The organism is Pseudomonas sp. Z1-14 (assembly GCF_051132005.1).
In the GTDB taxonomy this organism is placed as follows: domain Bacteria; phylum Pseudomonadota; class Gammaproteobacteria; order Pseudomonadales; family Pseudomonadaceae; genus Aquipseudomonas.
In genome coordinates this window covers 6,035,001-6,091,841 of sequence record NZ_CP071646.1, presented here as the reverse complement: position 1 = coordinate 6,091,841, position 56,841 = coordinate 6,035,001, and the positions used below count along the sequence as shown (strand labels likewise).

Here is a 56,841-nt window from a genome sequence, read left to right as displayed (position 1 = left end):
CCATTCCAGATTGCCGTCGCTGTCGAGCATGATCACCGCGTCTTTCAGCGCGGCGGTGGATTCCTGGACGCGGTCGATCACCGCCTGCAGGCGGCCGCGAACGCGCTGGTCGCGCCGTTGCAGGTGGTAGATGCTGTCGAACACCTCGCCCCACAAGCCGTAGCCGTCGGGCGGGGCCTCGTCGGGTTGGTGCAGGCGCAGCCACTCGTGCAGGCGCAGCAATTGCTTGAGGGTCCAGGCCAGGTAAAGCGCCAGGCCCGCGGCCAGGCTCCAGCCGTAGTAGCCGGTGATCAGGCCGATCAACAGGCAACCGGTCACCAGCAACAACATGTGGCGGATCAGGGTGCCATGCCAGTTTTGATTCACTTGAGCGCGCGTCCTTGTCAGCTTGTCGGGCGGTAAGGGCTCGGGTCAGGCCTTTGTCGAAAAACGATAACCGGTGCCGCGCACGGTTTGTACCAGATTCTCATAGGCGTCGCCGAGGGCTTTGCGCAAGCGCCGGATGTGCACATCCACGGTGCGCTCCTCGACGTACACGTTGCCGCCCCAGACCTGATCCAGCAGTTGCCCACGGGTGTAGGCGCGCTCCTGGTGAGTCATGAAGAACTGCAACAGGCGATATTCGGTCGGGCCCATCTCGGCGGGCTTGCCATCGATGGTCACGCGGTGGCTGATCGGGTCCAGCAGCAGGCCGCCAACTTCAATCGGCGCTTCGCCATCGGTCGGCCCGGCACGACGCAGCACGGCCTTGAGGCGCGCCACCAGCTCCCGAGGGGAAAACGGCTTGGTGATGTAATCGTCGGCACCGACTTCCAGGCCCTGGATCTTGTTGTCTTCTTCGCCCTTGGCGGTGAGCATGATGATCGGGATGTCACCCGTCAGCTCATCGCGCTTGAGACGCCGGGCCAGCTCGATGCCGGAGGTGCCTGGCAGCATCCAGTCCAGCAGGATCAGGTCGGGCTTGCGATCGACGATGATGGCGTGGGCCTGTTGAGAGTTTTCTGCTTCCATGCAGTCATAGCCGGCCATCTCCAACGCAACGGCGATCATCTCGCGGATGGGCGCCTCGTCGTCGACGATCAGAATGCTCCTGCCAACCATGGGGTAATCCTCTTGTCATTTAACTGTCTTGCGCCGCATTAGATAACGGAATTATTGCAGTCGTGTGACAGTTATTTCCCCGGACGGCAGCAGAGGCGATCTTGGGCTAGGCTTTTGGGTCCGAATCCTGACAACTGCAAAGGAAGGTTTCCATGGCTTATTACATTCAATCCATCAAGGCGTTGGGGCTGGTGGCTGCGCTGGCGTTGCCAGGAATGGCGCTTGCGGCTGGCGAACCGGCTATGGTCAAGGATGGCGTGCTGGTCGATCACAAGGGCATGACGTTGTACACCTACGACAAGGACGACGGAGGCAAGTCGGTATGCAACGATAAATGCGCCGAAAACTGGCCACCGCTCAAGGCTGAAAGCACCGCGACTCCTGCGGGCGAATGGACCGTGATCACCCGTGACGACGGCGCGTCACAGTGGGCCTATGACGGCGATCCGCTGTACACCTTCGTCGGCGACAAGAAGGCAGGGGATAAGACCGGTGACGGCAAGGGCGGCGTCTGGAAAATCGCCAAGCCCGACTGACCAGCACCAAACCGCTCTTCGTGGCGAGGGAGCTTGCTCCCGCTGGGCTGCGAAGCGGCCCCAAAAATCTTGCGGTCGCTACGCAACCGAGCGGGAGCAAGCTCCCTCGCCACAGGGTTCTTCTTCATCCCAAACCCAGCGCTCGGCCACAGAACTCATCGCAACCCGTAATCCAGCACAATCCCGACAAAAATCGCCAACCCGGCCCAGTGGTTGTGCAGGAACGCCTTGAAACAACGCATCCGGTCCCTTCCGCGGGTGTACCAGAACTCCCAGGCAAAGCACGCGGCGGCGGCCACGAGGCCCAGGTGGAACCATCCCCCCAGCTTGAACTGAGCCCCGGCCAGCAGCAGGCAGCCCAAGGCCAGGCCTTGCAGCGTCAAGATGATGACCCGATCGGCATCGCTAAACAGGATCGCCGTGGATTTCACTCCAATCTTCAGGTCGTCGTCCCGGTCGGTCATCGCGTAGTAAGTGTCGTAGCCCACCGTCCACAGCAGGTTGGCAATGTACAGCAGCCATGCGGCGGCCGGCAGATGGCCGGTTTCGGCGGTGAAAGCCATCGGCATGCCCCAGGAAAACGCCGCGCCCAGCACCACTTGCGGGTAATAGGTGTAGCGCTTCATGAACGGGTAACTGAACGCCAGCGCCAGTCCGCCCAAGGACAACAGAATCGTCGGCGCATTGGTGCACAGCACCAGCAGGAAACTCACGCTCATCAAGACCGCGAAGAACACCAGGGCTTCCTTCGAGCTGATCTTGCCGCTCACCAGCGGGCGCTGCTCGGTGCGTTTGACGTGGCCGTCGACCTTGCGGTCGGCCCAGTCGTTGATCACGCAACCGCCGGCACGGGTCAGCACTACGCCCAGCACAAAAATCACGATGTTGGCCAAGGACGGCGAGCCTTCGCCGGCAATCCACAGCGCCCACAATGTCGGCCACAGCAACAGGTAGATGCCGATGGGCTTGTCCATGCGGGTCAGTTGCACGAAGTCCCAGGCCCGCGGATTGAGGCGGTTCAAGGATTTGAGCAGTTGCACGTACATCAGCAATTCTCCGAATAGGCGCGAGCGACGGTCCACAGTGGCGGCAGGAAAATCTCCGCCACCAGCACGCTCAACGCACCGCGATCGAAACGCGAGCGACGGCCCCACAACGCGTGGGCGCGAACCTCGGGTGGCAACCATTCGCTCGGGTAGTGGCACACCTCGATCGCCCGGCGCTGGAATGCCTGGTCGCAAAACAGCAGCTCACCCAGGGAGCGGCTGCCCAGTGCGTCCATCTGCAAACCGTCGCCCTGCAACGCGCTGCGTGCCGCCACGCTGCGGGCGAACACCCATGGTTGATCATGGCCGCGCAGGTAGACTTCGCGCACCCAGCCTTCGCTGCCCTCGGCCAGGTCCAGCGCGGCACACTCGTCGGCGCGCAACGGCTGCCAGCCCTCCAGCAGGGGTGTCACGCTGAAGTGGTCATCCGACAGGCCTGTAAGGCGCCGGGTCAGGGAGCCCTGGTCGAACAACCAGTCGAGCACGCAGGCATCGGGACGGGGCGACAGCAGGTGCTGGGGCAGCCATCGAAGTGTAGGAAATATCGAATTTGTAGGCGGCACAAGGGTCTTGAAATGGCAGCGAATGAGGTCGCGAGCTTACCATGCCGGTCGGCGATTTTGGCCGAGCCAGGGCGCCGCTGCGCCGATCCCGCTTGCATCTGTCGCGACCGATCAGTACAAAACGGCCCTGAGCCGGAAAATACCGGCCAAGGCCTGACATCTTGAGGAAGTATCGGAATGAAAAAGTGGCAATGTATCGTCTGTGGCCTGATCTACAACGAAGCTGACGGTTGGCCCGACGATGGCATCGCGCCCGGCACCCGTTGGGAAGATGTGCCGGCGGACTGGCTGTGCCCGGACTGCGGCGTCGGCAAAGTGGATTTCGAAATGATCGAAATCAACTGATCGTTTCATCAAACGGAGAGCAACATGAGCGCACCTGTCGTCATCGTCGGTACCGGCCTGGCTGGCTATAACCTGGCCCGGGAATTTCGCAAGCTCGACAGCGAAACCCCGTTGCTGCTGATTACCGCGGACGACGGCCGCTCCTACTCCAAGCCGATGCTCTCCACGGGGTTCGGCAAGAACAAGGACGCCGATGGCTTGAGCATGTCCGAGCCGGGCGCCATGGCCGAGCAGTTGAAGGCCGAAGTGCGCACCCACACGCGCATCAGCGGCATCGACCCGGGCCACAAACGCCTGTGGATCGGCGAAGAAGCGGTAAATTATCGCGACCTGGTCCTGGCCTGGGGCGCTGAAACCGTGCGCGTGCCGGTGCAGGGCGATGCGGCGGACCTGATCTTCCCGATCAATGATCTCGAGGACTACGCACGTTTTCGGGCCGCCGCCGCTGGCAAGCGCCGGGTGCTGCTGCTCGGTGCCGGCCTGATCGGCTGCGAATTCGCCAACGACCTGGTCCTCGGCGGCTACGAAGTGGAACTGGTGGCCCCCTGCGAGCAAGTCATGCCGACGCTGCTGCATCCAGCCGCTGCCGCAGCGGTGCAGGCCGGGCTGGAAAGCCTTGGCGCACATTTCCACTTGGGGCCGGTGCTCAACCGTCTGCAACGTGTGGCCGACGGATTGGAGGCGCATCTGTCGGATGGCCAGGTGATTCCCTGCGATCTGGTGGTCTCGGCCATCGGCCTGCGCCCGCGCATCGACCTGGCGGCTGCCGCCGGGTTGGTGGTCAATCGCGGCGTGGTGGTTGATCGTCAGCTGAAAACTTCCCACGCCAATATCTACGCTTTAGGCGATTGTGCCGAAGTCGATGGCTTGAACCTGCTCTACGTCATGCCGCTGATGAGCTGCGCCCGCGCCCTGGCCCAGACCCTGGCTGGCAACCCGACCGCTGTCAGCTACGGCGCCATGCCGATCACTGTGAAAACCCCGGTCTGCCCGCTGGTGGTATCGCCACCACCACGGGGCAGCGAAGGCGCGTGGAGCGTCGAAGGGGAGGGCGCCGACATCAAGGCCCTGTGCCGCGACGCCCATGGCAATCTGTTGGGCTACGCCCTGACCGGTACGGCGGTGATGGAGAAACTGGCGCTGAACAAGCAGCTTCCGGCACTGCTGGCGTAAATACCGGTCGCTCTGTCGCATATGCCCTGCTTTTCCGGCCACAAACGCCCGCCGGACACTGGCGCCGGTTGCGGCCCCGTGCCATCCTCACTCCGGTCTGCCGCAGAGTAGAGCCTGCGGCGCCTTAGGGGTTGTTCCGAAGAGAACAGCACGGACATAACAACAAAAAAATCGTCAAAGGGGCTTCATTCATGCGTAAACCAGAACTCGCCGCCGCCATTGCGGAAAAAGCGGACCTCACCAAAGAACAAGCCAACCGCGTCCTCAACGCTGTTCTCGAAGAAATCACCAGCGCCCTGCATCGCAAGGACAGCGTTACTCTGGTCGGCTTCGGCACCTTCCTGCAACGCCACCGCGGCGCCCGCACCGGCAAGAACCCACAAACCGGCGAGCCGGTAAAAATCAAGGCCAGCAACACGGTTGCGTTCAAGCCAGGCAAATTCCTGAAGGACAGCGTTAACCCATAATTGCGCCGACTACCTCGGTCGAGGAAAGCAAGCGGCAACAAAAAGGCATACCGATGAAGTCGATATGCCTTTTTTACGTCCGTGACAAACCCCATGGTCAGGAAGCTTTAGCCCTAGCCCAGCAGTTTGTTCGCAAGCGCCAGGTCGAACTGCTTGTTTCCGAATATTGATTTGGTCGCCAGAGCTTTCTTGAGCACATCTGAATCCAGACCCAGACCGTTTTTTTGCGCTGCAAAGAGAATCGTCAGGAACGGGAATGCGTAGTTGTCAGGCTCGGCCAATACATCATCAATCAATGCAGGCATGCCGAGAATGCAGTGCTCTGCCTTGGACAGGTAAAACTTTTCGAGCCGTTCGCTTATTTTGTTGACGGTTGCGCTGAGGGTCTGGGGAGACGGGGTTCTGATGATGCCTCCCAGTTCGTCACCGAATTGTTTCGTCTCTTCCGACAAGGAACTCTTCGACAAAAATGACGCGTTCAACAACCGACTCTGGTAGGGCGGCGATTGCTCTTTGCAGAAGCTGAAAGCCTCGCATGCATGGATCTCCAACCCAGCGTAATAACCATCGGCTTTGGTCAGGTGCTGAATGTAGATTTCCCCAAGCTTTTCCTTGGCTTTGAACAGACCAATTTTATTTTTGCTGGCCTTCAGATCCAGGTGTGGTGACGTTTTGTTTTTCAGCGTCGCCAGTAACTCCACTTCCACATTTTTGCGAATTTCTTGGCTCATCGTAATCACTTGTAAATTAAAAGATTGAAGGTGGCATTGTGCTGTGCGCCTTTGCCGCCTAGCGGTACGCCAGGCTTGCCTTTGGTATCAACCTTGAACGATCCCTTCGTGCCGGCGGACGGTTTGATCGTGCCCCCACCCAGATGTTGCGTAGTGTTGGCCGGCTTGGTCATGTCAAAGACTTTTGAATCGGTCTGGTTGGGGGTCAGTTTCCCGGTGCCGTGCTTGACTTCAAATACGTGCAGTTTTCCACGTTGGTCTCTGGCGACAAAGTCGGCGCGAATACGTTTACCGTTGACCTTCATGGTGACTTCCTCCGCGACGATCTTGAACTTGTTGCGCTTGAGATCGTTGATCGCCTTGGTTCGGCCTTTATTGCCACTGACTGCGCTTCGGCAAGCCCATCCCCATGGATCGATCCAGGTCAGGGGGTTTGGTGCATATTGGTAAAGGTTCAATCCTCCCAGCCACCCGATCGGATCCGGCGTGGTAAACCGCCCTATATCCGGATCATAAAACCTGAACGTATTGAAATGCAGCCCGGTTTCCCGGTCCAGGTACTGCCCCTGGAACCGCAGGTTCTGCTCTTCGATGTAATACGGTTCGCGAACCTCCTCAAGCGTGTTGCCCCACACCCGATACGTGGCCTGCCAGACGGAGTGCCCATCGGCTTCGGTAAGTTGTTCCGGCAAGCCGTTGAGGTCGTTGTGGTAGTAGCGGATCTTTTGCAGCGGGCCGCTGCCGTCGACGCGGGCCAGCGGCTCGTAGCCGTCGTCTTCGTAAAGATAGAGGCTGGTTTGCTGGTGGCGATGTTCCTGCAGCAGGCGCAGCCCGTCCCAGGTGAAGCGGGTTTCGCCCAGCGGGTAGCCGTGGCTGTCGTGCTCGGCTTTTTCGATGCGCCGGCCCAGCGGGTCGTAAGTCATCCTGACTACGCTGCCGTTGTCGTTGCGCACTTCGATCAAACGGCTTTCGGCATCGTAGGCGAAGCGTTGCAGGCCGCGGGTGGCGCTGCGTTTCTCGATCAGCCGGCCGAAAGCGTCGTAGCGGTAGCGCTTGTCCTGATAGGTCAGCAGCTTGTTGTGCACCACCAGTCCGGCGCCGGGCGCCGGGCCGTCCAGCAGGTTGGCGGCGGCGTCGTAGGCAAAGGTCTCGCGCTGGCCGTGCAGGCTGTCCTGGCTGGCGATGATGCGACCGGTGGCGTCGTAGTGCAGCAACTGGCGCTGCTGAGTGGCGGGTTGCTGGTCGAGCTTGCCGATCAGGTTGTCGGCGGGGTCGTATTCAAAGTGTTTCTGCACCGCCGCCGGCAACAGCGCGGGCTGACTGCTGTGGCGACGTTGACGGGCGCGCAGGCGGCCGCTGCGGTCGTATTCGCTGCGGGTGCTGATTTGCCCTTGGGTGCGCAGCACCTCGCGATGCAGGCGATCGCGTTCGAAATCGCTGATGACCTGGCCGTCGAGGTTGATCTGGTGCAGGTGACCGCTGCCGTAGTATAGCCGATTGACCCAGCGGCCATCGGGCAGTTGGCTCTGGATCAGGTTGCCCAGTTCATCGTAGTGGTGCCGGAGGCTGCCGGCGGCGCTGTTTTCGGCGAGCAGCTGGCCGAGGGCATCGTAGGCGAAACTCAGGGACTGCGCGGCGCCTTGCAGGTCAGTGAAGGTAACGGCGGTGAGCTGGTCCAGCGGATCATAGGTATATTCGGTGCGGCCATCATCGGTGACTTTGGCGATCAACCGGCCCGCGGCGTCGCGTTCCAGACGGTGGACGACAGGCGCCGGTGATGTTTCGGGAACCTGCGCCAGGCCGCTGCCGTGAGCCGCCGGAACAGCCGTCACCCGCGCAACGTTGTCCAGCCGGTCATAAGCGTAGCGCTTGGCGCTGCCATCCAGGTCCTGCTGTTCGACCAGCCGATCCGCGGCATCCCAGGCGAACCGATAGCTTTCGCCGTTCTCGTTGATCAGCGCTTGCAGCCGGCCGAAGCTGTCGTAGGCAAACTGCACCTGCCGGCCCTGGGCGTCGATGCGTTGGCGCACCTGGCCGCGGCGGTTGTGCTGGTAATGCGTGGTGTGCCCGGCCGGGTCGGTGTGGCCGGTGAGCTGGCCGGCGCTGTCGCGCTGGTAGTGCTCGGTGCGACCATCCGGCAGTTGGCTGCCGAGCAGGCGCCCTTGGGCGTCATAACTGAATCGGGTGCGCTCGCCGAGGGCGTCGGTGAGGGTTTGCAGATAGCCGCGCGGGTCATAACTGAAACGCGTCGGGTAGCCCGAGCAGTCGATGTGTTCCACCAGTTGCCCGAACGGGTTCCAGCGCAGCTTCTTGCTCTTGCCGGTGGCGTCGATGATTTCCACCACCTGGCCGTGGGTGTCGTAACGGTAGCGGGTGACATGGCCCAGCGGGTCGGTTTCGGCGACACAGTTGCCGCGCTGATCGTAGCGGTATTTCCAGCTGTTGCCGGCGGCATCGGTTTCCACCAGTGGCAGCGCCCAATGCTCGAGCCAGAGGGTAGACTCGCTGCGTCCCAGTGGGTCGGTTTCGCCGATCAGGTTGCCGGCCTCGTCGTAACTGAAATGGTACTGGCCGCCTTGCGGGTCGGTGGCGCTGAGCAACTGGCGTTCGTCGTTCCACTCGAACAACCAGGTCTGGCCGAGATTGTCGGCGAACCGGGTGATCTGGTGCTGGCTGTTCCAATGCCGGATGCTGATGCGTTGCAGGCTGTCGGTGATACGCGTTATGCCGGCCGTGAGGTCGTAGTCGAACTGGTAGGCGTCGCCTTCGTCAGTCCAGTGGCGGACCACGCGCCACTCCTGGTTTTCGATCAAGGCCCATTCGTAGAAGCAGCGCAGGCCGGCAGGCAGTTGATGTTCGACCATCCGCTGCCCGGCGTCGTAGCTGAACCGCCGCTGCACCTGGCCGCCAGCGTCGCGCACTGCGGTGAGGTTGCCCGCCGCATCGTAGGCGTAGCTGACCAGCACTTCGCGCTGCTGGTCGGGGTAGAGGCGTTCGATCCGACTGACGCGTTCGTTTTCGCGAGTCAGCTCGACCTGGAGCAAATCAAACGTATCGCGCAGCCGCACCAGGCGGCCAGCTTCGTCATAGTCGAGATGGATGCGATTGTCGTTGCGGTCACCCAACTGGCTCAAGCGCAGCCGCGATGAGTTTCCAGGCGTCGGTTCGAACAAACGGTACAAGCCGTCGTCGCTTTCGATCAGCAGTTGTCCGCTTACATTGCGCCGCACCGCGAGGCCTTCGCCGGGGCTGAACACCGCGCCGCCCAACGGGATCGAGCCCATGTCGATGGGGCGGGCCTGTTCGTCGGTATACAGCAGGGTCTCGCCGCCGTCGGGGTGGGGCAGGATGTCGACCTGAACCTCGTAGGAAACGCTCCAGCCGGCGCCGAACAATCCGTCGCGGCGTTCGTCACGGCTGTTGTAGAAACGCTGCCAGTCAATCGGCAGGATGCCAGGCAACACGAAGTCCAGTTCTGCATCGCCGCCCAGCACCTTGGCCCCCGTGGCAGCATGCACCGGGTTCGACGAGCCCATGGCGGCGTTAGCCGCGGCATTGGCCGCGCTGCTAGCGGCCATGGACACCGCGCCGCCCACCAGCATGCAGGGCAACTTGCTGAAAAACTTGCCCTTGCCGCCCTTGAGCATCAGCAATGCCGTGACCGCCAGCCCCACGCCCGGCGTCTTGCCGCTGCGGATCTCGCGCACCGCCACCGAGCCACCACCAATGGTGACGTTGGGCGAAATCAGCCCGGACGACACGACCTTGGCATCGCAAGTACTACGGTCGCCGCTGCGCACGGCGGGCTGGCCGTTGATGGTGACCTTGTCCGAGCCCTCGGCCATGAACTGCGGTGGCATTGGCGGGTGCTTGGTACACAGCACCAGGTCTTCCGGCTTGGGCACCGCGCCCGGCGCGGGCGTGGCGACGGTGGGGCGCCACATCTGCGAAAAGAACGCCCCGGCCATGTCCAGGTAGCTGGGCTCTTCTTCAGGCTCAGGGGCTTCGAGCTCCGTACCGGCGGCGGCAACGTGAGACTCGATTGCCCCGGCCGCACGGGCCGCGCGAATGTTGTTAGTGAAGGTATCGTCGGAGCCGGTGAGGATATTGGCCTGCACCGTGGGCGGGAAAAGGGCGTTGCCGATGCCCTCGCATATATTGCTCAGGCCCTTGTCGGCTCCGGTCTTGCTCATCGCCAGGCCAACCACGGTGCCCACCACCAGACCGAGCACGAAGCAACCCAGCCCGCCGGTAACCACGGTAATGCCCGTGGCCGCGACCACCGCGGCGGTCGCCAGGGCGGTGATCGCAATGTTCGCCGCCACCTCCAGTACGCCGCCAAGTATGTCGGCCATCATTGAGGTGTGGTCCAGCGCGTCGCCCAGGCGGGCGGCCCAGAGCGCATCAGACATGCCGCGGGCTCATGCGCGCGGAGCGTTCGACAGCTATGGTTTCAAGCGATATGAAGCCTTCCATTGCGCCCCTTCCCTGTGGGTGATGGCTCGCTGACCAAGGCTACGCCAAGGCGTCTGATCAGCTTCGATTTCATGAGGCAATCGGCGGGTCGTATGTTAACCACGGCAGGCGCTTCCTGTCGCTTTCGCCAAGGACTTTTTTTGTCAAATGATCGCATCGATATCCAGCGTATAAGGCTGACCGATGACGTACCCATGAGCACCATGGACCAGCTCGATATCGGTCCCGGCCGCAGGCGCCATGGCCAGTTGTTCAGCCACGCGATTTTCCGGATGGGCCTGCCAGCGGGTCAGGTGTTGCGCCAGTTGCTCAGGGTGTTCGGACAGGCTGCCGTAAACGTCTTGGTCGCTGACCAACGTGGTGTGCAGCCCTCTGAGGCGAGCCCGTGTGGCGTGCACCTTGTCGACCTCACGGGCGAGGGCATCGATGATCGGTTGGTGGGTGCGCTCGTAGCCATCTGGACGCACGATCAACTGTCTGTTTTCGTTACGCAACTGCCGAGTGATCTGTTCCAGCGCATTTTCGATGCATTCGTATTCACGCTGTGTCACCAGAGGGCTCTTCGACTCCAGAGCTTCCTGCCAGCGGCGCAGGGTTGCCCAGCACGCAGGAAGATAGCTGGAGGTCATGAGGTGGTTACCGGCCTGAAAGAGCTGGGCGGTGAACTTCGCCCGGTCCGGCAAGCCACGTCTCTGCTCCAAGGCCAGCTCGCAAGCGGCATGTTGCGTGAGGGTGTCGCAGCCTGGCGTCCAGAGGATCGACAACCGCTCCTGACGACCGAACTCCACGGGCAGGAAATGGCGCAAGGTGCCGTGGTGTTCATAGGACTCGCCCGTCCAGTTGTAGATGCCGGCCACGAACACTGAAAAGCCGGCCGGTACGTTGGCGAACATCAGCGCGAAACCCGTGCCATAGACACTCGCGTTGGTGTCCATCCAACTGCCCGGTACGCTGGGTATCGGGTCGTTGTGGTTGACCATGCGGTAATGCACCAGGGGGGCGGCATTTTCGACGAAGGCCGCGTCGGCGGCGCGAGGGGCACCGTAGGTGTAGAGTTGGATGTCGTAGCTGAATCCTTCCCTCAGACGTAGCATTTCTGCAAGCAGCAATGCCACGGCGCCGCCCAGGCTGTGGCCACAGATCAGCAGTTTCTGACCGGCATAAAACCTTTCCAGGTAATCAATTACGAAGGCAGCAGCTTTTTTGGCTGCTCCGTAAAACCCCTGGTGCACCTTACCGTCACCTTCCTCAAAGGGAACCTGGAGCGCGTCGGCGTCACGCAGGCCATCGGCAAGCATCTGCGCTGTGCCGCGCACTGCAATCAGGATTACTTCGTCGTTGTGAGTGATGAAAGCTTGGGTATCGGTGCTTTCTTCTTTTGCAGTGTCATCGAGAAAATGGACCTTGGCGGGATGCTCCTGCTTCACACCCAGTTCCGGATTGTTCATAGGGTACAGAGCAGGGTCGAACGGGACGATTTCCAGTCGCTTGGAGTAGGGCACATCCTCATACAAGGGGTAATGGTGTTTTACCTGTCCCGGGTCAACCTTCCAAAGCTCCTCGGACTTGGCCAAGGCATCGCCGAACCAGTTGCCCACGCTCGGTTGCTCGGGAAAACTCACCGATAAGTGTATTGGAGCCTCGCCGGGCTTCTGGCCGAAGGGGCAGTAACTCAAGGTCGCCATGAGCGCCAACTGGTACAGGTTGAGCGCGCAGAATTGCGGAGTGATGGACAGCATGGGCCGCAAGGCCCGCAGCGGGCGCACTTCCAACACGGTATGCAGTTGAGGCATCAACGCTACGCCAGTCTCGCCAGACTTTCCCATGAGCCGTGCCGGCCCCTGATTGGTTGGGTAATGTCGGTACACCCGCGGCGGCAGATGGGCGACATGCTCGACCAGGTCGCGCACCTCCACCTGGAAGAACTGACCGGCGCAGGCTTGGGCGGGGTTCTCTCGGGGGCTGGTGGCGTTGTCGTTCAGGTAGCGGGTTTGTTCGGCGCGGACTTGGAGTTCGGTGATTTTGAGCGGGTAATGCGGCCTTGTTTGTAAGAACGAATACGCCTTTTCGAGCCCTTCATAGTGCTGGTCAAAAGACAGAGTAATCGGGCCGGCAAAATGGTTGCTGATCTTGCCCATCCCCGTCGCATCGAGATTGCCGCGGTACGTTTGCCCTTCCGAATCGATGACGCGGTAAGCTAGCCATGCATAAGGCTCGCCGGAGCCAAACTCGTCAACCAGCTGGAAGCTGGTCCACCGGCCTCCGGCAGGACACGCGAGAATACGACTGCCCAGACGGGACTGAAAGTCCGTTTTCGATAACGTCATGCATTGAATTCCTTATTCGGTACAGCCTGGGTAGAGGGTGCATTGCTGCCCATCCGGCATTTGAAAACCGCTGAAGTCCTTGTAATTGCCGTAACAGAAGGCGTAGTGGTCTTCGAAGTTATCGCCCATGCAGCGTTTCCAACCGTTTGGCACTTTTACCCACGTATCACCGATGGCGGGTCTTTCCTCGTCTGCCAACTTGATCTTCATCCTCACCGTTTTCCCCGGCAGTTGATCAAGCGTGAACGCCGAAAAAGGCCGACCGTTTCCAACGTCGCCCTTTGGGTTGGTTTTTTTTGCAATCGAGGATTTTTACGATGCGTCGTTTGGCCCCCGAGGTGCGGAACAGCCACTGGCATTGGCCGTGGAAGATGCTCTCCCCCGTCTTGCTGAAGGTGCCCTTGTATTGCTCCTCCAGCTCATCACGTATAACCACGTTGGCAGTATCTCGACTGGAATCGAGCCAATGCGGGCCGTAGATAGAGCTAATTTCAAGCTCGATACGACTGACCACCAGCGGACAGCCGCTGCGAGTTCTACGGATAAGAATTTCGGCAATGGGTTTGTCCTTGCTCTTGAACACCGGTGCCTTGTTGTATTTTTTCTCGACGGTGCAGGTTTCCCCAGGAGCGGGGACGTAATACACCGCCGCCTCATAGGCAAAGCCAGGCGGCAAATCACCCGTAAAAGTAAATGTGTCTGGTTGTCTGTCGGCACATCCCGCAGTGATTGCCATGCAGCAGCCCAGGCATGTGCCCCGTAAGACCCGTGTCATGGCGATGCTTCTCCTTGCCAGAAGTCCACCATCAACCGCACCCGTTCAAAATGCTCCTCAGGGCTCTCGCCTTGGCGTGCTTGCCACTGCGTCGGCGTCCGTGTTGGCGTTTGCAGGCGCTGGGCCAGGAAAAAAGCCAGTTGTTCGGGCGCCAACCAGTTCCATGCTTCGGCCTGGTCGAGGGTGGCATGCAACCAGGCGTCCGGGTCCTCGTGTTCGGCGAGCTTCGCGTAGGCGTCCAGGTGCTCGGCCAATAAAAAGCGTCGGGCATTGATCCGGCGCGTTGCTCGTGCTTGCTGTTCGGGTATGGGGACTTGCAACCAAAGCAGCACCTCTGGCACCGGATGTGTCCCGGGGGAGGGATTGTCGATGTGTTCCCAGCGGTCACCTTGCCAATAGCACACGCTATTGGCCGGACCGAGATAGGCGGCATGCGCTTCGACTGGCAGATACGCAAGCGCCCGGGCCAATACCCGGTTGTCGTGGAAGCGATACACCGCTTGATGAGGACGCTCCCCAACAATCAATCGTTCGCGCCAGTGCCCGACTAACTGGGGGAGGTGGCCCTTGGGGAGGCTGGCGAGCCAACCCCAATGACTGTCCGGTCGATTGAGCAACTCCTGGAGATTTTTATCGTTGGGGTTATCGAAGGTGAAGACAAACGGCCCGACCTCGCTGAGATCGGCAATCAGGGTTTTGCTGTAGACGCTCAGATATTGATCGGGTCGACTGTTCTTGATCAGGGCCTGGAGCATCGGTTGTTCGCCGTCCGCATCCAGGATCACACACAGGGCATGGCCGAGGCGGAGGTGTTCAAGCAGCCACTGCCGAGGTTGGGTATCGTTCATGCGGCTATGGGCTCCATCGGGCATGCGCCCTCGCGGCAGGCTTCGCAAAGGGGGCAGAAATCCGCTCCGGCGACCTTGCTGGTTGTCATCAGGGCGCGTTGGGTGGGCGCAAGCGTGGGCGGCAGGTTGAGCAGCGTAGCCAACGGGTCGATCGACCCTGGATCGAATGCTGCGGCACGTGCAGCGGGAAGCGGGGCGCCACCCAATTGGATTGCGCTACTGCTGAAAATGCCGCCATGGCCGATCACGATATGCTCGCCTCCGGCACTCAGGCTGAGCGTCGCTCCCGCTTCCAGGACCAGATGAGCACCGGCTTTTATATGCACCTGCTGGCCGGCCTCGACGACCAGCGCCTGGTCCGCGTGGGTATGGCGATTGGCAACGTGCAGGTAGTCGTTGGCTTTTACCTGGACCGTGCGATCGGCAGCGATGGTCCGGTGTTCACTGGCTTGCAGCACCGTGGTGCTGTTGCCCTTGATGTTTTCTCGACGTTCATTGCCGATCTCCAGTCGGCTGTCATGCTCGATCTTCTGCTCCATGTCGCGCTGGGCTCGGAGGTAAATCAGCTCCTGCCCCGCGCGGTCTTCCAGCTGTAGCTCATTGAAACCTCGGCCACCCGGTGAGCTGCGGGAACGAAACACCGTTCGGGTCTTTTGTGCGGGCAACTGATAGGGCGCGGCGTTGCTGCTGTTGACCAGGCAACCGCTGATCAGAGGTTTGTCTGGATCGCCTTCCAGGAAGGTCACCAGTACTTCCATGCCTACCCTGGGGATGGTGACTGCGCCGAAGCCGTTCCCGGCCCAATTGGACGCCACCCGCAGCCAGCAGCTGCTGTTTTCACTGGTATCGCCGGCGCGATCCCAGAAGAACCTGACCTTGACCCGGCCGTACGCGTCGCAATGGATTTCTTCGCCTTGCGGACCGGTAACGATAGCCGTCTGGCTTCCGGACATTCGCGGTTTTTCATGAGCCCGTGGTGAGCGAAAAATCGAATCCCACGGCGTGGCGACAAAGCTGTTCCGGTAGCCTTCGCTCTCAGGGCGTCCGATGTCGTCGTCCAGGCCTTCCTCCAGCACTTGCGACTGGCTGCCTTCATGATGCAACTCGGTCAACAGCCACAAGTCGTTCAACTCCGGGCGCGGGTGCTCACTTAACATCAGGAAATGGCCGGACACCAATTCTGGCTGATCACTTGTACCCTCGGCCCTGCGATAGTCGGCGCGATGGCTTTCAAAGGCCCGCCGGGTCAATCGCTTCCCATGCTCCTGTTGGATGAAACCCCCGGGGTAGTCATAAGCCTCCAGGTCCGGTCGGATTTTGTTGATCGCTGGCTGGTAGTCCTGTTCGAGGGTGAACGTTGATTTCTCAAAATCATAATCACGACGAGTAACCCTGCTGGCCCGGGTTTCCAGCCGCACATCGAAACGTTGTACAACCGGCTCCTCGCCCAGCAGGCCGTTGCCTTGTTTATAAGCCGTGGGACGATCAAGCCTCTGGAATACGGTCTGGTCATCGCCAAACACCAGGTGATGGCCCGACTTACTATGCTGGAAATGGTAGTGCAGGCCTTCTTCCTGACACAGGCGCGCGATGAAAGCCAAGTCCGATTCGTGGTACTGGACACAGTAGTCACGCGGTGAATAGCTCGTACCCAGTCGGAAGCTATAGGCGTCAGCCAGTATTCCATATTCCTTGAGAATTGAAGAAATGATCTCGGGAACAGTGATTTGCTGAAAGATGCGTTGATTGGTGCGGTACTGCAAATAAGCCAGCCTGGGCGTCAGTTGCACGTTGTAATGAGCCAGGCGTTTTGCGGAGTCGCGTTGAGTTACGCGGTGGATCTGTCCATGGACGCCACAGTCCTTTGCGTTAAACCCAAGAAACGCCTGCTTGTGCAAGAGTTTCTCGAGGTCCAGATTCTTTCGTTCGCTGACCAGTTCTATATCGAACAGATAAGGGGTACTGATTGCTTCGCGACCTTCGAATTTCAGTACCTTAAGATCACGCCCGAAGTCCTCGATATCAAGGTGAAACGTTGGAAACGCGTGATGAGTGGGCATGCTCCGTTCCTTCGCAATGGGCTGGCTTCCCTTCATTGAAGCAAGCCAGAGGACTACCGCACTCCATTACGATGAAAAAAGACGGGTATGTAAGAATTTTCTAAATTAAGCGTAGGTAGAAATCATTCGTCTCAATTCTGCTTCGAATGGGTATGTTAAAAGTTAGAAAAAAATAGTAGGGCTCTAGGGGTTGTAGTTTGAGTGCTAAAGATTTCTTTGATTAATACCGTATTTAGAGAAGTTTCCTACATTTTTATTTTTAGAACCTTGGCATGCTTCGCGTCGAACGGATAGCGGTGCATGAGCCAAATCCGCTTGCATAAGTTATCGCTGATGAAAAAATTCTGACGGTTACGTCAAAACTAGTGTTGATGGCTTGCCGCGGATTAATAAAGCTGAGCAAATTTTGAAGGCATACATGTCTTACTCTGAAAAACTCTCTGCCCATTATCTGGTCCTTGCCAGTTGTCCCGTTTCCAGCGAAAACTTCGCGGGGGTAGATGTGCGTTTTTCAGATGAATATGAAGTTTTGGAACGCGAGCTCGGCAAAGCCCAGTCGATGCATGAGAACGGCCAGATCGACTGGCTGAAGGTCCTTGAAAAAAGTGAAGCCCTGCTGCGTACCCAGTCAAAAGATTTGCGAGTGGCCGCCTGGCTGACCTGGGCGTTGTACCAGCGTGAGTCGTTCCAAGGGTTGCTAGCCGGCCTCGGGCTTTTGCGACACCTGTGCAAGAACCATTGGCTTGAGCTCCACCCGGTCAAGACCCGAACCCGTGCCGCCAGTTTTCATTGGTTGGTGCCTCGCCTGGAGCAGGCGTTAAGTGAAGATGTCGCGATAGGCAAGCAACTGCCGTTGTTCCGTCATCTGGCAGAACAACTTGAAGACCTTGATGCCGTCTTCACCACTCATCTCGGCAATGACGCGCCTTTGGTATTGCCGCTGTGCCGACGTCTCAAGGGCATGATCCAGCGTGTGACCAGTGGCCAGCCGCAGCCTGGATCTGTCGGGACGATGGTGGCTCAAGTAAAGCAAGCCGCTACCCAACTGCTCGCTTCCGGTGCTCCGATCGAAAACGAAAGGGATGCCCACAAGGTGTTGCGGGCTCAGCAGGAGAGCGCTCGTACGTTATGCGCCTGGTGGCTCAAGCAAAAAGTGACGGATGCGCGCGCGCTGCGCCTCAACCGCACCTTGCTCTGGTTGGGCATCGACGCGGTGCCGGAGCGCAATGCCGAACAGGTTACCCAGCTACGCAGGCTTCCGGTGGATAAGCTCAAGGCTTATCAGGACAGACGCGAGCGGGGCGAGTACGCGGACCTGCTGGTAGAGATCGAGACCAGCCTGACAAAGGCGCCGTTCTGGTTCGACGGTCAGCGGCTCGCATGGGAGTGTCTTCAAGGGTTGAATGCCGAATCGGCCATGCGCGAGGTAGAGGTCCATTTCGCACTATTCATCCATCGCCTTCCGGGCGTCGTCGAGCTGCGCTGGCACGACGGCGAGCCGTTCGCCGACCCGGCCACCCGGGCCTGGATCGCTGCGCAGGTCATGCCTCGCCTGGAACGCCCCAACACTGCGCCACGAGTCGAGACCATCGATAACCAGGCGCCTTGGGAGCTGGCCCTGGAAGAAGCCGGATCAATCCTGATCGTGGACGGCCTCAAGCCTGCCGTTCAGTTTCTCAGGCAAGGGATGCAAACCGCTGAGGGTGCGCGGGCGCTTTTCCTTTGGCGGTTCTCATTGGCTCGCTTGTGCTTCTCGGCCAAGAAATACGAGCTTGCCAAGGTCCAGCTAGAAGCGCTGAACCAGGCGTTGCAAGACGCGGGCTTGAATGCCTGGGAGCCCGATCTCGAGCTACAGGTCCTGCATCTGCTGCATCACTGCTGTGAGTTATTGCCCCAGAACCACCTCGTTCGCGAGCGCAAGGATGAAACCTACCGCAGGTTGTGTCATCTCGACCTGGAACGGGTCATCGAATAGGCCTGCAGGCCTCTAATCGCAAGGAGAAAAGTCATGGCCAAAGAAGGCTCTGTAGCCCCCAAGGAACGCATCAACGTCACCTTCAAGCCTGCTATCGGAGGGGGCCAGGAAGAGATCGAACTGCCCCTCAAACTGTTGGCAATCGGTGACTACATCCATCGCAAGGACGAACGCAAGATCGAGGACCGCAAACCGATCAGCATCGACAGGATGACCTTCGACGAAGTATTGGCCAAGCAAGAGCTGAGCCTGCTCCTGAGCGTACCGAACCGCCTCCAGCAAGAGACCGATACCGACGAGCTCGCCGTACAACTGCGCTTGCGTTCGATGAAGGATTTCAACCCGGCGAACCTGGTCGACCAAGTGCCTGAACTCAAGAAGTTGATGGAGCTGCGAGATGCGCTGGTGGCACTCAAAGGGCCGTTGGGCAACGCACCGGCGTTTCGCAAGGCCATAGAAGGCGTGCTTGCCGACGATACATCCCGCAGTCGCGTGCTGGATGAACTGGGCCTGGCTGCCTCAGCCCCGGACGTATGATTCTCTCTCAGCCAAGGAAGTCGCCATATGAATAATCACGCAGCGCAGCACCGAGATAGCGGCGAGTACAGCATTCTCGAAAGCATCATCGCTCAAACGCGCCTGACGCCTGAAGACGACGCCTATGACATTGCCAAGCGAGGCGTGTCGGCATTCATCGAAGAGCTTCTCAAGCCGCAGAACAGCGGCGAGCCAGTCAAGAAAGCCATGGTTGACCGCATGATCGCCGAGATCGACTCCAAGCTCAGCCGCCAGGTGGACGAGATCCTCCATCACGCCGACTTCCAGGCATTGGAGTCGGCGTGGCGTGGCCTGCAGCTATTGGTTGATCGCACGGATTTTCGCGAGAACATCAAGATTGAGATGCTCAATATTTCCAAAGACGATTTGCTGGATGATTTCGAAGACTCGCCGGAAGTCATGCAGTCGGGTTTGTACAAACACATCTACACCGCCGAATACGGTCAGTTCGGCGGCCAGCCGGTCGGGGCGATTATCGCGAACTATTTCCTGTCTCCCGGATCCCCCGATGTGAAGCTGATGCAGTACGTAGCCAGCGTGGCGTGCATGTCCCATGCGCCCTTCATCGCTGCGGCCGGTCCAGGATTTTTTGGTCTGGAAAGCTTCACTGGCCTGCCAGACCTCAAGGACCTCAAAGGGCATTTTGAAGGTCCGCAATTCGCCAAATGGCAAAGTTTTCGTCAATCGGAAGACGCACGTTATATAGGCCTTACCGTGCCGCGGTTCCTTTTGCGTACACCCTATGATCCGCAGGAAAACCCGGTCAAATCGTTCGTCTACAAGGAAACCGTTGCCAATGACCATGAGCATTATTTGTGGGGCAACACGGCGTACGCATTCGGCACTCGGCTCACCGATAGCTTTGCCAGGTTTCGCTGGTGCCCGAACATCGTCGGCCCCCAGAGCGGCGGCGCGGTTGAAGATCTGCCATTGCACCACTTTGAAAGCATGGGCGAGATCGAAACCAAGATCCCGACCGAAGTGCTGGTCTCCGACCGTCGCGAATACGAGCTGGCCGAAGAAGGCTTCATCTCACTGACCATGCGTAAAGGTAGTGATAACGCTGCGTTCTTCTCCGCCAGTTCCGTGCAGAAACCGAAATTCTTTGGCATCAGTGCCGAAGGCAAGGCGAGCGAGTTGAACTACAAACTCGGTACGCAACTGCCTTACATGATGATCGTTAACCGTCTGGCTCATTACTTGAAGGTACTGCAGCGTGAGCAGCTCGGCTCGTGGAAAGAACGCACCGACCTTGAGCTGGAGCTGAACAAGTGGATCCGCCAATACGTCGCCGACCAGGAGAACCCGAGCTCCGAAGTCCGTGGCCGGCGGCCGTTGCGTGCGGCCCAGGTCATCGTTACAGACGTGGAGGGTGAGCCGGGCTGGTATCGCGTCAGCCTGAATGTCCGCCCACACTTCAAGTACATGGGCGCCGATTTCACCCTGTCGCTGGTCGGCAAGCTGGACAAAGAGTAAACGGAGCTCGCGCCATGACTGGATACGGCAGCCTTTTCGAACGCTTGAATGGCGATACCGAAGCACGCTCGGGATTGAGTCGCGATGCCTGCGCCGGAGCGTCCGTGGCTGCCCATTTGGCAAAAATGCTTTGCACCCGAGCGGGCAGCGCACAAACCGCAGCCGATTACGGATTGCCCGACCTCAACGATATGCGGCTGAGTTTGCACGACGCCCGTGGTCAGGCCTGTCGTGCGATCCAGGCCTCTATCGAGGCTTACGAGCCGCGCCTGAGGAATGTCTGTGTCGTTTCAGCGCCCAATGACGCCGACCAGCTCCGCCTGTCTTTTCGCATTGACGCCTTTCTGGAAGTGGAAGGCTTCAGGGGAGCGGTGAATTTCTCCGCATGCCTGGACGGCAATGGCCAGATCAAGGTCATTCAAGGATAGATATGTCATTCAATCAGTACTACCAGAGCGAGTTGAGCGCGCTTCGCCAGTTGGGCCAGCGTTTTGCCGAGCGCAATCCTGCGCTGGCACCGTTTCTCGGCCAGGCTGGGCGCGACCCTGACGTTGAACGGTTGCTGGAGGGCGTCGCGTTCCTGACAGGGCGTTTGCGGCAGAAGCTCGATGACGAACTGCCGGAGTTGAGCCATTCGTTGATGCAACTGCTTTGGCCCAACTACATGAGGCCGCTACCGTCCTTCGGTATCTTGCAGTTTGATCCGCTACAGCGGGCTGGCCCCGCATTGCAGGTCGAGCGTGATACGCCGGTGGAGAGCAAGCCGATCAAGGAGGTGATCTGTCGTTTTCGAACCTGTTACCCGACCGAGGTATTGGCGCTGGACCTGACTGGGCTCGGTTACTCGGTAAAGGGAAACGGCTCGTTATTGAGCCTGCGCCTGCAGATGACTTGCGATGGCCACCTGGGAGAATTGCAGCTAAGCCGTTTGCGCCTGCATCTGACCGGCGAGCGTTATATCAGCCAGATGCTCTACCTCAATCTGATGCGCAACCTGGAACATGTCGAGCTGATCCCGTTGGGCGGTGATGGCGGTCCCGTAACCGCTGCGAATGGTGATCCCCTGACGTTCAGGATCTCCGCCAGCCAAGTCCGGCCGGTAGGGTTCGCCGACGAGCACGCGCTGGTCCCTTATCCGTTGAATACCTTTCGCGGCTATCGCTACCTGCAAGAATATTTCGCGTTCCAGGAAAAATTCTTGTTCATCGACGTCAATGGCCTCGATGTACTCAACACGTTGCCGCAAGACATCCTGAAACAGATGCGAGGGCTGGACCTGCGTTTCGACATCGGCAAGAGCGGTAATCAGCGGTTACGTCCGACGCTGGATAACGTGAAGCTTTATTGCACGCCCATCGTCAATCTGTTCAAACATGACGCGCAGCCGATTCGCCTGGATGGGAAGCAGGATGAATACCTGCTCTTGCCGGCCCGATACGACCCTGAACACTGCGGCGTGTTTTCCGTCGAAAGCGTTACTGGCTGGAACCCCGGTGGGCTGGGTTACCAAGCCTACGTTCCTTTCGAATCCTTCGAACACGATTCCAGTTTCGACGTACCTGGCAATCGCGGTTATTACAGCGTTCGCCAACGGCCTTCGTTGCTTCACGGTGGCTTTGACACTTGCCTGGGATTCGGCATCCGGCCCAACCCGACCCACGAGACGCTGTCGATCGAGTTGATGTGCACCAATCGGAACCTGCCGCGCCAGCTCAATCCGGGTGATATCAATCAACCGGGCGACAAGAGCCCGGCGTCGCTTGGTTTCCGCAACATCGGTCCGGTTACGCCGAGTTACGCGCCTCCGTTGGATCGTGACTTCCTCTGGAAGCTCATCAGCAACATGTCGCTCAACTACCTGTCGCTGGTGGACGTCAATGCGCTGAAAGTAATACTCGAGACCTACGACTTTCCGCGTTACCACGACGAACAGACCGAAAAGGTCAGCAAGCTTCTGCTGAGCGGCCTGAAGGCGATTGAACACCACCATGTTGATCGACTGCATCACGGCTTGCCCGTTCGCGGCTTATGTACAGAGCTGACGATCGATCCTCAGGGCTATATCGGCGAAGGTGATTTGTACGTCTTCGCGTCCGTCCTCAACGAGTTTTTCGCGCTCTACGCCAGCCTCAACTCGTATCACCAGTTGCGGGTAAACAGTACGCAGGGAGAGGTGTACCAATGGACACCCCGTATGGGCCAGCAGCCGCTTCTATGAGCGCGCTGACGAGAGGTATACGCGAGTATTCGTTGTTCCAGGCGATCTTATTGGTGATCGAGCGGCTGCGCGGCGCCCATCCCGGGCTGGATGACGAAGCACTGTATGACCAGTTGGAGTTCCAGGCCAACCCGAGCCTGGGGTTTCCGGCCAGTGATATCGAGCGCGTGGAATTTTTCCTGGAGCATGGGCAGGTGCGGGCTCGCCTGAGTATCAACCTGATCGGCCTGGTGGGAACAGGATCACCGGTACCGGCGTTTTATGGCGAGCAGGCGTTGGGAGACGGCGATGGCAATCCGACTCGCCAGTTCCTCGACATGTTCCACCATCGCCTCCAGCGGTTGATGCTGCCGATATGGCGAAAATATCGTTACTACCAGAGTTTCCAGACTGGCGCTAGGGACCCGTTTTCGGAGCAACTGTTCGCGCTGATCGGTCTGGGAGGCGAAGAAATTCGCAAGGCTACTCAACTGAACTGGAAACGCCTGTTGCCCTACCTGGGCCTGTTGAGTCTCCGAGCCCATTCGGCAGCCTTGATCGAAGCGGTGCTGCGTTATTACTTCAAGCACGCCGAGCTAAGCCTGGAACAGTGCGTAGAGCGCCGGGTCGAGATTCTCGCCGAGCAGCGCAATCGACTGGGAGGCGCCAATAGCCTGTTGAGCGAAAACCTTGTGCTGGGCGAAAGGGTTCGTGATCGCAGCGGCAAGTTCCGGATTCATATTCGCGAACTGGACTGGCAACGTCTGCACGAATTTCTGCCAATCGGTGTTGGCTACCAACCTCTTTGCACACTGGTGCGCTTCACCCTGCGTGATCCCCTCGAATATGACATTCGCCTGGTCTTGCGCCAGCAGGAAATACATGAGCTGCGTATTGGAGAACAGAACACTTGCCGCCTGGGATGGACCAGTTGGCTGGGGCTTGAACACGCCGACGGCGTGGTGTCCCTCGGCAGCAGCATTCATCAGGAACGAGTGAAATGATCAATGTGGATCTTCAGCAACTTATCCAAGCGCTGGACGCAGATACCCGGGGCGATCTGGAGCGCTCGGCGCAGCGATGTGCGGATCGTGGCGCAGACAAGATCCTGGTGGATGATCTGTTGCTGAGCCTGCTGGAACGTAGCCAGAGCTTGCTTGTGCGTGCCTTGCTGGATGCCGGGATAAGTCCAGGCCAGTTGAGCTCGGTTCTTCAACCTCGGGCTGAACACGGCGCTTCACGTAATCCGGTATTTGCCCTTGAGCTGGTGCAATGGCTGCAGGATGCGTTGTTGGTGGCGAATCTCGAGCTAGGTCAAGGCAGTGTCACGGAGGCCGCGTTGATCCTGGCGTTGTTACGCAACCCCATTCGTCATGCAGGCACTCGGTACCAGCCGTTGCTCGCCCGGTTGAGCATCGAGCGGCTGATGGATTTCGCCCTGTCCCGACAGTCCCAGACGAACGACAGTCAACCCGCCATGCCGGGCGATTCGTTACTGGAGCGCTTCACTCATAACCTGACCCGGCAGGCTCGTGACGGCAAGCTTGATCCGGTGCTATGCCGGGACGGCGAAATCCGGCAAATGATCGATATCCTTTCGCGTCGCCGCAAGAACAATCCGATCGTTGTCGGTGAAGCCGGGGTCGGCAAGACTGCCATCGTCGAGGGGCTGGCGTTGCGCATCGCCGCAGGGGAAGTGCCGTCAGGGCTTGAAGGGGTACAAATCCTTTCGCTGGACATGGGGCTGCTGCAGGCCGGAGCCAGCATCAAAGGGGAATTCGAACGTCGCCTCAAAGGGGTGATCGACGGCGTAAAGTCTTCATCCACTACCATTATTCTGTTCATTGACGAGGCCCATGCATTGGTCGGCGCAGGTGGAAGCGCCGGCGGTTCAGACGCGGCCAACCTGCTCAAGCCGGCGCTGGCCCGAGGCGAATTGCGCACAATTGCGGCCACGACATGGGCCGAGTACAAGAAATACTTCGAAAACGACGCGGCCCTCGCACGTCGTTTCCAGCCGGTGCAACTACACGAGCCGACCGTCAGTGATGCGGTGACAATCCTGCGTGGGTTGGCCCGGGTTTATGAGCAGAGTCATGGCATCTATCTGCGTGATGATGCGGTGGTCGCCGCGGCGCGGTTGTCAGCTCGCTATCTGGCCGGTCGTCAATTGCCGGACAAGGCCGTCGATGTGCTGGATACCGCCTGTGCTCGGGTGCGTATCAGCCTGGCTGCAGCGCCGCGAAGCCTTGAGCGCCTGCGTGGAGAACTGGCCGAAGGCGAGCGACAACGTCAGGCGTTGTGTCGTGATGCACAGGCCGGGTTGCCGATCGATCACCAGGCATTGGCGACACTTGAGGTGAACCTGGAAGCTATTGAAGAAAAGCGCCAGGTTCTGGAGTCTCGTTGGGTCGAGCAACGAGTGCTTGCCGAACGCCTGTTAACACTACGCCAGCAATTGGTCGGAGCGCGGGAGGATGGGTCGCAGGTCATGGAAGTCGAGACGCTGGAAGCGGCGTTGGACGAAACCCACCATGCGCTGCTAATCGCCCAGGCCGATGAGCGCCTGGTCAGCTTTGAAGTGTGTCCACGCCTGGTAGCTGAGGTGATCAACGCATGGACTGGCGTGCCGTTGTCGCAGCTGGCATGCGAGCACAACAGCCGGATCACCCGTTTCGCGGATGACTTGGGCGCGCGCATCAGGGGGCAGGAACCAGCCGTGCAGGCCCTTGATCGCGCGATGCGGGCGGCCGCTGCTGGCTTGAACAAGGTCGATGCTCCTGCGGGTGTGTTTTTGCTGGTGGGCCCGAGCGGTGTCGGCAAGACCGAAACGGCGTTGGCCCTGGCGGATTTGCTATACGGCGGAGACCGTTTTATTACGACGCTCAACATGGGCGAGTTCCAGGAGAAACATACCGTTTCCCGACTGATCGGCGCGCCACCGGGTTATGTCGGGTTCGGCGAGGGGGGCATGCTCACCGAAGCCGTCAGGCATAAGCCCTATTCTGTTGTGTTGCTCGACGAGGTTGAGAAAGCTGATCCGGATGTGCTGAATCTGTTCTATCAGATTTTCGACAAGGGCCTGGCCAATGACGGCGAAGGACGGGAGATCGATTTTCGCAACACGCTGATTCTGATGACGTCGAATCTGGGCAGTGAATGCATCAGTCAATTGTGCCAAAACAACACGCGGCCAAGCGCTGAACATCTCGAAGAAGCTATCCGTCCGTTGCTCAGTCAGCATTTCAAACCTGCATTGCTGGCGCGGATGTGTGTGGTGCCGTACTTCCCGGTAAGTGGTGCGGTGTTGCGTGAGCTCGTGGAGATAAAAATGGCTCGCTTGGGCGAGCGGCTGAAACGTCGTCAGTTGGGATTCACTTATTGCGCGCAGCTTGTGGACCAGCTGGTCGAGCGTTGTGACCGCAGCGACAGCGGCGCGCGGCTTATCGATCACTTGCTCGATCTTCATCTGATGCCGCGATTGGCCGACCGCTTGCTCATGGCGATGGCGAACAATGAACAGCTGCGGCATGTCCACGCCACGCTTGATGATCAAGCCAGCGTAGTGTGCGAGTTCACTTGATGAGCGCAATGTTCACGCAGGTACCGCAGCCGCTGGCTTATGCAGAAGCCCTTTTGGCCGAGTTTTCAACCCTGTCGCGATCTGGCGACGACGTATCACTGCTTGGGGATTTCATCAGGGGCATCGCACGGCTCAGTACGTGTGAGGTGGCGCAACTATACCTTCTGGATACCACGCACGCCCGGTTGGAAATGTACGCTGAATGTCTCGAAGAGCAGCTGCAATTTCCTGATCGGGCAAGCGTGTCCTGCGACTATAACGATGAACAACTGTTGCATTACGTCCTGCGCCAGAATCGTGTGGTATGCCTGGGCGCGTTGAGTGACAGCTTGCACGATACGGCGTTCCTGCCGGTTCGTGCCGCGCCTTGGCAATCACTGCTCTGCGTGCCGCTTGTCGACATGCGAGGCGCCACCGCCGGACTGTTGCTCTGTGCCAGTGTCAAGCATCTCGACTTGAAGGGGTTCGCTGAGTCCTTCGGGCATCTGGGGATGTTTGCGCTCAGGCAGATGCACCTGCTGCAGTGCAGGCAACTTCCTGCCGACGGCCTCCGGCAAGTTGCCATTACCCTGCCAAGTGCCAACCGCTATGGTTTGATCGGCAAGAGCGACGCGATGCGTCAGACCTGCCTGTTGGTCAGCAAGGTAATCAACAGCCCATACACCGTGCTGTTGTGTGGCGAGACCGGGACTGGCAAGGAAGTGGTTGCCCAGGCCCTTCATGATCATGGTCCGCGTCGCATGGAGGCATTCATTGTTCAGAACTGTGCCGCGGTTCCCGAGCATTTGCTGGAAAGTGAGTTGTTCGGTTATCGCAAGGGGGCTTTCACGGGTGCCGATCGGGATCGCCCCGGGCTGTTCGATGCGGCTGACAGAGGCACATTGTTGCTCGATGAAATCGGTGACATGCCGTTGTCTCTCCAGTCCAAGCTGCTACGGGTATTGCAGGAAGGCGAGATTCGTCCGCTGGGGTCCAACCATACCCACAAGATCGATGTGCGCATCATTGCCGCTACCCATCGGGACCTGAAGCAATTGATGAACGAGGGCAAGTTTCGCGAAGACTTGTATTACCGCCTCGCACAGTTTCCGATCCAGTTGCCCGCGCTACGTCAGCGCGGCCCCGACATCATTGAACTGGCGCGACACTTCACTGACAAGGCCTGCGCACTCCTGCAACGAGACGTTCCGCGCTGGTCCGACGCAGCGCTGGTTCACCTGGCGGCCTATGATTTTCCAGGGAACGTACGCGAGCTCAAAGGCATCGTGGAAAGAGCCGTGCTGCTGTGCGATGGCGCCGAACTGCTGGAAGAGCATTTTTCCCTGCACATCAAAGATCTGTCCGAAGAGGGCCACGTTAGCCTGCGTGAACGGATGGAGCAAATCGAGCGCAGTTTGGTAATTGATTGCCTGCGCAAGAACCTCGGTAACCAGACGCTCACTGCCTGTGAGCTCGGCTTGCCCCGTCGGACACTGATCTATCGTATGCACCGGCTGAAAATCAGCCGTCGGGATGTTGAAGTATGAATCCCACTCCCTTATTGGCTCCCATCTATTCAAGTCTCCGGAGGCTCTGGATGCCTGATCGTGCCTGTCAGACCGTTCTGCTTGTTTTCATCGTGTTGTTCGGCCTTGGCGCCTGCAGCGGCAATTATAAATTCGACGATAAAGATTATCGCCCATTAGGTGATCCACAAGCGGTCAGTCGTGGCCAGTGAACGAAGGAGCGTTGTCGATGGAACTCGTTTTAGAAATGCTCACTGCCAGGCAGTTCATCACCCCGGATCTCTGCCGGAAGATTTTCGGGCCGTCCGGCGGTGTGATTGGGCGGGGGGATGATTGCGACTGGATCATTCCGGACTGCGAGCGCCTCCTGTCCAAGCGTCACGCACGAGTGAGTTTCGAGGAGGGCATGTTTTTTCTGACCGATACCAGTGGCAACGGCATATCCCATCGTAAAAGCGGCATGCGATTACCCAAGGGGCAGCCAGTGCACATCGAGGATGGGGATGTGTATGTGATGGGCGACTGCACTGTCCAGGCGCGGCTGGTAGAGGGGGCGGCGAGCCGCGTTGCAGACCGCTGCCGTTCAGTACCGGTCGACGGCTTCATACCGGACGACGCGTTCTTCAATCTTGATCCGCTGAAAACCCTCGATCAACAGGAACGGGCATATTGTGGGATTGATGAGCTGATCAACCCCGGTGCGGCGGCCACGTTCGGGTCCAGTTGCCCGGACCATGGGCGTGTGGATACGGAGAGCCTTCTGCTTCCTGAACTGGTCGAAGCACCGCGCGAACCCGAGCTACACCTGTCGTCAGAACCCGCTGCGCTGGTAAGCCAGGATTTCTGGAGACGCTTCGGCGTTGCGCTGGGCATGGATCTCGACAATTTGGACAACGAAGGCCGGGAGGCCCTGACGATTGATGTTGCTCGGTTGTTCCAGCAAAGCATTCGAGGGCTGCAACAGAGCGTGCGAACCCGTAGGGAGTTGAAAAGCGAATTGCGCCTGGCGCCAACGCAGATTCAACGCGACCAGAAAAATCCATTGAAGTACACCGATGACGCCCTGCAGATGTTGTTGCAACCGAGATCGCCAGGAATGTTGTCGGCGACCGATGCCATCGCTAGCGCATTCAGCGATCTTCAGGCTCATCAAGTGGCGGTGCTCGCCGCCAGTCGCGCCACCTTGCGCGCAACGCTGGAGCATTTTTCACCTCGGCAATTGATCCTTCGACTGGAACGAGAGCAACGACTGCTGATCAGCACACATGGTCGCTACTGGCGAGCATATGGTCGTTATCACCAGGCGCTTTGCCTGGACGACGACTGGACCGAGCGACTGCTGGCCCGGGATTTCGCCAAGGCTTATGAGGAGCAGGTTCGCCTGATCTCCACCCTGCAAAACGACTCTCATGGATGACGTACATGTCTCGCAGCACCGTGCCTTTATTCAAGCCTTTGATGTTGGCGTTCGTAACCTCGACGCTCATGACCGGCTGCGCCTCGCTGTCACCGTTTTCGACGATGACCAAGCTCAACCTCACCCTGATCGCCGGCAATCAGCTCAACCCGGATCTCAACGGACGGCCATCTCCCGTGGTGGTGCGCTTGCTTGAGCTCAAGCATCCAGTGGCTTTTGAGAACGCGGACTTCTTCAGCCTTTACGAGCGTGCCAGGGAAACTCTTTCACCTGACCTGATCGCCAGCGAAGAGCTGGAGTTGCGTCCCGGCGAAACCGTCAGGCTCCGGCTCGACATTGCAGGGGGCGGTCGTTATGTCGGGATACTCGCGGCATACCGTGATCTGCCGCAAGCAAAGTGGCGCTACACGCTGCCGATCATTGCGGGGCGAGTGACTGACGCGAGCCTGACGCTTGATCAGGATGGGATCGCCACTCGTCTTGGAAAGCCGGCAGGGTGGGTGATCGATGAATCACGATAAAGTCATCTGGCAGGAAGGCATGCTGCTGCGGCCGCAACATCTGCAGCACAACGACCGCTATTTCGATCACCAGTTGAAGGTCCGCACGCGGCTATTGAGCGGCTACACCTGGGGCTTCCTGGCGCTGGAAATCGATGCGCAGTTCCTCAACATGGGACGACTGGTCGTCAACAGAGCCTCCGGTGTCCTGCCGGACGGTAGCTTGTTCGAGTTGGACGGCAGCGCTGAACCGCTCGTCCTGGAAGTCCCGTCCAATATCTGCAATACGCCGATCTACCTCGCGCTGCCACTAGTAACGGGCAATCACATCGAGTCTCGTCGTCCAGAGCAGTCGGACGTGCTGGCGCGCTACATCACCTATGACGCACAAGTGTCTGATTCAAACGCTGCGGATTCCTCCAGCAGCCAGATCAGCTGTGGCCGCCTGGATTTTCGTCTTCTGCTGGGTGAGCAGCAGGGTGATCAGGTTTTTGTGAAACTGAAACTCTGTGAAGTGCTTGATACCACGCCCGACGGTGCGATCACGCTCGATTCGGATTTCGTGCCTACGTTTATCCAGGTCAAGTCGTCCGCTTACCTGTTGTCGTGTCTCAAGGAAGTGATCGGCATGCTGGGCCACCGGGGCGAAAGCCTCGCCGAGCGAATTCGCTCCTACGGAAAGTCGGGCGGGGCACAAGTCGGCGATTTCATGATGTTGCAATTGATCAACCGCACCGAGTTGTTGCTGCGGCATCAACTGGAACTGGAGCTGGCTCAACCCGAAACGCTATACCGGATGCTGTTGGCCCTGCTGGGAGAGTTGGCGACATTTTCCACTGACAGCAAGCGACCGCCCCTCGACAATCGGTATCAGCACAGCAACCAGGGCGAGTGCTTCCGAAGCCTGATGCAGTCAATCCGTCAGGTACTGTCGATGGTACTTGAGCAGCACGCCATCGAACTGCAATTGCAGGCTCGACAGTACGGCATCCTTGTTTCTCAAGTGAACGATCTTTCGCTATTGGGCTCGGCTTCATTTGTATTGGCCGCGAGCGCCGACTGTGACGGTGAAGAGCTGCGTCGTCGCTTGCCGTCGCATCTGAAGATCGGTTCGGTCGAGCAGATTCGCCAATTGGTCAATCTGCATCTGCCGGGCATCAGGATCAGGCCGCTACCCGTGGTGCCGCGGCAGATTGCGTTCCATGCCAACAAAGCCTATTTCATCCTCGAACCCAGTGCTGAAGATTTAGCTCAAGTGAAGCGCTCAACTGGCTTTGCCTTCCATGTGTCTGGAGAGTTTTCCGAGCTTGAACTGAATTTTTGGGCGATCAGGAACTGACCGAAATGGATATGGAAAGTCCTCAGGACGAAACAACCGTTCTGCTCGATGCTGAGGGAAAGCGTCCGGCCTCGGGTCCTTTGACCGATGCCGTGACGCCGCCGCCGCGCGTAGAACATCTGCACGAGCGGATGATCTATGCCGCTCGTGAACCGCATTCGCAAATGTTCGTTGCCAGCCTCAATCCGTTGGTGACGGCAGCGTCCGGGCTTTTATCCCGGGTGGTGCTGCTCAGGCAGGGCCGCGACCGCGGAGATCTGAACATGCTCAAACAGGAGCTGGCCCTCGACTTGAAAGACTTCGAAGCCCATGCATTGAGATTGAACGTAGTGGAAAGCCAGCTGATCGCCGCCCGCTATGTGTTATGCACGGTGCTCGATGAAGCGGTGGTGGCTGCGCCTGGGGGGCAGGGAAGCAACTGGTCACAAATCAGCCTGCTGAGCAGTTTTCACAACGAGACTTTCGGCGGCGAAAAAGTTTTCCAGTTGCTTGATCGCTTATCGAAAGACCCCGTCAAGCATTTGCATATGCTTGAGCTCTCATACCTGTGCCTGTCCCTGGGCTTTGAAGGCAAATATGGAATGCATGCCCGTGGCGGATTTGAGCTCGAAGGCGTGCGCGATGCTCTCTACCGGTCGATCCGGCACGTTCGCGGCGACCCCCCTCGGCAGTTTTCCCATGTTGGGGACGGTTTTGTTACTCCTCGCCGCGCCCCGGTGCGCATTGTCCCCGCCTGGATGGTGATGGTCTTCGCCCTGGTCAGTCTGGGAGCGATGTATTCGGGCTTCGCCTGGGTCCTGCAGGAGCAACGCCAAAGCGCATTGCAACCCTATCAATTGCCAGAGCCGGTTATCGCTCAGCCGCTGCCGTAGAACAGGGACGTATCATGAAATCGCTTTTCAGGAAAATGGGCGCCTGGTTGCGTCGGACTTGGGTCTGGACGCTGTCTTTGGTGCTTTTTATCGGATTGCTGGTGTGGTTTGTCGGACCGTTGCTGGCTGTTGCCGATTACAAGTTCTGGGCGAGCCCGACGGCACGTCTGCTGACGATCAGCGCGATGTTTCTGGCATGGGGACTGGGCATGGTTTTCTACTCTGAGCGCGTCTCGGAAAGCGAGAAGAAAGCCGAAGCCAATTCGCCACGTACGTTCAGTCGGACCAGGATAGACGATCAGCGCCGCGAGCTGCGCTCGCGCTTCAAGAAGGCTTTGGAAACGTTAAAGACCTCAAGCCTGTATTCCGGCCACGGCGAGTACTGGCGTGATGATTTACCCTGGTATTTGATAATGGGCCCTGCTGCCAGCGGAAAGACCAGCCTGCTGGCCTGTTCGGGTCTCGAATTTGCGTTCGACAGGTTTGAGCGTGATCCCTCGGAAGACGCTTGCGGTACACAACATTGCGATTGGTATTTTGCCCAACAGGCTGTGCTGGTCGATACGCCGGGACGCTACCTGACCCAGGCGGATCCAGATGTCGATGCTGATGCCTGGAGCGGGTTGCTCGAATGGCTGCGCAAGCGTCGCCGTCATTGTCCATTGAATGGCGTGCTGTTGACGGTGCCTGTCGAGGTGCTGCTGGGAAGCGAGGATGAGGTTGCCCGGCTTGCCAGTCATATCCGGGCTCGTCTGCAGGATATCCAGCGCCAACTGCGCGCCGACATGCCGGTCTACCTCGTGCTGAGCAAGGCGGACTGCGTGCCTGGCTTTAACGAATTCTTCGACTCGATGACCCGGGAGGAGAGCGACCAGGTACTGGGCGCGAGTTTTGGTCGGGGCCCGCACGGTAACGATGTGACCGTATCGCGAACCGAATTTGAGTCTCTACTGCACAGGCTCAACAGTCAGTTGCTCACGCGTCTGCATCAGGAGCGAGATGCCGGACGTCGTGGTCTCATCCTGGATTTTCCCCAGCAACTGGCGCAGATGGGCACGCATCTCTGTCTGCTGCTCGAGCAAGTCTCCAATGGCAAGGCGTCCCCAATTCGGGGCTTTTACTTGACCTGCGCCTCGCGGCCTGGCGCTGCGGCTGCCAGCCCCGGCGATGCGAGCCCTGGCACTCGCCGCGAGCTTTCGCGGTCCTCTCGCGAAGGTATCAACTCCCGATTTATCCACCACTTGCTGACGCGGGTCATTTTTCCCGAAGCCGATCTGGCCCGCTTGGGGCGGAGCGAACATAGGCGTATCCGTTGGAACCAGCGTATGGTTTATTTCGCAGCGCTGGCGACCGTTGGATTGTTCGGGCTGCTGTGGGCACAGGGTTTTTCGGCCAACCACGAACGTCTGGAACATTTGTGGATGTTGGGCCAACGTTGGGAACAACTGCGCTTGGCGCCGATGGCCAGCGACGACTCGATTGCGCTGCTCGATTCGCTTGATGTCCGCTTCGAGGCCACTCAGGTCTTTGCTCCGGAAAAAGCGGTGCCACTGCATGAACGCATTCGTTTATATCAGGGGGATGCAACCAGCCCCATGGTGGTTGGCGCCTATGAACACGAATTGCAATCGCGACTCCTGCCTCGGGTCGCGAAAATGCTTGAGGAGCATATTCAGGGCAATCTGGGTGACCGTGAACGTTTGCTCAACAGTCTGCGCGCGTATTTAATGCTGGCCAGGCCCGAGCGACGCGACGCGGCATGGCTCAAGGATCGGCTTGCCCGCGATTGGTCGCTGCGTTATCCCGGCAATCCAGCGATCCAGAACGGCTTGAACACTCACTTCGAGCGTCTATTGGACGTGCCTCTCGCCTATGAGGTGGACGAGTCATTGGTGGCCCAGGCGCGGAAAATCCTGCGCGGTGAGTCCCTGGCGGACGTTGTTTACCGAATGCTTCGCGAGCAGGCCAACCCGCTGCCGCCATACAGTCTCAGCCAACATCTGGGCCCGCAGGGTGCGTTGCTGGTCGGCACTGACCAGATCGTTCCGGGCTTCTATACCCGTCAAGGTTATGAGCAGTACTTTTCAGTCCAAGGCACGACGCTGATTACCGGACTACTACAGGACAACTGGGTGCTGGGCGAAGGTGCGAATCCCAGCGGCATGGACATGCGTCGTCTCATGAGCGAACTGGAGCAATTGTACTTTCGTGACTATGCCGAACGCTGGAGCGAGGCGATCGGGCGGGTCGGCTTGCGAAGGGCTGATAGCACCAGTGAAGCCGTCGGGCAATTGGCAGAGCTGACGTCGGCGTATTCGCCTCTGGTGCAATTGCTGGTGCAGGTGCGTGAGCACACGCGCATCCAAGGCATTGCCGAACGTATGGATGAAGCGACGCAAACGATCGGAAACAGCAGCAGTACCGTTTTGCATACGGTCGCCCTCGCTGGCAAAGCCGCCAGCTCCGTGGCAGCGAGGCTGCCGGAAGTCGGGCAGAAATCCTTACAACGGCGTTTTGAGCCATTGCACCGTCTGCTGGACGCTGAAGGTGGCCCCGCAGGCGACCTGATCCTGGCGTTGCGCGCTCTTGATGACGTCGACTCGCAGTTGGCCACTCTGACCCGCGCGAGTGCACCGGAGCAAGCCGCTTTCGAATTGGCGAGACATCGCATGGGTGTTCAGCAAGATGCGCTGAGCAATTTGCGTAGCGCGTCGGCACGCTTGCCGCGCCCGCTCAGTGGATGGCTCAACGGGCTTGCAGAGGATAGCTGGCGCCTGGTGCTCGATGATTCATATCGATACCTGAACCAGCGCTACCAGAGCGAGCTCTACACGTTCTACGCAAAGGCAATCAACAAGCGGTATCCGTTCAATGCCCACAGCGCCAGCGATGTCGCGATCAATGACTTCCGGGAGTTTTTCAAGGACCAAGGCATAGTCGATCGGTTCTTCGAGCGTTACATGCGGCCGTTCGTCAGTGGTCATTCGGGGCACTACCGTCTGCGCAGTGTCGATGGCCAGAGCCTGCCCATGTCCAGGGTCTATCTGGAGCAAATGGCAACGACACATACCATTCGCCAGAGCTTCTTTGCGGAAGATCCTGTCGAGCCAAAAGTCCAATTCAAGCTCGAACCCTACACGCTCGACCCGGCGGTCAGCCGATCCGAATTACGCCTGGGCGACCAGACGCTGGAGTACCGGCATGGGCCGATACAGCCTGTCGCTTTCACCTGGCCAATCGAGGCGCAGGACGGTCGAGCGGCCTTGGTACTGGACAGGATTGTCGGCGGGCAGGGGGTTGGCATCGAGAAGAGCACCGGGCCCTGGTCGCTGTTTCGTTTATTCGACTTGATGCAGATGGAATACCTGGTCGGTCGCGATGTGCGTGTGCTCAAGGCTGATCTCGGTGGCCTGCGGGCCAACTATCTATTGATGAGCCAGCGCACGCCGAACCCTTTCGACATGAGCACCTTGCGTACCTTCCGGATGCCGGTACAGCTCTGATGCTTCACTCCGGCAGGTGGCGCAGCGCTGCGCGTACCGATCCCGGCAAGGTTCGCTCGCGTAACGAGGATGCCTACCTGGAATGTCCGGAGCAGGGAATCTGGGCCGTTGCCGACGGAATGGGCGGCCACTCGGGCGGCGATATGGCCAGCCAACTGGTAGTTGCCAACCTCGCGGAGCTGCCCATTCATCGAGATATCGATGAGCGTTCGAGAGCGGTGCGCCAGTGCCTGCGCTGGACCAATCGAAGACTGAGTCAGGAATTGACAGTTACTGCTGAAAATCCGCTCGGCATCATGGGAAGCACCGTCGTGGTGCTGTTACTAGAAGGCAAACGTGCCGCTTGTATCTGGGCTGGCGACAGCCGCTGCTACCTATGGCGTGATCGGCAGCTGTATCAATTGTCCAAGGATCATTCCCTGCGCCAGCAACTGATCGACGAGCATCAGGCCAGTCTCGAGGAGGCAGATGCTCACCCCGCGGCGAAGGCGCTGACCCGCGCAGTAGGCGCCTCGCACGAATTGACATTGGAAATCCTGGAGTTGGACGTTCATTACGGTGATACGTTTTTGTTGTGCAGCGACGGTTTGTATCAGGACCTTGGTGGAAAAGCGCTCGGTGATGCGATGAGCCTGGCTTGCCCGAGCAAAGCATTGGAACATCTTTTCGCAGGAGCTTTGAGCGGTCGGGCGAGGGACAACCTGACGGCGGTGGTGATACGTAAGTGAACGGTCCCGCCACAACTTCAGGTGCCCCAGACGGCGATGAGAAAAGTCTCATCTGTTCCGCCTTCGGTGTGTCGTCTGCTTTGCCATCGAGTCAGCGCTGTATTGGCGAAATGCCAAAGATACTTGCCGGTCGCTATTGTCTCGAACGATTGCTCGGTGCCGGTGGCATGGGGGTGGTCTATCGGGCCCGCGACCTCCTCCATGAACAGTACGGCGATCCGGATCCTTACGTTGCGGTAAAAATGCTCAGCGAGGAACTCGGTGATGCCCCGGACGCGGGTGCGCTGCTTTATAGCGAGTTTGCCCTGAGCCGGCGCTTGAGCCATCCGAACGTGCTGCGCCCATACACGTTTGAAGTCGACGCTGCCCAGCGACGGGTTTTCATCACAATGGAGCTGATGCGCGGCTTGACCCTGGACAAGTTACTCTGCGAATCCCCCCTCGGTTTGCCCTGGCCCGAGTTGAAACCGATCGCAATTCCACTGCTTGACGCCATCGCACATACCCATGGCCGAGGCGTAGTGCATGGTGACATCAAACCGAGCAATGTCATGCTGAGTGCAGAGGGTGTGCGTTTGTTTGACTTCGGCCTGGGCCTGACAGAGGAGGGCCCCTTGAAAGGCTTGCCTTCGCTGAACCGCCAACGTCTCGACGCCTGGACGCCGGCCTACGCCGCCCCAGAATTGCTGGAGGGAAGCCCCCTGTCTGCATGCACCGATCTCTATAGCCTGGCTTGCGTGCTGTACGAACTGGCGAGCGGCAGACACCCATATCGGCGCCTGCCTTCAACCCAAGCTCGCGATACCGGGCTGGAGCGTGAGCTCAAGGCCCCGCGCAACTTGCCCAGGCGTTACTGGACAGCATTGCGCACGGCGCTGGCCCTTGATCCTGAGCGGCGCAGTATCAGTGTGACGCAGTTGCGGGCGCTGATGGCAGGTGGCTCGTTCTGGTGGTGAGAAGGCTCGCCGTTGGCGATGCTGCCAATGCTTTCAACGCTGCCTTTCGCTCATCCACCGCCAACCGACCCAGCTTCTCCACGGCGGCATAAAACCTGACCCAATCTTCGCCCTCACGCCTGAACAACGTCGCGAACGCCGGCACCCACTGGTCATACAGGCCGAAGGGCAACAATCGGGCGTTGTTCAGTGGTGCGTAGACCCAGGCGTCGTAGCGCTTGTCGCCGGCCCATTGGATGTCGCGCAAGTGCTCGTAGTCGGCACGCAGGCGTTCGAATTCTGCGGCCTTGCGCTGGCGCATCTGTTCGGCCGGCAGGGGGAGGGCGTAAAGGGTTTCGAGCCGCTGGCGGGTGTCGAGGATCAATTGGATGAATTGCTCGCGTTGGTGCACCTTGTTGCCATTGTCCGGTGTCAGTCCGCGTTGGGCGCGCCATTGGCGGGTGCCTTCCTGCTCGACGAAGGTGGCAAAGGATTCATTGAATTCGGTGTCGTCCTTCACGTAGAAGCGCTGGTGCGCCAGTTCATGAAAGATCAGCGTCGCCAAGCGCTCGTCGCCCCAGTGCAGCATCGAACTGAGGATCGGGTCATTGAACCAGCCCAGTGTCGAATAAGCCTCTACGCCACCAATCGAGACATCCATGCCGCGCAAGCGCTGCATCGCAGCCTCGCCTCGGGCGGCACTCTGGCTGTAGTAGCCGCGATACGCCACACAACCGGCAATGGGGAAGCAGTGGGTTTGCGGGGCCAGGGAAAATTCCGCGGTGGCGAAGACATTCCAGACGACGAAGGGACGGCCAATGTCCGCATACAGGCGATAGCTTTGGTTGTCGGGCAGGTGCAGGTGGGCGCTGGCGAACGTCCGGGCTTCGCGCGCCTGGGCCAGATGCGCGCGCAATTTTGGATCACGGGCGGGGTCGGCGATGACCCGCTCGATCGGCTCTCGAGCTTGCAGCAGTCGTATCTGGCCACTGGCGAGCTGGCTGTAGTAACCGAGGCTGGAACAACCGTTGAGTAACAAAAGCACGAGGGCCGGAAACAAAATCCTGAAAACACGGTCGAGTAACCGATGGCGTGAACGCTGCCTGATCAATTTGGAATCACCCTGGGAAGTCTGCCTCAAGACTATCTCGCCTGCCCGGAGCTTCGCTATGCGCGTGTTGATGCTGACTTGTGGCCTGTTGCTGCTGACCGGTTGCGCCGGTTTGCCTGATCCCGATCCCTCTCAAGCGTGGATCGACCTGGGAAACCATCGGGACACGGCTTTGCAAGCGCTGGAAGTCGATGACAAAGCCTCCATCGACCGTCGTTATTTCGAAGTGCAGCCCGGCAGCCATGAGCTGACGGTGCGTTATCAATTTGCCGTGGAACCGGGCAACATCGGCCCGGATGCCGAACCGTTGTGGCGTGATTGCCGGTTGAACGTGAAATTCAAGGATTTCAATGCGGGCCGGCGCTACCAGCTGCAGGCCGGCAGTATCGGCTTCCGTCCGTGGGCCAAGCTTTATGACGAGCAACGAAAGGTGGTGGGCCAAGGCACGCCGGCGGGCTGCCAGCAAAGCTGATCGGCGCTATGCTCGGCGCCTGACTTGAGGAAACCGATCATGCGCCTACCTACGCTGTTGTTGGCTCTCGCCACGTTGAGCGGATGTGCAACGAGCCCATTGCCTGAAATGGACCCGAACATGGCCTGGGTCGATTTCGCCACGCCAATGCCGGGCGGCAAATTGCTGATGGCTGAAAGCCTGGACGGCCAGCGACTGCGGGACGGGCGATTTTTCCAGGTCTCGCCGGGTAGCCATGAATTGAAGGTGCGCTTCGACTTCGAGGTGTTCGGCGCTGGCGGTGGGCTGGGCATGATGAGCGAGCCGAAAGAGCGGCTGTGCTACCTCATCGTACGCTACGACCATTTCGAGGCCGGCCAGCGTTATCGCCTGGAGGCTCGCAACCTGGCTTACTCCCCAAGCGCCCGGCTCTATAACGCCAAGCGTGAAATCGTCGCCGAGGATCGGCAGGCCAATTGCCTGATGTAGCGCTGCCTAGCGGTCGTTCTTCTGGTAGATGATTTTTTTGGTGCCGTTCTCGCAGGAGCCCACCACCATGTTCTGGTCATGGGCTTCTTCATTGGTGACGATTTCAAGCGTGTAGGAGGCCACGCCTTGGGCCTGGATCTTGGCTTCGATCTCGTTCTTGAGTTCTTCGCAGGGCTTGGGCGCCGCGAGGGCCGATGTGGCCAATGCGCAACCGATGACTGCCAGGGCGAATCGTTTCATGCTGGAATCCCTCAATACAGCGCGCACTGCCTGTGCGCTGAAGCTGCAGGCCTGCATTCGATCACAATTGCCTTCGGGCAAATAGATCACCCATCAAAAAGACCGCAGCCTGTGGAGAGGCTGCGATCTTTTCAGTTCATCAATTTACCAGCGAGGCCTCCAGGGTGATCTTGGCATTGAGCACCTTGGAAACCGGGCAACCCTCCTTGGCTTTGTTGCTCAATTCCTCGAATTGCGCTTGGGTGGCGCCCGGAATCTTGGCCTTGAGGATCAGTTTCACCGCGGTAATCGCAAAGCCGCCATCAACCTGGTCCAGCGTCACTTCGGCGTTGGTGTCGATGCTGTCGGCCTTGAGCCCGGCATCGCCGAGAATCATCGAAAACGCCATGGAAAAACAGCCCGCATGGGCCGCGCCGATCAATTCTTCGGGGTTGGTGCCTTTGCCGCCTTCAAAACGGGCCTTGAAACCATAGGGCGCTTCGCGCAACACGCCGGTTTCCGTGGAGATGGAGCCGATTCCGGTCTTCAGGTCACCTTCCCAGTGAGCCGATGCTTTCTTGACGATAGCCATGTGTGCCTCCTCATGATCCGGCGCGAGGGTTCGCGCCTGGTTATTTTTCAGTGCCAGGGTTGTGAGGATAGACCGGCTGATAAAGTTCACCTGGTCGATTAGTCGACTAATTTAGTAGGAAATTTCTCCGCTACTATTGAATCTCGGGTATATGCCCACATTCATAGGACACACCTACAGAAACGGCAGGCTTTCGCCCACAGGAAAGCTGGTACGCCGTTGGAGATGCCAGCCCATGAAACAGCTGTCCGAAGTCAAATTTTCAACCCTCGACCTTGTCCCCGTTCGTGCCGACGGCAATGCTGCCCAGTCCTTGCGCAACTCCCTCGACCTGGCGCAACACGTGGAAAAATGCGGCTATACCCGCTTCTGGGTGGCTGAGCACCACAATATGGACGGCATCGCCAGCTCCGCGACGGCAGTGTTGCTGGGCTATCTGGCGGGCGGCACATCGACCATTCGTGTCGGCTCCGGCGGGGTGATGCTGCCGAATCATGCGCCTCTGGTCATCGCCGAGCAGTTTGGCACGTTGGAGAGCCTGTTTCCGGGCCGGATCGATCTCGGGCTGGGCCGCGCACCCGGCTCCGACCAGATGACCGCTCGGGCGCTGCGCCGTGAACGCTCCGGCAGTGCCGATGATTTCCCTGACGATGTGGCTGAACTGATGCGTTACCTCGGCCCGCGAACCCCGGACCAGCGCATCATTGCCATGCCGGGTACGGGGACCAACGTGCCGGTGTGGCTGCTGGGTTCGAGCCTGTTCAGTGCGCAACTGGCCGGAGAGCGCGGGTTGCCCTACGCCTTCGCCTCGCATTTCGCACCGCGTTTCATGCATGAAGCGATTCGCGTCTATCGCAATCATTTCAAACCGTCTGCGGTGCTGGACAAACCTTACGTCATGCTCGGCGTACCGCTGGTGGCAGCGGATACCGATGAGCAGGCGGATTACCTGGCGACTTCGGTATACCAGCGCATCCTGGCGTTGATGCGCGGCCAAAGTCTGGTACAGCGCCCGCCAGTGGAAACCATGAATGGCCTGTGGCTGCCCCATGAGAAAGAAGCGGTCGGTGACTTCCTTGGCTTGGCGATGATCGGCGGGCCGCAGAAAATCCGCGCCAGGCTGGAGGTGCTGATCGAGCAAACCCAGGCCGACGAGCTGATTTTTACCAGCGATCTGTACGAGCACACCGACCGGCTGCACTCCTATGAGCTGCTGGCGCAAGTCATGAAAGGCTGAATCACAGCCACAAAAAAGCCGACGCACCGCGTCGGCTTTGATTTGAACGCGCAATCAGCCGCGTTTGTAGACGATTTCCTTTGAACCGCCTTCGCAGGCGCCGACGACTTCTCCGTCAGCCGCTGCGCCTTTATCGACAACTTCCAGCGAATAACCCGATACACCTTTGGCATCAAGCTTCGCCGCGATTTCGCTTTTCAGCTCTTCGCAGGGCTTGCCGGCCGCAAACGCGCCACCCGCAAGGCTCAGCAGACCCAGGGCCACCATCAACTTCTTCATCGCTCGCACTCCTTGGACGGATCAAATAGGGAGGTATCAGAAAGGCCTGATGCGCCAACCATAGCGCATGGCCATTCCCTATGGCACTCCGCCAGCGTGCAAGTTCAAATCAGCTCAGCTATTGGCGATCCGGAACCCGACCTTGATGGTCACCTGGAAGTGCGCGGCACGGCCGTTTTCGATGTGACCGCGGGTTTCGGTGACCTCGAACCATTCCAGGTGCTTGAGGCTTTTGCTGGCCTCCGCCAGGGCATTGTTGATGGCGTCTTCAATGCTGGTGGGAGACGAGCCGACCAGTTCGACCTTTTTGTACGTGTGATGATCACTCATGACGTTCTCCTTGGTTGTCTTTAACAGCCTAGCAGCGATTTTTCGCCTTACGTGTGTCGCCGTTTTCGCTGCGAAAGTTCAGATTTACTGCACTTTCGCAAGCGGTCGCAGTCCCAATCCACACACGCTACTAACCACTGCAGGAGAGAGCCACCATGGCCAGCACTTCGTTACGTAAAGCCTCGTTGCAAAGCATGGAAGCGGAGATCGAGAGTCTGCTCAAGTCCTTGGAAAGCCTGAAAGACGACGCTTCGGACGAGTCGCGCAAAACCCTCAAGTCGCTCAAGGCCAATGCCGAAAGCGCGCTGAAACACTCTCGGCATCTGCTCAGCGATGCGTATGAAGAGGTTAAGGTGAAAACCCGTGAAACCGGGATCGCCACCCGTGATTACGCTCAAGAACATCCCTGGACCACGGCCGGTGTCGCGGTTGGGGCGCTTGGTTTGCTGGCCGCTTACTTGTTGTGCAAGCGCGGTGACTGAACGGGTGGGCTCAGCTCATGCCTGAGCCACTGTGCCAATTGCCGGGCGCGTCCATCCGCGGCGCGCTTGGGCAGCCACAACGCCAGCCGCGCCGGGGTTTCACTGAAGCCCCACGGCGCGACCAGGCGTCCGGCACGAACGTCCTCGGCTACTAGCGGTTCCGGTGCGATTGCCACGCCAAGCCCGGCTACCGCGGCCTCGAGTAAATAATACAGATGCTCAAAACCTTGCCCGAATCTCAGTGACTGGGGTTCCAAGGCATTTTGCCGTGCCCAGGTTGGCCAGGCCTGTGGGCGGGAGGTGGTATGCAATAGCGGCTCGCCCAACAGTGTGCTGGCCGGTGCGTCCCGCAGTTGGGCGAATCCGGCGTAGCGCGGGCTGATCACCGGGCCGATTCGCTCGCTGGCCAGTTCATACACTTGCATGTCGGCTGGCCAGGGCGGCTCGGCGAATACCAGCAGGGCGTCCAGTCCAGGTCGCCTCGGGTCCAGGTCGCCTTCGCCGGCGGACAGATGCAGGCGCAAGTCGGGCAGATCAGCGTTGAGCCTGCCCAGGCGGGGTATGAACCAGCGCGCCAGCAGGCTGCCCGAGCAGCCCAGCACGAACGGCGCGTCCGCAGTGCTTTGCGTCAGCTCCGCGCAAACCGTGCGCAGGCGTTCGAATGCGTCGGCACTGGCGTCACGCAGACGCAAACCTGCATCTGTGAGTTTCAGGCCACGGCCATCCTTGATGAACAGGCTGACACCCAAGTGCTCTTCGAGCAATTTCAATTGCCGGCTGACGGCACCGTGGGTGACGTGCAGCTGCTCCGCCGCCTGGCTTACGCTGTTCAGGCGGGCGGTGGCCTCGAAGGCACGCAAGGCGTTTAGCGGCGGGAGGTCGTGGCTCATGGTATCTGTGAGTTTTCCTGACAGGTTGCGGCGATCTTATCGGTTTTCAGAGTGCGATGGCAGAGGTAGAGTGACCCTCATTGTTTTTCTACGCATTCGCCTGGAGCGCCCGATGACCCAGCCTACGACCCCTTTCAACCTGCGCAGCGGCCCCGATGCCAATGGCCTGTTTGGCGCGTTCGGCGGCCGCTACGTGGCCGAAACGCTGATGCCGTTGATCCTTGATCTGGCCCGTGAATACGAAGTGGCGAAGGAAGATCCTGCCTTCATTGAGGAATTGGCCTACTTCCAGCGCGACTACGTCGGTCGTCCGAGCCCGCTGTATTTCGCCGAGCGCCTGACCGAGTACTGCGGCGGTGCGAAGATCTACCTCAAGCGTGAAGAGCTGAACCACACGGGCGCTCACAAGATCAACAACTGCATCGGCCAGATCCTGCTGGCGCGGCGCATGGGCAAGAAACGCATCATCGCCGAGACCGGCGCTGGCATGCACGGCGTGGCCACTGCCACCGTGGCTGCGCGTTTTGGCCTTGAGTGTGTGATCTATATGGGCACCACCGACATCGAGCGCCAGCAGGCCAACGTGTTCCGGATGAAACTGCTCGGCGCCGAAGTGATCCCGGTGGTTGCTGGCACCGGCACCCTCAAGGATGCGATGAATGAGGCGCTGCGCGATTGGGTGACCAACGTCGACAGCACCTTCTATCTGATCGGCACCGTGGCCGGGCCGCACCCTTACCCAGCGATGGTCCGCGATTTCCAGGCGGTGATCGGCAAGGAAACCCGCGATCAGTTGCAAGCCCAGGAAGGCCGGCTGCCGGATAGCCTGGTGGCATGCATCGGTGGCGGCTCCAACGCCATGGGCCTGTTCCATCCGTTCCTGGATGACAGGAGCGTCGATATCATCGGCGTTGAAGCGGCTGGTTATGGCATCGAGACCGGCAAGCACGCCGCGAGCCTGAACGGTGGCGTCCCGGGTGTGCTGCACGGCAATCGTACGTTCCTGCTGCAGGACGACGACGGTCAGATCATCGACGCCCATTCCATATCTGCAGGTCTCGATTATCCGGGGATCGGTCCGGAACACGCCTGGTTGCATGACATCGGTCGGGTCCAGTACACCTCGGTCACCGACGCCGAAGCTTTGGAAGCTTTCCATAAATGCTGCCGTCTTGAAGGGATCATTCCTGCGCTGGAAAGCGCCCACGCCTTGGCTGAAGTGTTCAAGCGTGCACCGAACCTGCCCAAGGATCACCTGATGGTGGTCAACCTGTCCGGCCGCGGCGACAAAGACATGCAAACCGTAATGCACCATATGGAACAGTCCCAGCAGGAGAAACATTGATGAGCCGCCTGCAAACCCGTTTTGCCGAACTCAAGGAACAGAACCGCGCCGCGCTGGTGACCTTTGTCACCGCCGGTGATCCGGACTACGACACTTCGCTGGCGATCCTCAAGGGCCTGCCTGGCGCCGGCGCGGACGTGATCGAGCTGGGCATGCCGTTCACCGATCCGATGGCTGACGGCCCGGCAATCCAGCTGGCGAATATCCGCGCCCTGGGGGCCCAGCAGAACCTGGCGAAAACCCTGCAGATGGTGCGTGAGTTCCGCAAGGACAACACCGAGACACCGCTGGTATTGATGGGGTATTTCAACCCGATCCATCGTTATGGTGTGCAGCGTTTCATCGGCGAGGCGCTGGACTCCGGCGTCGATGGCCTGATCGTGGTGGACATGCCGCCCGAGCACAACAGCGAACTGTGCGAACCGGCCCAGGCTGTCGGCCTGGACTTTATCCGCCTGACTACGCCAACCACTGACGACGTGCGCTTGCCTACCGTGCTCAACGGCAGTTCCGGCTTTGTCTACTACGTGTCAGTTGCCGGTGTGACCGGTGCCGGCGCCGCGACGCTGGAACATGTGGAAGAGGCCGTGGCGCGTTTGCGTCGCCATACCGATCTGCCGATCAGCATCGGTTTCGGTATCCGCACGCCTGAACAGGCGGCAGCTATCGCGCGGCTGGCCGATGGGGTAGTGGTTGGCTCGGCGTTGATCGACCATATCGCCCGTGCCGACACGTCGGAGCAGGCGATCGATGGCGTGTTGAGCTTGTGTGCTGCCTTGGCTGACGGCGTGCGCAAGGCGCGTCTGGGCTGATTCCAGGTTCGGTTTGCAGCAACAAAAAAAGGGGTTCAGAACTGGGTTCTGAGCCCCTTTTTAAAGTTTCATCCAAGCGGGTCAGGGCAACTCCAACCCGCCCCCGGCCTTGTGCAGCTTGCGCAGATGTTCGCCGATTACCTTCACGTTGGCCTCGCTTGCAGCAATTTCAGCTGCGCGGCTCGGCTCCAGCAACGCTCGAACCTCCTTATCCAGGTCGCCTGTGAGCGTTTGCAGTTGCTTCTGGCGCAGGCTGCTTTCCGATTCCAGTCGTTGCCACTCGCTGGGTTGCGGCAGACCATAGCCGCCGCTGCCCAGCAATTCGGCCGGGCGGCTCAGGAAACCGCTGTTGGCGAGAATCTGCTGCAGCGTCGCGTTTGCCCGTTCCATACCGCCGTTCTGCAATTCGCGGGCATTGAGGTAGCGCTGCTTGACCTCATCCTGAGCGAGCAGCAATTGCCGGCGGAAACTCGCCTGCTCCAATAGAAGCAGCGCCGCGCTGGTGCGCAGGTCTGCCTGCTCGAACCAGGCGCGGCGTTCAGTGGCGTCCAGGGCCAGCCAGTCTTCAACGGTTTGCTGTTTGATGGGCAGATGCTTTTTCAGGACTTCGAACATCGCCTGGTAGCGGTCGCGGAACGAGTCAAAACGGTAACCGAGGCGCAGTGCCTCCTTGGGATCATCCAGTACGCTGGTATCCGCCAGGCCTCGACCCTTGAGGATTTCCAGCAAGCCGTTGGGCATGATGCTGTCCAGGTCTTTGAGCTGCTCGTTGTTACTGCCGCTGCGCAGCAGCTTCAGGCTTTCAACTGCGCAGTTATTGGAGAGGAAGTAGTAGTTTCCGTCGTAGCTCCAATGCATTTCGGCGGCACGTTCGACGGTCTCCTCGATCTCGGCACGAGACAAGTTCAGCGGAACTGATGCCAGGCTGCGCAGTTCAGTCTTGGTGTATTCATCGATTACCTGGGCCAGCGGCAGCACAAACAGGCGCGATGGGTATTTGCCCACCAGTCCGTCCCAGCTCGACAGCTGTACATCACCTACAAACGCACGGTAAGACAACACCAGGTGCTGATCCAGGTCCAACCGGCAATCCGGCCCACGTGGTCGGCCCGGCGCGCAGATCACCAGCCGGAGCATGCTGTGGCCCCAGCGACTGACCCAGTTCTGGTTGGCTTCGGCCAGCAGATAATCGATGGCGTAGACGCGCTCCGGATCGACCTTGCCCAGCGGCGTCTTGGCAAAATCGTTGCCGGCGTTGAGAAAAGCGAAGGACTGGGCGCAGGTGTCCTTGGCGGCAGGCGCCCAGCCGAAGTGTTCCTGATAATAGCGATACAGGGCGGGGCGCCGGCATGCATAGCTCGGGTCCAGGAGGAAATACTCCATGTTCACCGCGACGAACTCCTTGGGACTGCTTGTCTCGTAGAGGTCCGGGCTGCGGGCGACCTGGCGGTTATGCTGTTCCCGTTCGCCGCGGCGGCCGACGTATTGCGGCCAACCGGCCAAGTCGAGCAAGCGTGGATCATCGCTGAGGGTGAAGCGGCGGTCGTTCTCGCCCCGGCATTCATCCGGGAGCCCGATCAATCCTGCACTGCTGTTGCGCCGCGTACAGCGCTGGATCAGCGCACGTTCGGCATCCGGCCATAGACGCGAGCGATCATAGATATGAGTCAGTTCGTGGAGGACCGTGGCGAGCATTTCTCGCCGCACCGTGCCGTGCGGCCGCTGGGTCTTTTGCCTGGCGGCGCTGCCGTCGGTGAGGCTGTCGAGCAGGTTGCGGTTGAGATCCAGCTGTGACACCAACGAAGCCTGGCCGTAGGCGTTTTCCGGCATCTGGTCGGTCCAGCCGACATCGATGCGCCGGTCCAATCGCTCGATGAAGCGCGGAGGTAATGCTTGCATGGCTTCATCGAGCAATGCCTGACTGGCCTGCTGTTGCGCCGGGCTCAAGCCGTCGCTATTGAGGTGTAGCTGCAGGCCGGCCTGGGCAGTGCTGCCGATAAGCAGCACGACCCCGGCCGTCAGCCAGGCGGCGAGTCGCCTCACAATGCGAGGATGGCTTCGGCGAGAACCTGATCACTGGCGTCGCGAGCTTCCGGTACGCGGGTACGCAAGGTTTCGAAAGCGGCCTCGAGATGAGCGCCACGAATTTCGCCGTTGCTGGCGACGAAGCTGGCCGCGTCATCGTGGGCTTCACGGACGATTTTCGAATCACGGATGGAGGTAGTGGTGTCAGAGGTGAAATCGATCGAGCGCTGGGAAGCGCGAACGATGATGTTACTGGTGGCTACCAAGGTATGTGCCTGGGCCACATCGGCCAACACCAGCAGGCCAAGGGCGGCAGCAATCAGCGGGCTACGCATGGAACGACTCCGAAAAGAAAAAACAGATAGCTATTGGACGAGAATTGCCTGTGCCAGTTCAAGGTCGCTGGCGTGAAGTTTTGGCTGGCTCCGGCGCAGGTAAGCCAAGGCCGATTCCAACTGTGCGCCTCGCAACTGTCCATCGCTGGCAATGAATGTTGCGGCGTCATCGCGAGCGGCGACGACCAGTTTATTGTCGAAGGGTGCCGAGGTCACGAGGCTTGTGGCATAAGCGCTGGCCACCAGCTGTTGGGTGGACACGTCAAAGGCTTGGGCCGGAACAGACCAGCAGAAAGCTGCGAAGAAAAAGGCTCGGTACAGATTTGAAAAACGCATGGGACTCGACAGTTGTTGGCGAGCCTGAAGGCTAGCGCAAACCGGCGGGCCAGAGCCAGCGCTGAAACATCGGAACACCTCTGGGTGCCCGATGTTTCATGTTGCATCAAATAACCAGGATGGCCTGTGCCAACTGCGCATCGGTGGCGTTGAGCTGTGGAGCCTGCTGGCGAATGAAATCCAGCGCGCTTTCCAGCTTCACGCCACGGATGGCCCCTTCGCTAGCCACGAAGCTGGCGGCATCATCACGGGCAGCTTGAACAATCTTGTTGTCCCGCAGTGAAGAGGTGGCGTCGGAGGTTACGTCGGAAGTGGCTTTTAGTGCGCCGACGATGGAGTCAGTCGTGACGATGAAGCTGCTGGCGTTGGAATGGGCGGCTACGGCCAGCAGGACAGCTGTGCTGAGCAGGCGAAGACGGATCATGAGGTAACTCCTTGATGATGAAGGATGCCGGTGCGTGTAGCTGGAAGGAAGAGACGCAGATTCGACTCGCTTCGCCACGTCAGGATCGATATTAGGACAGAACGCGGCGGCTGACAGCTACAGAACAATAATAAGGCGAGCAGTTTGAACTGTACTTGTCATAGTTGAAAATTTTAAAACTGTTCAGTTTCAGTGAAAATTCAACCTCGGGCCCATAAACGACGAGACCCGTCGTGGTTTCCCACGACGGGTCTCGTTTATTCAATTCGATGCTGGCGATGGACCCGGTGGGTCAGGGCCAGCGACGCTGAGTTAGCGCCAGAACGGCTTGCTCAGCTCTTCGTAGCGTTGTGCTTCGCTGATACCGGCGTCAGCCAGCAGACGCGAATCCAGACGAGCCAGTTGATGGCGGCTGGCAATGCGGCGCTGCCACAACATCAGGTTGGCGATAACGCGAAGAGGCAGGGAAGCCTGGTTTTTTTCAACTTTGTCTTCGAAAAACAGCTCGGAACTGAGTGTACGTTCCATGGTTGACATCCTTCCGCTTGTGGCGGGATCAGGTAGTGGTTTGACTGGTGCCCATGATCCTCTCGTTTGGCCAGTCTCTCTAGATACAGTTCACCTGTATTGTGAGAGACCAGTTAACTGTTAAAGAGCGGTGTACCGGTCGATATTGAGGCAACTGTACCTATATGCACAATTTAGGTGCATTTTAGGCTGTTCTTCCCGGTTTTGTAGGAATGGGGCGTAAGAAATCACCGGTACAGTAGTACAGTTTTATGCGATGACTGCCCCTGCCGTAGGCATTCACCGAAACTGTTATTGCTGTATCGCTAGGCCAGCTGTATCAAATCGCCAACATGCGTCCGGTTTCCTCGAGGTTGAGGTGCCAACTGAGCGCATCCTTCAGGATATGCGGCGTATGTCCGCCCAGCTTACAAGCGGCTTCAAAATAGTCGCTGAGCGCCTGGCGATAGATAGGGTGTACGCAGTTGTCGATGATGACCCTCGCCCGCTCCCGTGGTGCGAGCCCCCGCAGGTCGGCCAGACCGATCTCTGTTACCAGGATGTCGACATCGTGCTCGGTATGGTCCACATGGCTGACCATCGGCACGACGCTGGAAATGGCACCGCCCTTGGCGATGGATTTGGTAACGAACACCGCCAGGTGCGCATTCCGGGCGAAGTCGCCCGATCCGCCAATGCCGTTCATCATCCGCGTGCCGCACACATGGGTTGAGTTGACGTTGCCGTACAGATCGAACTCCAACGCTGTGTTGATGCCGATGATGCCCAGGCGGCGCACAACTTCTGGATGGTTGGAGATTTCCTGCGGGCGCAGGACCAATTTGTCCTTATACCTTTCCAGGTTGCCGAAGACATCGGCATTGCGTCGAGCCGACAAGGTAATGGAACTGCCGGAAGCGAAACTCAGCTTGCCCGCATCGATCAGGTCGAAGGTCGAGTCTTGCAGCACCTCGGAATACATGGTCAGTTCTTCGAACGGGGAATCGATCAAACCGCACATCACGGCGTTGGCGATATTACCGATTCCGGCCTGCAACGGGCCGAGCTTGTTGGTCATCCGTCCGGCTGCCACCTCTTGCTTGAAAAAATCGACCAAGTGATCGGCAATAGCCTGTGTATCGCTGTCAGGTGGCAGGACGGTGGAGGGTGAGTCCGCTTGATGGGTGATGACAATGGCGGCAATTTTTTCCGCGGGGATTGGAATGGCAGGGCTACCGATGCGGTCCTCGACCTTCACCAGGGGAATGGGTGTGCGGGTTGGGCGGTAGCTCGGGATATAGATGTCGTGGAGCCCTTCCAGATTCGGGTTGTGGGCCATATTGATCTCGACGATCACTTGTCTGGCGAAAATCGCAAAACTGGCCGAATTGCCCACTGATGTGGTGGGCACGATATGACCTTGTTCGGTAATGGCCACGGCTTCGATCACGGCGATATCGGGCAGCTTGAGCTGCGCGTTGCGCATCTGTTCAACGGTCTCCGATAGATGCTGGTCGATGAACATGACCTCGCCAGCGTTGATGGCCTTGCGCAGGGTGCTGTCCACCTGGAAGGGCATGCGTCGCGCGAGCACGCCTGCCTCCGTGAGCTCCTTATCGAGATCGTTGCCCAGGCTCGCTCCGGTCATCAGGCTGATTTTCAACGGCATGAGCTTGGCCCGTTCGGCCAGTGCATGAGGTACCGCCTTGGCTTCTCCGGCGCGGGTGAAGCCACTCATGCCAACGGTCATCCCGTCCTCAATCAGCAAGGCTGCCTCGGCAGCGCTCATCACTTTGTCCAACAACGAAGGCAGGCGGATGCGGTCACGGTACATGGATGGTTGTCTCGGGCAGGAAGCAGGATGCGCAGTGTAGAGAATTCGCGCCGTGCCCGACCCGCTACAAAAGTCGCATTTGAGGCGTCTATTACGGGCGTTTCAGGCAAAACATCATTACCGTATCGGTAACTTTCAGCCTTGATACAAATCAAAACGCCCCGACAAGTCGGGGCGTTTTGATAACACTGCGGAGCTTATTCCACGGCCTTGACCATGTCCTCAATGACCTTCTTGGCGTCGCCGAACACCATCATGGTCTTGTCGAGGTAGAACAGCTCGTTGTCCAGGCCGGCATAGCCGCTGGCCATCGAGCGCTTGTTGACGATGATGGTCTTGGCCTTGAACGCTTCGAGGATCGGCATGCCGGCGATCGGCGACTTGGGATCGTTCTTCGCCGCCGGGTTGACCACATCGTTGGCGCCCAGCACCAGCACCACGTCGGCCTGGCCGAACTCGGAGTTGATGTCCTCCATCTCGAACACCTGGTCGTAAGGTACTTCGGCCTCGGCCAGCAGGACGTTCATGTGCCCGGGCATGCGACCGGCCACCGGGTGGATCGCATATTTGACGGTCACGCCATGGTGGGTCAGCTTCTCGGTCAGCTCTTTCAACGCATGCTGCGCCCGTGCCACCGCCAGGCCGTAGCCCGGCACGATGATCACTGTGTCGGCGTTGGTCAGCAGGAAGGTCGCGTCATCTGCCGAACCGGATTTCACCGGGCGGGCTTCTTTCGAGCCTGCCGGGCCAGCCGCATCTGCGGCGTTGCCGAAGCCACCGAGCAGCACGTTGAAGAACGAACGGTTCATCGCCTTGCACATGATGTAAGACAGGATCGCACCGCTCGAACCTACCAGGGAGCCGGCAATGATCAGCATCGAGTTGTTCAGCGAGAAGCCGATACCGGCGGCCGCCCAGCCCGAATAACTGTTGAGCATCGAGACCACCACCGGCATGTCCGCGCCGCCGATCGGGATGATGATCAGCACACCCAGCACGAAGGCCAAGGCCAACATCAAGGCGAACGCGCCGAGGTTGCCGGTGAACATGAAGGTCAGGCCCAGGCCCAGCGTTGCCAGGCCCAGGATCAGGTTGAGCTTGTGCTGGCCACCAAACTGTACCGGTGCGCCTTGGAACAGGCGGAACTTGTACTTGCCCGACAACTTGCCGAAAGCGATCACCGAACCGGAGAAGGTGATTGCACCGATGGCCGCGCCGAGGAACAGCTCCAGACGGTTACCGGCCGGGATCGAATCGCCCAGTTGCTTGACGATACCCAGCGATTGCGGCTCGACTACCGCCGCGATGGCAATGAACACCGCCGCCAGGCCGATCATGCTGTGCATGAACGCTACCAGCTCCGGCATCTTGGTCATCTCGACGCGCTTGGCCATGATCGAGCCGGCGGTACCACCAACCAGCAGGCCGACGATGACGTAGCCAATGCCGGCAGTGGCCAGCTCTGCCCCCAGCTTATAGATGAGACCCACGGTAGTGAGCACTGCCAGCGCCATGCCGAGCATGCCGAACAGGTTGCCTCGGCGGGAGGTGGTGGGATGCGAAAGGCCTTTGAGGGCCTGGATGAAACAGATCGACGCAATCAGGTAGAGCGTCGTTACCAGGTTCATGCTCATTACTTGGGCGCCTCTTCTTTTACGGCTTTCGGGGCTTTTTTCTTGAACATCTCAAGCATGCGGCGCGTCACCAGGAAGCCGCCGAACACGTTGACCGCGGCCAGGGCTACGGCGAGGGTGCCCATGGTCTTGCCCAGCGGCGTTACGGTCAGGGCGGCGGCCAGCATGGCGCCGACAATCACGATTGCCGAGATGGCGTTGGTCACCGCCATTAACGGCGTGTGCAGCGCGGGTGTAACGTTCCAGACCACGTGGTAACCGACATAAATCGCCAGCACGAAGATGATCAGGTTGTAGATACCGGGGGAAATAAGCTCTTCCATTGTCTGAATCCCTGCTTAGGCGTTTTTGCGGATGACTTGGCCGTCGCGGCACATCAGGCACGCGGCGACGATGTCGTCTTCCAGGTTCACGTCGAACTGACCTTCCTTGGTGAAGACCAGCTTCAGGAAGTCCAGCAGGTTACGGGCGTACAACGCCGAAGCATCGGCCGCGACTTCACCGGCCAGGTTGGTCGGGCCGCAAATGGTCACGCCGTTTTCGACCACCACCTGATCGGCCACGGTCAGCGGGCAGTTACCGCCCTGGGCTGCTGCGAGGTCGATGACCACCGAGCCCGGTTTCATCTGCGCGACGGTTTCGGCGCTCAGCAAAGTCGGTGCCTTGCGGCCCGGAATCAATGCGGTGGTGATGACGATGTCCGCCTGCTTGGCGCGCTCGTGCACGGCTTGGGCCTGGCGCTGCATCCAGCTGGCAGGCATGGGCCGGGCGTAACCACCCACGCCGACGGCGCATTCACGCTCTTCGTCGGTCTCGTAAGGCACGTCGACGAACTTGGCGCCGAGGGATTCGATTTGCTCTTTCACTGCGGGACGCACGTCCGATGCCTCGATCACAGCGCCCAGGCGCTTGGCCGTGGCAATCGCCTGGAGTCCGGCCACGCCCGCGCCGAGAATCAGCACGCGCGCCGCTTTCACGGTGCCTGCGGCGGTCATCAGCATCGGCATGAAGCGCGGATAGTGATGGGCGGCCAGCAACACGGCTTTATAGCCGGCGATATTCGCTTGAGACGACAGCACGTCCAGGCTTTGAGCGCGGGAGGTACGCGGCGCGGCCTCAAGGGCGAATGCGGTGATGCCGCGTTCGGCCAGCTTGGCGATGGTTTCGTTGTTGAACGGGTTGAGCATGCCCACCAGAACGGTGCCGCTCTTGATCAGCGTCAGCTCGCTGTCGCTGGGGGCGACCACCTTGAGGATCAGTTCGGCCCCGAATGCATCACTGGCGCTGCCAATGGTTGCGCCCGCTGCCTCATAGGCACTGTCAATAACGCTGGCCTTGATGCCGGCGCCGCTTTCAACAGTGACTTTATGGCCTTGGCCGACCAGCTTCTTGATGGTTTCCGGGGTAGCAGCAACCCGTGTTTCACCCGTCTGGGTTTCGAGAGGAACACCAATGTGCACGTCAAATCTCCTGCGTGATCTTATTGAGTAAACCCAGGCACTTCGGATGGTGCGACTGGGGCGGCCGATCAGCACGATCCCGCCTGACCAGGCGGGGCGCGGCATTTTGCAGGCGAATATTCAGCCCTTCAAGGGATTATGACGTGTGACGTAAATATAACTACAAGTCACCCTGTGACCGAATGTCGCAACTGGCGAGGTAAAGGTCGCTAAACCCAGGCAAATCAAGGGATAACGGAAATTATGATTCTTTTTGCATCGGTCAGATGAATGGAGCGATATGACTCGCTCGATATGGCTTAAAGCCACGTATTTCAACGGTTCTAGGACGTTTGTACCGATATGATCACAGTTTGGTTAAATGCGACAAATAGTTATATCTGTAGTGCTTGAGATAGTATTACTACTTATTTGCGCTGTCATTTTTTCCTTAATTTTCAAAAGCATAGTTTCTAGCTTTGGTGACCAGCCAATCGCGAAATGCCCGCAGCGAGGCCGATTCCACCTTCCGTTCCGGGATCATCAGGTAATACGCCTTGAGGCTCGACAGGGCATTGGGGTTGGCAATGACCAGGCGCTTCTCCGCCAGTTCGCGCTGGATCAGGAAGGGCGGGATCAAGGCAACACCCATATCGTGCATGGCGGCTTGGGCAAGCATGGAGAATAGTTCATAGCGCGGACCTGTCAGGTCGCGCGCGATATTAAGGTCTTGTGAGTTGAACCACTGGCGCCACGCGTATGGGCGGGTTGTCTGCTGGAGCAGGGGGAGCTCGGCGATTGCCTCTGGCGTCAGAGTTTTGCGGTTGCCCAGCAAGGAGGGGCTGCATACCGGCAACGGCTTTTCCCCCATTAATTTGTGAGATTCGGTGCCGGACCAGTCCGCGTCGCCGAAGTAGATGGCTGCATCGAAATCCGTATCGGCGAACAGGAAAGGGCGCGTGCGGTTGGTGAGATTGACCGTCACCTCAGGGTGCTGCTGCTGGAAATCCTTGAGGCGTGGCAGCAGCCATTGAGTGCCGAAGGTGGGCACGACGGCGAGTTCGATAACGTTCGCGCCGGTGTGCCCCATCACTGAAAGGGTATCGCGCTCGACGGCATTCAGTTGCGTGGCGATTCGACGGCTATATGAAAGCCCCGCTTCAGTCAGCTTGACGCCGCGTCTTGAGCGTCGGAAAAGCTCCACGCCAAGGAAGTCCTCCAGGCTGGCAATCTGTCGGCAGATAGCGCCTTGGGTGAGAGAGAGCTCCAGTGCCGCCTTGGTGAAGCTTTCGTGGCGTGCGGCAGCCTCGAAGCTGATCAGGGCGGCGGTGCTTGGGATTTTACGACGCATATACGCAAGCCTCACTCGTTATCCGCACAACAGCGGTCTTTGGCGTTTACCGAGTGAGAAATTAGCACAACAACATGCCGAATCCTCGTTTGCTCTTGTGGGAAACCGGGCCTAGGATCAGTCCACGATTTTCCATTTGATTGGCGAGGACTTTTTCATGGACAGTAAGGCGAGCTTCAGCTGGATCGATCCCTTGTTGCTGGACCAGCAACTCACCGAAGAAGAACGCATGATTCGCGACACTGCCGAGCAGTTCGCTCAGCAGAAGCTGGCGCCGCGCGTACTGGAGGCGTTCCGTCATGAAAAGACTGACCCGGCGATCTTTCGTGAAATGGGCGAAGTGGGCCTCCTGGGCGCCACCATTCCCGAGCAATACGGCGGCAGCGGCCTGAATTACGTCAGCTACGGCCTCATCGCCAGGGAAGTGGAGCGTGTGGACTCCGGCTACCGGTCGATGATGAGCGTGCAGTCCTCACTGGTCATGGTGCCGATCAACGAATTCGGCACCGAGGCGCAGAAACAGAAGTATCTGCCGAAGCTGGCTTCAGGCGAATGGATAGGCTGCTTTGGCCTGACCGAGCCGAACCATGGTTCCGACCCGGGCGCGATGATCACTCGGGCGCGCAAGGTTGAAGGCGGCTACAGCTTGACCGGCAGCAAGATGTGGATCACCAACAGTCCGATCGCGGATGTGTTTGTCGTTTGGGCGAAGGACGACGCCGGCGATATCCGAGGCTTCGTGCTGGAGAAGGGCTGGAAGGGCCTGACTGCTCCGGCGATTCACGGCAAGGTCGGGCTGCGTGCTTCGATTACCGGCGAGATCGTCATGGACAGCGTATTCGTGCCGGAAGAAAACATCTTTCCGGACGTGCGTGGCTTGAAAGGGCCGTTCACCTGTCTGAACTCGGCGCGCTACGGCATTTCCTGGGGCGCCCTGGGGGCTGCCGAGTTCTGCTGGCACACCGCCCGTCAATACACGCTCGACCGGCAGCAGTTCGGTCGCCCGTTGGCTGCCAATCAATTGATCCAGAAAAAACTGGCCGATATGCAGACTGAAATCACCCTCGCGCTTCAAGGATGTCTGCGTCTTGGGCGTATGAAAGATGAAGGCACGGCTGCGGTAGAGATTACTTCGATCATGAAGCGGAACTCTTGCGGTAAGTCCCTGGATATTGCACGCATGGCGCGGGACATGCTGGGCGGCAATGGCATCTCCGACGAGTTCGGCATTGCTCGTCATTTAGTGAACCTTGAGGTGGTGAACACCTACGAGGGTACGCACGATGTTCATGCGTTGATCCTTGGCCGCGCGCAAACCGGCATTCAAGCGTTCTATTAATAGGGGAACGGCCATGGGCGCGCTTTCGCATCTGCGGGTGTTGGATTTATCGAGGGTTCTGGCTGGGCCTTGGGCCGGGCAGATCCTCGCGGACCTGGGGGCGGAGGTCATAAAGGTCGAGCGTCCGGGTAACGGTGACGATACGCGTGCCTGGGGGCCGCCCTTTCTGAAAGACGCTTATGGCGAGAATACGACCGAGGCGGCTTATTACCTGTCGGCCAATCGCAACAAGCAATCGGTCACGATTGATTTCACGCGCCCCGAAGGGCAAAAGCTGATCCGGGAACTGGCGGCCAAGTCCGACATCCTGATCGAGAACTTCAAGGTGGGTGGCCTTGCGGCCT

The 56,841-nt window shown here is 59.2% G+C and carries 55 protein-coding genes (2 of these 55 running past the window's edge); 28 read left to right on the top strand and 27 right to left on the bottom strand.

All coding sequences use genetic code 11. The features are described from left to right. Together phoR and phoB are read right to left on the bottom strand one after the other, a co-directional pair. Positions 1-330: the beginning of a phosphate regulon sensor histidine kinase PhoR gene (gene phoR / locus J3P89_RS27850; protein WP_434698069.1), read on the bottom strand. 957 nt of this gene lie to the left of the window's left edge; the window shows 330 of its 1,287 coding nt (coding positions 1-330); it begins with the start codon at positions 328-330; its stop codon lies off the left edge, out of view. 81 nt (positions 331-411) lie between these two features. After that, positions 412-1,101, bottom strand: a complete 690-nt coding sequence (gene phoB / locus J3P89_RS27845; protein WP_003177195.1) for a phosphate regulon transcriptional regulator PhoB — start codon at positions 1,099-1,101, stop codon at positions 412-414. A 152-nt stretch (positions 1,102-1,253) separates the two neighbouring features. On the opposite strand from phoB, the gene J3P89_RS27840 reads away from it, so the two are divergent. Beyond that, complete coding sequence (locus J3P89_RS27840; protein ID WP_434696286.1) at positions 1,254-1,637, top strand: COG4315 family predicted lipoprotein; 384 nt, start codon at positions 1,254-1,256, stop codon at positions 1,635-1,637. 155 nt (positions 1,638-1,792) lie between these two features. Here the strand turns inward: J3P89_RS27840 and ubiA are convergent, their stop codons facing one another. Then, entirely contained in the window at positions 1,793-2,683 is an 891-nt protein-coding gene (gene ubiA, locus J3P89_RS27835; RefSeq protein ID WP_434696285.1) for a 4-hydroxybenzoate octaprenyltransferase, read from the bottom strand. Next, positions 2,683-3,246, bottom strand: a complete 564-nt coding sequence (locus tag J3P89_RS27830) for a chorismate lyase (protein WP_434696284.1) — start codon at positions 3,244-3,246, stop codon at positions 2,683-2,685. Before J3P89_RS27830 ends, ubiA begins: the two co-directional genes overlap by 1 nt. A gap of 177 nt (positions 3,247-3,423) precedes the next feature. Here J3P89_RS27830 and J3P89_RS27825 point away from each other — a divergent pair, with 177 nt between their 5' ends. From J3P89_RS27825 to J3P89_RS27815, 3 genes are all read left to right on the top strand, one after another. Continuing rightward, entirely contained in the window at positions 3,424-3,591 is a 168-nt protein-coding gene (locus J3P89_RS27825; protein ID WP_434696283.1) for a rubredoxin, read from the top strand. Between the two features lie 24 nt (positions 3,592-3,615). Next, positions 3,616-4,764, top strand: a complete 1,149-nt coding sequence (locus J3P89_RS27820; RefSeq protein WP_434696282.1) for an NAD(P)/FAD-dependent oxidoreductase — start codon at positions 3,616-3,618, stop codon at positions 4,762-4,764. Between the two features lie 191 nt (positions 4,765-4,955). Continuing rightward, the gene (locus tag J3P89_RS27815) at positions 4,956-5,231 is read left to right on the top strand and encodes an HU family DNA-binding protein (protein WP_065758133.1); all 276 of its coding nucleotides are present in this window, start codon (positions 4,956-4,958) and stop codon (positions 5,229-5,231) included. A gap of 113 nt (positions 5,232-5,344) precedes the next feature. Here the strand turns inward: J3P89_RS27815 and J3P89_RS27810 are convergent, their stop codons facing one another. The 7 genes from J3P89_RS27810 to J3P89_RS27780 form a co-directional block, all read right to left on the bottom strand. Next, the gene (locus J3P89_RS27810) at positions 5,345-5,962 is read right to left on the bottom strand and encodes a hypothetical protein (RefSeq protein ID WP_434696281.1); all 618 of its coding nucleotides are present in this window, start codon (positions 5,960-5,962) and stop codon (positions 5,345-5,347) included. Positions 5,963-5,967: 5 nt separating this feature from the next. Then, a complete protein-coding gene (locus J3P89_RS27805; protein WP_434696280.1) occupies positions 5,968-10,374 on the bottom strand; it encodes an RHS repeat-associated core domain-containing protein in 4,407 nt (1,468 codons plus the stop codon). 207 nt (positions 10,375-10,581) lie between these two features. Continuing rightward, positions 10,582-12,765, bottom strand: a complete 2,184-nt coding sequence (locus J3P89_RS27800; RefSeq protein ID WP_434696279.1) for a lipase family protein — start codon at positions 12,763-12,765, stop codon at positions 10,582-10,584. Positions 12,766-12,777: 12 nt separating this feature from the next. Next, positions 12,778-12,975: a hypothetical protein gene (locus J3P89_RS27795; protein ID WP_434696278.1), complete on the bottom strand. Its 198-nt coding sequence runs from the start codon at positions 12,973-12,975 to the stop codon at positions 12,778-12,780. A 25-nt stretch (positions 12,976-13,000) separates the two neighbouring features. Further along, positions 13,001-13,501 carry a hypothetical protein gene (locus tag J3P89_RS27790; protein ID WP_434696277.1) on the bottom strand — a complete coding sequence of 167 codons (501 nt, stop codon included), beginning with the start codon at positions 13,499-13,501 and terminating at the stop codon, positions 13,001-13,003. Between the two features lie 35 nt (positions 13,502-13,536). Further along, positions 13,537-14,388 (bottom strand): DUF4123 domain-containing protein, encoded by an 852-nt coding sequence (locus J3P89_RS27785; RefSeq protein ID WP_434626753.1) that lies wholly within the window; start codon positions 14,386-14,388, stop codon positions 13,537-13,539. Then, complete coding sequence (locus J3P89_RS27780; RefSeq protein ID WP_434696276.1) at positions 14,385-16,448, bottom strand: type VI secretion system tip protein VgrG; 2,064 nt, start codon at positions 16,446-16,448, stop codon at positions 14,385-14,387. The genes J3P89_RS27785 and J3P89_RS27780 overlap by 4 nt, the downstream gene beginning before the upstream one ends. 418 nt (positions 16,449-16,866) lie before the next feature. Between J3P89_RS27780 and tssA the strand changes: the two genes are divergently transcribed. The 16 genes from tssA to J3P89_RS27700 are packed head-to-tail and all read left to right on the top strand — an operon-like array spanning position 16,867 to position 37,057. Further along, complete coding sequence (tssA, locus tag J3P89_RS27775) at positions 16,867-18,423, top strand: type VI secretion system protein TssA (protein WP_434698068.1); 1,557 nt, start codon at positions 16,867-16,869, stop codon at positions 18,421-18,423. A 33-nt stretch (positions 18,424-18,456) separates the two neighbouring features. Then, a complete protein-coding gene (gene tssB / locus J3P89_RS27770; protein ID WP_434696275.1) occupies positions 18,457-18,960 on the top strand; it encodes a type VI secretion system contractile sheath small subunit in 504 nt (167 codons plus the stop codon). A 27-nt stretch (positions 18,961-18,987) separates the two neighbouring features. Next, complete coding sequence (tssC, locus tag J3P89_RS27765) at positions 18,988-20,457, top strand: type VI secretion system contractile sheath large subunit (protein ID WP_434626747.1); 1,470 nt, start codon at positions 18,988-18,990, stop codon at positions 20,455-20,457. Between the two features lie 14 nt (positions 20,458-20,471). Beyond that, positions 20,472-20,885, top strand: coding sequence for a type VI secretion system baseplate subunit TssE (gene tssE / locus J3P89_RS27760; RefSeq protein WP_434626745.1), 414 nt, complete (start codon positions 20,472-20,474; stop codon positions 20,883-20,885). 2 nt (positions 20,886-20,887) lie between these two features. Continuing rightward, on the top strand, positions 20,888-22,675 hold the full coding sequence (tssF, locus tag J3P89_RS27755; RefSeq protein ID WP_434696274.1) for a type VI secretion system baseplate subunit TssF: 1,788 nt from the start codon (positions 20,888-20,890) through the stop codon (positions 22,673-22,675). After that, on the top strand, positions 22,639-23,658 hold the full coding sequence (tssG, locus tag J3P89_RS27750) for a type VI secretion system baseplate subunit TssG (protein WP_434696273.1): 1,020 nt from the start codon (positions 22,639-22,641) through the stop codon (positions 23,656-23,658). The genes tssF and tssG overlap by 37 nt, the downstream gene beginning before the upstream one ends. Continuing rightward, a complete protein-coding gene (tssH, locus tag J3P89_RS27745; protein WP_434696272.1) occupies positions 23,655-26,237 on the top strand; it encodes a type VI secretion system ATPase TssH in 2,583 nt (860 codons plus the stop codon). Before tssG ends, tssH begins: the two co-directional genes overlap by 4 nt. A gap of 8 nt (positions 26,238-26,245) precedes the next feature. After that, positions 26,246-27,763: a sigma-54 interaction domain-containing protein gene (locus tag J3P89_RS27740; RefSeq protein ID WP_434696271.1), complete on the top strand. Its 1,518-nt coding sequence runs from the start codon at positions 26,246-26,248 to the stop codon at positions 27,761-27,763. Positions 27,764-27,813: 50 nt separating this feature from the next. Next, positions 27,814-27,954 carry a type VI secretion protein gene (locus J3P89_RS27735; protein WP_434626737.1) on the top strand — a complete coding sequence of 47 codons (141 nt, stop codon included), beginning with the start codon at positions 27,814-27,816 and terminating at the stop codon, positions 27,952-27,954. Positions 27,955-27,971: 17 nt separating this feature from the next. Beyond that, positions 27,972-29,159, top strand: a complete 1,188-nt coding sequence (gene tagH / locus J3P89_RS27730; RefSeq protein ID WP_434698067.1) for a type VI secretion system-associated FHA domain protein TagH — start codon at positions 27,972-27,974, stop codon at positions 29,157-29,159. Between the two features lie 5 nt (positions 29,160-29,164). After that, positions 29,165-29,680, top strand: coding sequence for a type VI secretion system lipoprotein TssJ (gene tssJ, locus J3P89_RS27725; RefSeq protein WP_434626735.1), 516 nt, complete (start codon positions 29,165-29,167; stop codon positions 29,678-29,680). Next, positions 29,667-30,998 (top strand): type VI secretion system baseplate subunit TssK, encoded by a 1,332-nt coding sequence (tssK, locus tag J3P89_RS27720; protein ID WP_434696270.1) that lies wholly within the window; start codon positions 29,667-29,669, stop codon positions 30,996-30,998. Before tssJ ends, tssK begins: the two co-directional genes overlap by 14 nt. 5 nt (positions 30,999-31,003) lie before the next feature. Beyond that, positions 31,004-31,870 (top strand): type IVB secretion system protein IcmH/DotU, encoded by an 867-nt coding sequence (gene icmH, locus J3P89_RS27715; RefSeq protein ID WP_434696269.1) that lies wholly within the window; start codon positions 31,004-31,006, stop codon positions 31,868-31,870. A gap of 14 nt (positions 31,871-31,884) precedes the next feature. Continuing rightward, positions 31,885-35,373 carry a type VI secretion system membrane subunit TssM gene (gene tssM / locus J3P89_RS27710; RefSeq protein ID WP_434696268.1) on the top strand — a complete coding sequence of 1,163 codons (3,489 nt, stop codon included), beginning with the start codon at positions 31,885-31,887 and terminating at the stop codon, positions 35,371-35,373. Further along, complete coding sequence (locus J3P89_RS27705) at positions 35,373-36,101, top strand: PP2C family protein-serine/threonine phosphatase (RefSeq protein WP_434696267.1); 729 nt, start codon at positions 35,373-35,375, stop codon at positions 36,099-36,101. The genes tssM and J3P89_RS27705 overlap by 1 nt, the downstream gene beginning before the upstream one ends. 50 nt (positions 36,102-36,151) lie before the next feature. Beyond that, positions 36,152-37,057, top strand: coding sequence for a serine/threonine-protein kinase (locus J3P89_RS27700; RefSeq protein WP_434574318.1), 906 nt, complete (start codon positions 36,152-36,154; stop codon positions 37,055-37,057). Here J3P89_RS27700 and J3P89_RS27695 read toward each other — a convergent pair. Then, positions 37,005-38,147, bottom strand: coding sequence for an aminopeptidase (locus tag J3P89_RS27695; RefSeq protein WP_434698066.1), 1,143 nt, complete (start codon positions 38,145-38,147; stop codon positions 37,005-37,007). The two genes, J3P89_RS27700 and J3P89_RS27695, sit on opposite strands and share 53 nt — an antisense overlap. A gap of 58 nt (positions 38,148-38,205) precedes the next feature. Here J3P89_RS27695 and J3P89_RS27690 point away from each other — a divergent pair, with 58 nt between their 5' ends. Next, on the top strand, positions 38,206-38,619 hold the full coding sequence (locus J3P89_RS27690) for a hypothetical protein (RefSeq protein WP_434626725.1): 414 nt from the start codon (positions 38,206-38,208) through the stop codon (positions 38,617-38,619). 39 nt (positions 38,620-38,658) lie between these two features. Beyond that, positions 38,659-39,087 carry a hypothetical protein gene (locus J3P89_RS27685; protein ID WP_434654350.1) on the top strand — a complete coding sequence of 143 codons (429 nt, stop codon included), beginning with the start codon at positions 38,659-38,661 and terminating at the stop codon, positions 39,085-39,087. A gap of 6 nt (positions 39,088-39,093) precedes the next feature. Here the strand turns inward: J3P89_RS27685 and J3P89_RS27680 are convergent, their stop codons facing one another. After that, entirely contained in the window at positions 39,094-39,327 is a 234-nt protein-coding gene (locus tag J3P89_RS27680) for a DUF1161 domain-containing protein (RefSeq protein ID WP_434626720.1), read from the bottom strand. A 139-nt stretch (positions 39,328-39,466) separates the two neighbouring features. Next, positions 39,467-39,898 (bottom strand): OsmC family protein, encoded by a 432-nt coding sequence (locus J3P89_RS27675; protein ID WP_434570548.1) that lies wholly within the window; start codon positions 39,896-39,898, stop codon positions 39,467-39,469. Positions 39,899-40,133: 235 nt separating this feature from the next. On the opposite strand from J3P89_RS27675, the gene J3P89_RS27670 reads away from it, so the two are divergent. Then, positions 40,134-41,135, top strand: a complete 1,002-nt coding sequence (locus tag J3P89_RS27670; RefSeq protein WP_434654347.1) for an LLM class flavin-dependent oxidoreductase — start codon at positions 40,134-40,136, stop codon at positions 41,133-41,135. Between the two features lie 54 nt (positions 41,136-41,189). On the opposite strand, the gene J3P89_RS27665 is transcribed toward J3P89_RS27670, so the two are convergent. Further along, positions 41,190-41,414, bottom strand: coding sequence for a DUF1161 domain-containing protein (locus J3P89_RS27665; protein ID WP_434696266.1), 225 nt, complete (start codon positions 41,412-41,414; stop codon positions 41,190-41,192). 114 nt (positions 41,415-41,528) lie between these two features. Next, positions 41,529-41,744: a dodecin gene (locus J3P89_RS27660; protein ID WP_003177209.1), complete on the bottom strand. Its 216-nt coding sequence runs from the start codon at positions 41,742-41,744 to the stop codon at positions 41,529-41,531. 155 nt (positions 41,745-41,899) lie between these two features. Between J3P89_RS27660 and J3P89_RS27655 the strand changes: the two genes are divergently transcribed. Continuing rightward, entirely contained in the window at positions 41,900-42,226 is a 327-nt protein-coding gene (locus J3P89_RS27655) for a DUF883 family protein (protein WP_186611411.1), read from the top strand. On the opposite strand, the gene J3P89_RS27650 is transcribed toward J3P89_RS27655, so the two are convergent. Beyond that, entirely contained in the window at positions 42,199-43,116 is a 918-nt protein-coding gene (locus tag J3P89_RS27650) for a LysR family transcriptional regulator (protein ID WP_434696265.1), read from the bottom strand. The genes J3P89_RS27655 and J3P89_RS27650 overlap by 28 nt on opposite strands. 112 nt (positions 43,117-43,228) lie before the next feature. Between J3P89_RS27650 and trpB the strand changes: the two genes are divergently transcribed. Further along, entirely contained in the window at positions 43,229-44,461 is a 1,233-nt protein-coding gene (trpB, locus tag J3P89_RS27645; RefSeq protein ID WP_434696264.1) for a tryptophan synthase subunit beta, read from the top strand. Then, complete coding sequence (gene trpA, locus J3P89_RS27640; RefSeq protein WP_434626712.1) at positions 44,461-45,273, top strand: tryptophan synthase subunit alpha; 813 nt, start codon at positions 44,461-44,463, stop codon at positions 45,271-45,273. The genes trpB and trpA overlap by 1 nt, the downstream gene beginning before the upstream one ends. 81 nt (positions 45,274-45,354) lie before the next feature. On the opposite strand, the gene J3P89_RS27635 is transcribed toward trpA, so the two are convergent. From J3P89_RS27635 to J3P89_RS27590, 10 genes are all read right to left on the bottom strand, one after another. After that, complete coding sequence (locus J3P89_RS27635; RefSeq protein ID WP_434696263.1) at positions 45,355-47,316, bottom strand: DUF4105 domain-containing protein; 1,962 nt, start codon at positions 47,314-47,316, stop codon at positions 45,355-45,357. Further along, the gene (locus J3P89_RS27630; RefSeq protein ID WP_039593376.1) at positions 47,313-47,633 is read right to left on the bottom strand and encodes a DUF2388 domain-containing protein; all 321 of its coding nucleotides are present in this window, start codon (positions 47,631-47,633) and stop codon (positions 47,313-47,315) included. The genes J3P89_RS27635 and J3P89_RS27630 overlap by 4 nt, the downstream gene beginning before the upstream one ends. Positions 47,634-47,663: 30 nt before the next feature. Continuing rightward, on the bottom strand, positions 47,664-47,969 hold the full coding sequence (locus J3P89_RS27625) for a DUF2388 domain-containing protein (protein ID WP_434626702.1): 306 nt from the start codon (positions 47,967-47,969) through the stop codon (positions 47,664-47,666). A gap of 106 nt (positions 47,970-48,075) precedes the next feature. Further along, complete coding sequence (locus tag J3P89_RS27620; RefSeq protein WP_305497647.1) at positions 48,076-48,393, bottom strand: DUF2388 domain-containing protein; 318 nt, start codon at positions 48,391-48,393, stop codon at positions 48,076-48,078. Positions 48,394-48,705: 312 nt separating this feature from the next. Next, the gene (locus J3P89_RS27615) at positions 48,706-48,921 is read right to left on the bottom strand and encodes a DUF1127 domain-containing protein (protein WP_434696262.1); all 216 of its coding nucleotides are present in this window, start codon (positions 48,919-48,921) and stop codon (positions 48,706-48,708) included. Positions 48,922-49,240: 319 nt separating this feature from the next. Next, positions 49,241-50,734: an acetyl-CoA hydrolase/transferase family protein gene (locus J3P89_RS27610; protein ID WP_434696261.1), complete on the bottom strand. Its 1,494-nt coding sequence runs from the start codon at positions 50,732-50,734 to the stop codon at positions 49,241-49,243. Positions 50,735-50,931: 197 nt separating this feature from the next. Next, positions 50,932-52,368, bottom strand: coding sequence for an NAD(P)(+) transhydrogenase (Re/Si-specific) subunit beta (locus J3P89_RS27605; RefSeq protein ID WP_305497645.1), 1,437 nt, complete (start codon positions 52,366-52,368; stop codon positions 50,932-50,934). Further along, complete coding sequence (locus tag J3P89_RS27600) at positions 52,368-52,691, bottom strand: NAD(P) transhydrogenase subunit alpha (protein WP_003187010.1); 324 nt, start codon at positions 52,689-52,691, stop codon at positions 52,368-52,370. Before J3P89_RS27600 ends, J3P89_RS27605 begins: the two co-directional genes overlap by 1 nt. Positions 52,692-52,706: 15 nt before the next feature. Beyond that, a complete protein-coding gene (locus J3P89_RS27595) occupies positions 52,707-53,828 on the bottom strand; it encodes a Re/Si-specific NAD(P)(+) transhydrogenase subunit alpha (RefSeq protein ID WP_434626696.1) in 1,122 nt (373 codons plus the stop codon). 430 nt (positions 53,829-54,258) lie between these two features. Further along, positions 54,259-55,158, bottom strand: coding sequence for a LysR family transcriptional regulator (locus J3P89_RS27590; protein WP_434696260.1), 900 nt, complete (start codon positions 55,156-55,158; stop codon positions 54,259-54,261). 157 nt (positions 55,159-55,315) lie between these two features. On the opposite strand from J3P89_RS27590, the gene J3P89_RS27585 reads away from it, so the two are divergent. Both J3P89_RS27585 and J3P89_RS27580 read left to right on the top strand, forming a co-directional pair. After that, complete coding sequence (locus J3P89_RS27585) at positions 55,316-56,497, top strand: acyl-CoA dehydrogenase (RefSeq protein WP_434696259.1); 1,182 nt, start codon at positions 55,316-55,318, stop codon at positions 56,495-56,497. 13 nt (positions 56,498-56,510) lie between these two features. Next, positions 56,511-56,841, top strand: the 5' portion of a protein-coding gene (locus J3P89_RS27580; RefSeq protein ID WP_434696258.1) for a CaiB/BaiF CoA transferase family protein. It continues 890 nt past the right edge of the window; only the first 331 of its 1,221 coding nucleotides appear in the window; its start codon is at positions 56,511-56,513; the stop codon falls past the right edge of the window.

Bases quoted from the DNA above. Each gene is read 5' to 3' on its own strand.
- J3P89_RS27800 (WP_434696279.1), bottom strand. From the start codon at position 12,765: ATGACGTTATCGAAAACGGACTTTCAGTCCCGTCTGGGCAGTCGTATT.
- tssC (WP_434626747.1), top strand. From the start codon at position 18,988: ATGAATAATCACGCAGCGCAGCACCGAGATAGCGGCGAGTACAGCATT.
- J3P89_RS27740 (WP_434696271.1), top strand. From the start codon at position 26,246: ATGTTCACGCAGGTACCGCAGCCGCTGGCTTATGCAGAAGCCCTTTTG.
- J3P89_RS27690 (WP_434626725.1), top strand. From the start codon at position 38,206: ATGCGCGTGTTGATGCTGACTTGTGGCCTGTTGCTGCTGACCGGTTGC.
- trpB (WP_434696264.1), top strand. From the start codon at position 43,229: ATGACCCAGCCTACGACCCCTTTCAACCTGCGCAGCGGCCCCGATGCC.
- J3P89_RS27685 (WP_434654350.1), top strand. From the start codon at position 38,659: ATGCGCCTACCTACGCTGTTGTTGGCTCTCGCCACGTTGAGCGGATGT.
- tssE (WP_434626745.1), top strand. From the start codon at position 20,472: ATGACTGGATACGGCAGCCTTTTCGAACGCTTGAATGGCGATACCGAA.
- J3P89_RS27815 (WP_065758133.1), top strand. From the start codon at position 4,956: ATGCGTAAACCAGAACTCGCCGCCGCCATTGCGGAAAAAGCGGACCTC.
- J3P89_RS27610 (WP_434696261.1), bottom strand. From the start codon at position 50,734: ATGTACCGTGACCGCATCCGCCTGCCTTCGTTGTTGGACAAAGTGATG.
- phoB (WP_003177195.1), bottom strand. From the start codon at position 1,101: ATGGTTGGCAGGAGCATTCTGATCGTCGACGACGAGGCGCCCATCCGC.
- J3P89_RS27785 (WP_434626753.1), bottom strand. From the start codon at position 14,388: ATGAACGATACCCAACCTCGGCAGTGGCTGCTTGAACACCTCCGCCTC.
- J3P89_RS27705 (WP_434696267.1), top strand. From the start codon at position 35,373: ATGCTTCACTCCGGCAGGTGGCGCAGCGCTGCGCGTACCGATCCCGGC.
- tssK (WP_434696270.1), top strand. From the start codon at position 29,667: ATGAATCACGATAAAGTCATCTGGCAGGAAGGCATGCTGCTGCGGCCG.
- tagH (WP_434698067.1), top strand. From the start codon at position 27,972: ATGGAACTCGTTTTAGAAATGCTCACTGCCAGGCAGTTCATCACCCCG.
- J3P89_RS27585 (WP_434696259.1), top strand. From the start codon at position 55,316: ATGGACAGTAAGGCGAGCTTCAGCTGGATCGATCCCTTGTTGCTGGAC.
- J3P89_RS27680 (WP_434626720.1), bottom strand. From the start codon at position 39,327: ATGAAACGATTCGCCCTGGCAGTCATCGGTTGCGCATTGGCCACATCG.
- J3P89_RS27670 (WP_434654347.1), top strand. From the start codon at position 40,134: ATGAAACAGCTGTCCGAAGTCAAATTTTCAACCCTCGACCTTGTCCCC.
- J3P89_RS27735 (WP_434626737.1), top strand. From the start codon at position 27,814: ATGCCTGATCGTGCCTGTCAGACCGTTCTGCTTGTTTTCATCGTGTTG.
- icmH (WP_434696269.1), top strand. From the start codon at position 31,004: ATGGATATGGAAAGTCCTCAGGACGAAACAACCGTTCTGCTCGATGCT.
- J3P89_RS27790 (WP_434696277.1), bottom strand. From the start codon at position 13,501: ATGGCAATCACTGCGGGATGTGCCGACAGACAACCAGACACATTTACT.
- J3P89_RS27600 (WP_003187010.1), bottom strand. From the start codon at position 52,691: ATGGAAGAGCTTATTTCCCCCGGTATCTACAACCTGATCATCTTCGTG.
- J3P89_RS27795 (WP_434696278.1), bottom strand. From the start codon at position 12,975: ATGAAGATCAAGTTGGCAGACGAGGAAAGACCCGCCATCGGTGATACG.
- J3P89_RS27840 (WP_434696286.1), top strand. From the start codon at position 1,254: ATGGCTTATTACATTCAATCCATCAAGGCGTTGGGGCTGGTGGCTGCG.
- J3P89_RS27605 (WP_305497645.1), bottom strand. From the start codon at position 52,368: ATGAGCATGAACCTGGTAACGACGCTCTACCTGATTGCGTCGATCTGT.
- J3P89_RS27620 (WP_305497647.1), bottom strand. From the start codon at position 48,393: ATGATCCGTCTTCGCCTGCTCAGCACAGCTGTCCTGCTGGCCGTAGCC.
- J3P89_RS27625 (WP_434626702.1), bottom strand. From the start codon at position 47,969: ATGCGTTTTTCAAATCTGTACCGAGCCTTTTTCTTCGCAGCTTTCTGC.
- J3P89_RS27820 (WP_434696282.1), top strand. From the start codon at position 3,616: ATGAGCGCACCTGTCGTCATCGTCGGTACCGGCCTGGCTGGCTATAAC.
- J3P89_RS27615 (WP_434696262.1), bottom strand. From the start codon at position 48,921: ATGGAACGTACACTCAGTTCCGAGCTGTTTTTCGAAGACAAAGTTGAA.
- tssA (WP_434698068.1), top strand. From the start codon at position 16,867: ATGTCTTACTCTGAAAAACTCTCTGCCCATTATCTGGTCCTTGCCAGT.
- J3P89_RS27590 (WP_434696260.1), bottom strand. From the start codon at position 55,158: ATGCGTCGTAAAATCCCAAGCACCGCCGCCCTGATCAGCTTCGAGGCT.
- tssF (WP_434696274.1), top strand. From the start codon at position 20,888: ATGTCATTCAATCAGTACTACCAGAGCGAGTTGAGCGCGCTTCGCCAG.
- tssB (WP_434696275.1), top strand. From the start codon at position 18,457: ATGGCCAAAGAAGGCTCTGTAGCCCCCAAGGAACGCATCAACGTCACC.
- J3P89_RS27810 (WP_434696281.1), bottom strand. From the start codon at position 5,962: ATGAGCCAAGAAATTCGCAAAAATGTGGAAGTGGAGTTACTGGCGACG.
- ubiA (WP_434696285.1), bottom strand. From the start codon at position 2,683: ATGTACGTGCAACTGCTCAAATCCTTGAACCGCCTCAATCCGCGGGCC.
- tssH (WP_434696272.1), top strand. From the start codon at position 23,655: ATGATCAATGTGGATCTTCAGCAACTTATCCAAGCGCTGGACGCAGAT.
- tssG (WP_434696273.1), top strand. From the start codon at position 22,639: ATGGACACCCCGTATGGGCCAGCAGCCGCTTCTATGAGCGCGCTGACG.
- J3P89_RS27660 (WP_003177209.1), bottom strand. From the start codon at position 41,744: ATGAGTGATCATCACACGTACAAAAAGGTCGAACTGGTCGGCTCGTCT.
- J3P89_RS27630 (WP_039593376.1), bottom strand. From the start codon at position 47,633: ATGCGTAGCCCGCTGATTGCTGCCGCCCTTGGCCTGCTGGTGTTGGCC.
- J3P89_RS27825 (WP_434696283.1), top strand. From the start codon at position 3,424: ATGAAAAAGTGGCAATGTATCGTCTGTGGCCTGATCTACAACGAAGCT.
- tssJ (WP_434626735.1), top strand. From the start codon at position 29,165: ATGTCTCGCAGCACCGTGCCTTTATTCAAGCCTTTGATGTTGGCGTTC.
- J3P89_RS27780 (WP_434696276.1), bottom strand. From the start codon at position 16,448: ATGCCCACTCATCACGCGTTTCCAACGTTTCACCTTGATATCGAGGAC.
- J3P89_RS27675 (WP_434570548.1), bottom strand. From the start codon at position 39,898: ATGGCTATCGTCAAGAAAGCATCGGCTCACTGGGAAGGTGACCTGAAG.
- J3P89_RS27665 (WP_434696266.1), bottom strand. From the start codon at position 41,414: ATGAAGAAGTTGATGGTGGCCCTGGGTCTGCTGAGCCTTGCGGGTGGC.
- J3P89_RS27655 (WP_186611411.1), top strand. From the start codon at position 41,900: ATGGCCAGCACTTCGTTACGTAAAGCCTCGTTGCAAAGCATGGAAGCG.
- J3P89_RS27650 (WP_434696265.1), bottom strand. From the start codon at position 43,116: ATGAGCCACGACCTCCCGCCGCTAAACGCCTTGCGTGCCTTCGAGGCC.
- tssM (WP_434696268.1), top strand. From the start codon at position 31,885: ATGAAATCGCTTTTCAGGAAAATGGGCGCCTGGTTGCGTCGGACTTGG.
- trpA (WP_434626712.1), top strand. From the start codon at position 44,461: ATGAGCCGCCTGCAAACCCGTTTTGCCGAACTCAAGGAACAGAACCGC.
- J3P89_RS27805 (WP_434696280.1), bottom strand. From the start codon at position 10,374: ATGTCTGATGCGCTCTGGGCCGCCCGCCTGGGCGACGCGCTGGACCAC.